Source organism: Xanthomonas sp. NCPPB 2922, assembly GCF_041520885.1.
In the GTDB taxonomy this organism is placed as follows: Bacteria; Pseudomonadota; Gammaproteobacteria; order Xanthomonadales; family Xanthomonadaceae; genus Xanthomonas; species Xanthomonas campestris.
In genome coordinates, this window is record NZ_JBGOFY010000025.1 from 1 (window position 1) to 55782 (window position 55782).

A 55782-nucleotide genomic window follows, 5' to 3' on the forward strand; every position below is an offset into this window, starting at 1 on the left:
AGCAGCCATCAAAACGACTGCGTAGCCGCCAGGCGTGCGTGGCCAGTGGTCGGACTCGGCATGTACCGCCGTACTCCGGTTCCTCCGCGCCGGCCGCACCCACCTGGCGGCTGCTCGCTACGTCTTGTTAGCCGCTCTACGCCCAACGCGTCATCCGTGTTGCACCGGTCTGCTCCAGCGGACCGGCCAGGCCGCTTCCCGCGAGGGAGGCGGCCTTCTTTTGTGGCTGCGCAAGCGTAACGCCTGCGGCCACGCTCACCTGGATGGCGTGCAGCTGAACCTGGCAACGATTGCGCAATGTACGCACTTGACGTGGCCGATCCCTGCGAGGAGCGAACGTTCCATACATCCGAAGCACACTGCAAACCATTGCCCGTGTGTGGAAAAGATTGAACGAGCGCGACCATTGTGCAGATTTCGACAGATTTTCCATCAATTTCCCCTGATCGCGGCCGCTATCGACTTCACACATTCGTAACGCCCCTCCCCCGGGCAAGGTCGAGACCTATGCATTCCTTCCACCGGCTTTCCGTCGGCACCCGCTTGTCCGCGTTACTGACGCTGGTCATTGCCCTCTCGCTTGGCGCCCTGGCGCTGATGATCTATCGCCAATCGGCCAGCGACATCGAATCGCAGGTCAAGGCCGAGCTGCTGTCCAGTACGCGGCTGATGAACCAGTCGGTCGGCATGTACGACGTGACCCTGACCGAAGGCACCCAGCGCCTGGGCAGCGTCTTCGACGACATGCTCGGCAGCGGCGCGCGCCAGCTCGACACCACCACCACCGTGAAGATCGGCGACCAGGACACCCCGACCCTGCGCACCGGCACGCAGGCGCAGAACCTCAATTTCACCGCAGTGGACCGCTTTGCGCAGGCCACCGGCGGCGTCGCGACCATCTTCGCGCGCACCGGCGACGACTTCGTGCGCATCACCACCTCGCTGCGCAACAAGCAGAACGAGCGCGTGATCGGCACCCTGCTCGACCGCAAGGGCAAGGCTTACGCCGCGCTGGCCGAAGGCAAGGCCTTCACCGGCCAGGCGCAGTTGTTTGGCGACCAGTACATGACCCACTACCAGCCGCTGCGTAATGCCGCCGGCGAGGTGATCGGCGCGCTGTTTGTCGGCCGCAACTACACCCAGGGCCTGGCCGCACTGAAGGCCCAGGTCAGCACCACCAAACTGGGCCAGGACGGCTATTTCGTCATCGTCGACATGGCTCCCGGCGAGCACCAGGGCCAGGTCATCGCCGCGCCGGCCGGCACACCGGCCACGCTGGCGGCACTGGTACCGGCCGAACAACAGGCCCAGCTGCAATCGGTGCTGGACGGCAAACTGGCCAGCACCACGCTGCAACTGCGCGACGCCAAGGGCGCCAGCCAGGCCTACGAGGTCACCGCGCAGCGCTACACGCCGTGGCAGTGGGCGGTGATCGGCACCCAGCCGCACACGGCGATCGATGGGCCGCTGGATGCATTGATGGGCAGCATGCTGCTGCTCTCGCTGGTGGTGCTGGTGCTGTGCATCGCGGTGGTGTTCGTGGCCGCGCGCAAGATGGTCACCCGCCCGCTGCTCGCCGTGGAGCGCGTGCTGGGCGACGTGGCCGCCGGCCGTCTGGACAGCACCATCGAGGTCGATCGCCAGGACGAACTGGGCCGCCTGCTGCTCAGCGCCCGTACCATGCGCGACGACCTGCGTGCACGCCTGGAGCGCGATCAGTTGATCGCCAACGAAGCGTTGCGCATCCGCGTGGCGCTCGACGATGTCACCACCAATGTCATGATTGCCGATGCGGATCGCCGCATCGTCTATGTCAACCGCCCCCTGCAGCGCATGCTCAAGAATGCCCAGGACGACCTGCGCCGTGACCTGCCGCACTTCGATGCAGACGCCTTGATCGATGCCAGCATCGACCAGTTCCATCGCAAACCCGAGCATCAGGCGCGCATGCTGGATCAGCTCACCGGCACGCATACCGCACAGATCGTGGTCGGTGGCCGCACCATGCGCCTGATCGTCAATCCGGTCGTCAGCCCGGCCGGCGAACGCATGGGCTTCGTCGTCGAGTGGGCCGACCGCACCCAGGAAGTGCAGGTGGAAGAAGAAGTCGCACGGATCGTGCAGGCCGCCGCTGCCGGCGATCTGAGTGAGCGGGTTGGCACCGCCGGCAAGCAGGGCTTTTTGCTGCAGCTCGCGCAGCAGCTCAACATGTTGCTGGACAACAACGCCGACGGCCTGTCGCGGGTGTCCGCGCTGCTGTCGTCGCTGTCGCAGGGCGACCTCACCGCACGCATGGAGGGCGACCTGCAAGGCGTGTTCGCCACCATCCGCGACGATGCCAACGCCACCGCCGACCAGCTGGCAGGCATCGTGCGCCGCATCAAGGACTCCTCGCTGGCAATCAACTCGGCCGCCACCGAAATCGCCACCGGCAATAGCGACCTCTCGCGCCGCACCGAACAGCAGGCCGCCGCGCTGGAAGAAACCGCCGCCTCCATGGAAGAGCTCACCGCCACCGTCAAGCAGAACGCCGACAACGCCGACCAGGCCAACCGCCTGGTGTTGAACGCCGCCGGCGTGGCCGCGCAAGGCGGCGATGTGGTTGGCCGCGTGGTCACCACCATGGCCGACATCGACGCCTCGTCCAAGAAGATCGCCGAGATCATCAGCGTGATCGATGGCATCGCGTTCCAGACCAATATCCTGGCCTTGAACGCCGCAGTGGAAGCCGCGCGTGCCGGCGAACAGGGCCGTGGCTTTGCGGTGGTCGCCTCCGAAGTGCGCACCCTCGCCCAGCGTTCGGCCGGTGCCGCCAAGGAGATCAAACACCTCATCGAGGATTCGGTGACGCGCATCGGCAACGGCGCCGCGCTGGCCTCGGAAGCCGGCAGCACCATGCAGCAGGTGGTCAGCAGCGTGCAGCGCGTGACCGACATCATGGGCGAGATCACCAGCGCCTCGCGCGAGCAGGCCGCCGGCATCACCCAGGTCAACCAAACCGTCACCCAGATGGACGAAACCACCCAGCAGAACGCCGCACTGGTGGAAGAAGCCACCGCCGCTGCCCGCTCGATGGAAGAGCAGGCCGCGCAATTGGTGGACGCGGTGGCCGTGTTCCGGCTCGAGCAGGAAGACCGCCTGAGCACGCTGCTGGCCAACGCCCGCCACGCCTATCACTGAGACGCCAACCACGATTCCGCGCAGCGACATCAACGCATCGCGCCGTTGGCTGGCTGCATCACAAAAAGCGATGCAGCCAGATCAACTCGACTGGTGCTTGCCCGATTACTGTTGCAGGACCTTACGCGCATGGATGCCGCGTAAGTGCTTTACCGGGACTTACGTGCAGTGTGTCGCGCGAGGGTGGACTGGCAAGGGCTCTGCAGCAAAACGCGAGGAGTCGAGTGCGCGGTGCCCTCGCCGCTCGCGGGACACGCCGTGAACCCGTCCATGGGGGCTCGATGACGGCATCCATGCCGCCAACGGTCCCGCAATCGGCGAGGACACCGCACCAGATAGTTCGCTGGTGGTTTGTTGAGGAGCGAGCAAACCCGGGCCGGACAGTTGCCAACTGCTCTGTTGAGACTCTGCGCACCGACCATCTCGACTGGTCCTTGTCCGCTCACCGTCGCAGGACCCTTGGCGGCATGGATGCCGCCACGGAGCTTACAGGGACGTACTTGCAGCGTGTCCTGCGATGGTGAGCGGGCAAGGGCCCCGCAGCACACTTGCAGCGTCGAGTGTGCGGTGCCCTCACCGCTCGCAGGACACGCCGTGAACCCATCCATGGGGGCTCGATGGCGGCATCCATGCCGCCAACGGTCCCGCAATCGGCGAGGACGCCGCACCAGATAGTTCGCTGGTGGTGTGTTGAAGAGCGAACAAACCCGGGCCGGACAGTCGCCAACTGCTCTGCTGAGACTCTGCGCACCGATCATCGCGACGGGTCCTTGTTCGCTCACCGTCGCAGGACCCTTGGCGGCATGGATGCCGCCACGGAGCTTACAGGGACGTACTTGCAGCGTGTCCTGCGATGGTGGGCGGGCAAGGGCCCTGCAGCACACTTGCAGCGTCGAATGCGCTGCGCCATCGCCGCGCGGAACACGCCGTGAACCCATCCATGATGGCTCGATGGCGGCATCCATGCCGCCATCGGTCCCCGCACACCGCACACCGCACTACGCAGGTGGCTGGTTGCTGCGCCGAAGAACCAACACATCGCGCCAAAACCGTGCTGGTTGCTGCGTTGAAAGCTCCGCGCCTCGACCACCGCGACTGATCCTTACCAATGACAGGCAGACGAGTCTTGTCGGCGGCGCTTAAAGATTTCGCTTTGCCGCCGATATCAAGGCGACGCCGGGACAACCCTCCGGGCGTCTTCCCGCTACCACTGTGCTTGTGCCCATGTCCGAAGGCGATACCTCAGAGCTCGACCACGACGCCGATCACCTCGCCGAAGGTGACGAGCGCTATCTGCTGCGCAACAAGCGGCAGATCCGTGGACTGCTGCAACAACTGATCGACCAACGTGCCGTGGTGACCATGCATGTGGCCGGCCGCGACATGGCCGTGCCCACCGCCGTGCTGGAAGTGGACGAAGACGACGACTGCGTGATCCTGGACGGCAGCCATAACGACGCCTCCAACCGAGCCATCGAACAGGCCAAGTACCTGCTCTGTTACGCGCAGCTGGAACGGGTCAACATCCGCTTCCGCCTGGAAACGCCGGAGCGGCTGGAACGCGACATCCACGTTGCCTTCCGCGCCACCCTGCCCGATTCGCTCTATCACCTGCAGCGCCGCGAATCGTACCGGCTGGAAACGCCCATCACCGATTCGCCCGCCTGCACCATCCGCCAGGATGCCGCCAGCGGTGGCAATCTCAACCTGCAGCTGCGGGTGATCGACATCAGCAGCGGCGGCCTTGCGGTGTCACTGACCACCGGCATGCCGCTGCTCGATCCGCAACACACCTACCGCGACTGCACCCTGCAGCTGCCCGATTCCGCGCCCATCGCGCTGCCGCTCACCGTGTGCAGCCAGTACAAGATGACCTTGCCCAACGGCAGCGAAGGCTTCCGGGTGGGCATGCAATTCAGCGACCTGCCGCGTGGCGCGGACGAAACCATCCAGCGCTACATCTTCCGGGTCGACCGCCAGCGCAATGCGCGCAAGAGCGGCGTGTTCTGAACCCTCCCGCACCACCGCCCCCCTGCACCTAAAGTTGCCGCCGCAGGCGCCGATGTTGCAAGGGTAAGCCTCTGCCGCAATCCGACATTAGCCGCAACGCCCGGAGTTTCCATGAACGATAAAAGCACTGCCACCGGCACCGGTGGTGAATTCCTCAGCTTCGCCCTGGGCGAAGAGCACTACGGCGTGGACATCCTGAAAGTGCAGGAAATCCGCGGCTATGACTCGGTGACCCGTCTGCCGGACGCGCCCGACTACATCAAGGGTGTGATCAACCTGCGCGGCACCATCGTGCCGGTGATCGACCTGCGCCTGAAGCTGCGCCTGAAAGAAGCGCGCTACGACGCCTTCACCGTGATGATCGTGCTCAACGTCGAAGACCGCGTGGTCGGCATCGTCGTCGACAGCGTCTCGGACGTGATCCCGCTCAACGACGATCAGATCCGCCCCACCCCGGAATTCGGCGCTGCCGTCGATACCCGCTTCATCTCCGGCATCGGCACCCAGGACGATCGCATGCTGATCCTGCTGGATATCGAAACCCTGCTCGACAGCACCGAGCTCGGTCAGCAGCAACTGGCCGAAGAAGCCGCCTGAGTTCCACAGGCCAACTGGCCGGCGCAAGCGGTCGTCGGTGGGTGTGCAGTGCAGGATCGCGACGGCTTTGGCCCAGGCGATCTTGGCGCTCCCACGCCCATCGACGGCCGCTTCGCCGTTGTGGCGAGCCCAAGCGCTGGGCGTAATGCCATCTGGTGTCGGGAAGCTCCTGACACGAGACGCACAACGATAATGAAGTGAGATGTAAATCACGTTTTTCCGATTCAAGTTGAACGGCAGCTAGCCGATAGCTGAATAGAAGCCCGCGCACCTAAACGGGTCACCGTTCGACTTTTGATTCTGGAGAATCTCTATGAAGTTCCTGCTCTCGCTCCTCCCCGTTGCTGCTCTCGTGATCGTTGCCCCCACGCTGTCGGCTCAATCGCAGGAAATGATTCCGCCGGAAATGGCGACCCGCTTCGTCGGCAAGGACGGCATGGTGTGCGGCAAGGTCGAAAAGGCCAAGTACGCGCAGAGCTCGGAGGGTGAACCGACCTTCCTGTACATGGGCGGCATGTTCCCGCGCCACACCTTCTCGGCCCGCATCGACGGCGCCAACCGCGGCAAGTTCAGCTTCGCCCCGGAATCGCTGGAAGGAAAGGACGTCTGCGTCCTCGGCAAGATTCAGCGCGACAGCTCGCGTGCCGAAATCGAAGTCAGCTCGCCGGCCAGCCTGAAGCTTGCGACCATCAAGTAATTGCAGAGCACAACGCCACGTCCCAGGACGTGGCGTTGTGCTGTAAGCGGTTATGCGGACTGACTTCTACGGGGGAATCGTGTCAATGCAATGGATCAACAATCTGAAACTGATGCCGCGCCTGATGCTGGCGTTCGGCATCGTGCTGCTGATCATGCTTATCCAGGGGATCATCGCTTACTCGGGCCTGGCGTCGCTCAACGATGTAACCCGCGAGCTGGCAGGCAACACCATGTCCAGCGTGCGCGAAGCCGGCGATCTGCGCGGCATGCTCGGTGAATACCGGAATGCGTCTTATCAAAATCTCGTGCGTGCCAGCGATTCGGTCAAGCAGGAAGCACGGACCCGCGCCAAGAATCTGCAGGTCGAGATCGACAAGACGATCAAGACTTACCCGCAGCTGATCGAAGGCCCGGAGCAGAAGAAGCTGTTCAACACCTTCGTCGAAGACTGGAAGAAGGCCTCGGCCTCCTACGCCAGTGTCAACGAAATGCTCGAACTCAATCTCCCCGACGATGCCGTGGACACCTTCGTGGGTGAGACGCGCACCTTGCACAACAAGGCCAAGGATTCACTGGCCGCGTTGATCGCCGAAGACAACCGCCTGGCGCAGGCTGCCAAGGCCAAGGCCGAATCGGTGCATGCCACCTCGGTCACCCTGACCGTGCTGGTGGTGCTGATCGGCGTTGCCGGCGGCCTGGGTCTGGCGTTCCTGTTTGCCCGCGCCATCGTGCGCAGCATGCGTGGCGCCGTGGCCACTGCCTCCGAAATTGCCGGCGGCAAGCTCGATGGCCAGATCAATGTGCAGGGCCAGGACGAAGTGGGCGAGCTGATGCGCGCCATGCAGCGCATGCAGCGCGACCTGCGTGAGCGCATCGAACGCGACCAGCAGGTGGCCAACGAAAACCTGCGCATCCGCATCGCACTGGACAAGTCCTCCACCGGGCTGTTCATCACCGATACCGAGCGCAAGCTGATCTACGCCAACGACTCGTTCAAGAAGACCGTGGCGCATTACGAAGGCAGCATCCGTCTGGCTTCCAGCGACTTCGACGCGTCCAAGGTCATCGGCCAGCATGTGAGCTACCTCGGCCTGTCCGACGCCACGCTGCGCAAGGCCATGGCCGCGCTGGATCGCGACGGCACCACCACCTTCGAAGAACGCTTCGGCGAAGCGGTGTTCGCCCAGACCGTCACCACCATCCAGGACGAAGATGGCCAGTGGGTGGGCGATGTCTGCGAATGGCGCGACCGCACCATCGAAGTCCAGGTCGAAGACGAAGTGGCCCGCATCGTGCGCGCCGCCGCTGCTGGTGACATGACCGGCCGCGTCGATACCGACGGCAAGCAGGGCTTCTTCCTGCAGCTGGCCCAGCAGCTCAACGGCTTGCTGGACGCCAACGCCGCTAGCATCGAGCAGATCTCGGCATTGCTCTCGGCGCTGTCGCGGGGCGACCTCACCGTGCGTATGCAGGGCGAGTTCAAGGGCGTGTTTGCGCAGATGCGTGACGATGCCAATGCCACTGCCACGCAGCTGGCCGACATCGTGGGCCGCATCAAGCTCTCGTCGACGGCGATCAATGCCTCGGCAGGCGAAATTGCCTCCGGCAACCAGGACCTGTCACAGCGCACCGAGCAGCAGGCCGCCAACCTGGAAGAAACAGCCGCTTCGATGGAGGAACTCACCTCCACCGTGCGTCAGAACGCCGAGAGCGCCCGCCAGGCCAACCAGCTGGCGATCGGTGCAACCGGCGTCGCCTCGCAAGGTGGCGAAGTGGTGTCGCAGGTGGTCAACACCATGTCCGGCATCGAAGCCTCGTCCAAGAAGATCGCCGACATCATCTCGGTCATCGACGGCATCGCGTTCCAGACCAACATCCTGGCCTTGAACGCAGCGGTGGAAGCCGCACGTGCCGGCGAACAGGGCCGCGGCTTTGCGGTGGTGGCTTCGGAAGTGCGCACGCTGGCACAGCGTTCGGCCGGTGCCGCCAAGGAAATCAAGGGCCTGATCGACGACTCCGTGCACAAGGTGGCCGAAGGCTCGGCGCTGGTGCGCAAGGCCGGCAGCACCATGGCCGAAATCGTCGCCAGCGTGCAGCGCGTCACCGACATCATGGGTGAGATCTCCGCCGCCTCGCAGGAGCAGTCCGCAGGCATCGAGCAGGTCAACCAGACCATCACCCAGATGGACGAAACCACCCAGCAGAACGCCGCGTTGGTGGAAGAAGCCACTGCTGCCGCCCGCTCGATGGAAGAACAGGCCGGCCACCTTGCCGAAGCGGTGTCGGTGTTCAAGCTGGACACGCCTGCAGCACCCGTCCACGCCCGCCCGGCAGCCTCACGCCCGGTCGCGGTGAAGACGGCTGCCAAGCCGGCACGCAGCGCTGCAGCACCCGCTCGTCCGGCCAAATCCGAAACCGCCCTGGCGGATGGAAACTGGCAAGAGTTCTGAGGTGTAGATTGACCCGACAACGCCCCGGTCTCCCGGGGCGTTGTGCATTTGGGGCACGGCACGCTGCCGCAGGCACAGTGGTGTGCAGCCCCCCTGCAGTGCGACCGCCCGTCGTCGCGGATGCACCCGCTGCAAATGGCGCTTCAGTGCATGCCAACGTGGCCGATACCTGGTTATAGCTCACCACGCGTATGGATATGACGACGACCTCCACTCCCGCATCAGACACACGCGAGTTCGACTTTGGCGACCGCGATTTCAAGCGCGTCTGCGACCTGATCTATCAGCGGGTCGGCATCGCCCTGGCTCCCGCCAAACGCGACATGGTCTATGGCCGGCTGTCGCGCCGTTTGCGCGTCCTCGGCCTGCGCTCGTTCCGCGAATACCTGGACCAGCTCGAATCCGGCAACGACGATGAGGAATGGCAGGCGTTCACCAATGCGCTGACCACCAACCTCACCTCGTTCTTCCGCGAGCCGCACCACTTCGACAAGCTGCGCGAAGAACTGCAGAAGCGTGCCTCGCAGGCACCGCTGAAGATCTGGTCGTGCGCCGCCTCCACCGGCGAGGAGCCCTACTCCATCGCCATTACTGCCTGCGAAGCCTTCGGCACGCTCACCCCGCCGGTGAGCATCGTCGCCACCGACGTCGACACGCAGGTGCTGGAAACCGCCTCGCGCGGCGTCTACGCCATCGACCGCGTCGCCTCGCTGGATGCGGCGATCAAGCGCAAGTATTTCCAGCGCGGCAGCGGCCCCAACGAAGGCAAGTGCCGGGTCATTCCTGCACTACGGCAGTTGATCGAATACCGCCAGTTGAACCTGTTGTCCTCACGCTACGACGTTGGCGGCCCGTATGCGGCGCTGTTCTGCCGCAACGTAATGATCTACTTCGACAAGCCCACCCAACGCGGCATCCTGTCGCGCCTGGTCACCCACATGGGCGACGACGGCTTGCTCTACACCGGACACTCGGAGAATTACCTGCATGCGGCCGACCTGATCCAGCCGTGCGGGCGCACGCTGTATCGGCGCGCCCCGCGCGCAGGAGCCGGATCATGAGCACCGCCGTGCAAGTCGACGATGTCATGCGCTACCGCGATTCGCGGTTCCAGACCATCGCCGCCAAGCTGCTGCCCACCCAGTACCTGGTGGTCGATGACGACACCGCGTTGACGACCACCTTGGGATCGTGCGTTGCGGCCTGTCTTCGCGACCCGGTGCTGAAGATCGGTGGCATGAACCACTTCCTGCTGCCGGAAGGTCAGGTCGGGGATGGCGCACCCGCGCGCTATGGCAGTTATGCGATGGAGTTGCTGATCAACGACATGCTCAAGCGCGGCGCACACCGTAAGCGTATCGAGGCCAAGGTCTTCGGTGGCGCCAACGTGCTCAAGGGCTTCACCAGCAACCCGGTGGGCACGCGCAACGCCGAGTTCGTCCGCCAGTACCTGCAGGCCGAGCACATTCCCATCATTGCCGAAGATCTGTGCGGCATCCATCCGCGCAAGGTGTGGTTCTTCCCGACGACTGGCCGCGTCGTGGTGCAGCGCCTGCCGCACGCACACGAAGCCGAAGTCGCCGCCGCCGAATCGGCCGTGCGCGCCCGTCTGTCCAAAGCCCCGGTCACCGGTGGCGTGGAGTTGTTCGAATGACGCTGGAAACTCCTGTGCGTGTGTTGATCGTCGACGACTCGGCGGTTGTGCGTCAGATGCTCACCGAAATCCTCTCGAGCGACCCCGGCATCGAAGTCGTCGGCTCGGCCGCCGACCCGTTGCTGGCGCGCGAAAAGATCAAACGCCTCAATCCGGACGTGATCACGCTGGATGTCGAAATGCCGCGCATGGACGGGCTGGTGTTCCTGGAAAACCTCATGCGCCTGCGCCCCACCCCGGTGGTCATGATTTCCTCGCTGACCGAGCGCGGCGCCGACACCACGCTGCAGGCGCTGTCGCTGGGCGCGGTGGATTTCATCTCCAAGCCCAAGATCGACGTTGCGCGTGGCCTGGAAGGCTATGCCGAAGAAATCGTCAGCAAGGTCAAGATGGCCGCCAAGGCCAAGGTGAGCGCGCTCAATCGTCCCAGCGCGCCCAAGATCACCCTGGACATGCAGTCCGCGCCCGTGCCGGGCAGCGCGCTGCGTTTCCGCACGACTGACCGCCTGATTGCCATCGGCGCCTCCGCCGGCGGCACCGAGGCGCTGCGCGTGGTGCTGGAACACATGCCGGCCGATGCCCCTGCGGTGGTCATGACCCAGCATCTGCCGGCCAGCTTCAGCACCGCGTTTGCCGAGCGCCTGAATCGCCACTCGGCGATGTCGGTGCGCGAAGCCAGCGACGGCGAAGCCATTCTGCCGGGCCACGCCTACCTGCCGCCGGGCGGCCAGCATCTGCGCATCATCCGTGACGGTGCGCGCTGGCGCTGCCGTATCGACGACGGCCCGCCGGTCAACCGCCACAAGCCGGCGGTGGACGTGCTGTTCCGTTCCGTCGCCGCCAACGCCGGCCCGAATGCGGTGGGCGCCATCCTCACCGGCATGGGCGACGACGGCGCACGCGGCCTGCTGGAAATGCTGCAGGCCGGTGCGCCCACGCTGGTGCAGGACGAAGCCAGCAGCGTGGTCTGGGGCATGCCCGGGGCTGCCTACAAACTGGGCGCTGCGCAGGAAGTGGTGCCACTGGAACGCGTGGCCGAACGCCTCATCGCGCTGTCGGCACAGGCACGCTGAAGCGTATGACCGCACCTCCCCCGCATCCAGCCGACCCCGCGGCGGACCCCGGCAGTCCGGGATCCGCCGCAGCCGGCCATGCGGAAACGCCGACACAGATCGATGTCATGCCGGGAGAGAGAGCGTCGGACACCCGTTCGCGCCTGCTCGCCCAGGCCCTGGATGGCAGCAGCAGCGCCATCCTGATCTGCGATCTGCAATCGCGCCTGCTGTACGCCAACGATGGCTTCGAGCGCATGTTCGGCTACACCGAAGCCGAACTGGTCGGCCAGCGGCCCTCGCACGTGCTGACCCGTGCGCTCAGTGACCAGACCGAGGTTGCGCGCATCCGCGAACGCGCCGATGCCTTGCAACAGACCCAGGCCGACCTGCTGGTGTACCGCAAGGACGGCACGCCGCTGTGGATCTCGCTCAACTTCAACCCGATCTACGACGCCCAGCACAACCCATCGCATTACGTCGCGGTGCTTACCGACATCACCGAAACCAAAATGCACGAAGTGCTGCAGCACCGCGTGCTGGAGGCGCTGGTGCAAGAGCGCCCGCTAATCGAAGTGATGACGCTGATCTGCACCGAGGTGGAACGCATCGCCCCGGAAGTGCTGGCCACGGTGATGAGCGCCGACAACGACGGCTGCCTGCACTCGCTGGCCGCGCCCAGCCTGCCGCCCGAGTATGCCGATGCGGTCAATGGCCTGAAGATCGGCCCCGGTGCTGGCGCCTGCGGCACCGCTGCCTGGCGCGGCCGCGCGGTGATGGTGGAAGACATCGCCAACGATCCGCTGTTTACCCATTTCCGTGATCTGCTGTTGCCGATGGGCCTGCGCGCCTGCTGGAGCACGCCGATCCGCGCCAACAGCTCGCGCGTGCTCGGCACCTTTGCGCTGTATTACCGCAGTGTGCGGCGCGCCGATGCCTGGCACGTCAAGCTCACTGACCTGTGCCAGCAGCTGTGCACCCTGGCGCTGGAGCGCGAACAGATCCGCCAGCGCGTGCATCAACTGGCCTTCTATGACGCACTCACCGGCCTGCCCAACCGCATCATGTTCAGTGCCCGCGCCGAGCAAGCCCTGACGCATGCCGAATATGCCGGCGAGCCGGCTGCATTGATGTTCATCAACATCGACCGCTTCAAGCTGATCAACGACAGCCAGGGCCACGCGGCCGGCGACGGCTTGTTGCGCGACATCGCATTGCGTATCGGTGAACAGCTCACCGCCACTGCCATGCTGGCGCGCCTGGCCGGCGATGAATTCGCCCTGGCCCTGCCGCAATGCAGCGCCGAGCAGGCCAGCGCCACCGCCGAACGCCTGCTCGGCACCATCGCCGGCCCGCTACCAGTGGGCCACATGACCGTGCACCCGTCTGCCAGCATCGGCGTGGCGATGTTTCCCGAGGACGGGCGCGACATCAACATCCTGCTGCGGCATGCCGATCTGGCAATGAACCGCGCCAAGAAGGAAGGCGGCGGGCGTTTCCGTTTCTTCAGTGCCGACATGAATCGCATGGCGCAGGAGCGCGTGGCATTGGAAGCAGAGCTGCGCCAGGCGATCGGCCGCAATCAACTGCAGCTGCACTACCAACCGCAACTGCTCAGCCAGGCGCCGCATGCACTGTATGGCGTGGAAGCCTTGTTGCGCTGGAACCACCCGCAACTGGGCGCCGTGTCGCCTGCGCGCTTCCTGCCGGTGGCCGAAGAGCAAGGCATGATGCCGCAGCTCAACGACTGGGTGCTGCGTCGCGCCTGCGAACAGGTTGCCGATTGGCGCCAACGCGGCGTGCCGGTGGCGCGGGTCTCGGTCAATCTGTCGGCGAGCAGCTTTGAAAGCCCGCGCATGCTCACCGACCTGCTGCGCCTGATCGACGACATGGGCGTGCAGCCGTCGGACCTCACCCTGGAAATGACCGAGAGCGTGATGCTCTCCGGCCAGCCCGGCGTGCTGGAGAACCTGCACGCCATCCGCGAAGCCGGCATCTCCTTGTCGCTGGACGACTTCGGCACCGGCTATTCCAGCCTGAGCCACCTGCACCGCCTGCCGATCGACGAACTCAAGCTCGACATGAGCTTCGTGCGCGACATCGAACACAGCGAAGACGCGCGCGCACTCACCACCTCGGTGCTGCGCATCGGCGAGCACCTGCGCAAGCACGTGGTCGCCGAAGGCGTGGAGAACGAAGCCCAACGCCTGCTGCTGGCCGATCTGGGTTGCGAAGTGCTGCAGGGCTACCTGTTCTCGCGCCCCCTACCCGCCGCCGCTCTGGAAGCCTGGCTGGGCGCACAGCCCTGACAGTTGCCTGTCGGGCCGGCACGCTCACTCGCTGCAACCGGTGGCGCTTTAAGTTGCCACTTGCCGGATCAAGGCGATCGACGCGCGACGCGCGGCGACGAACCGTTCCCGATCCAACGTCCGTCCCAACCAGCCCAGCAACTGCGCATTGACGAAGGCCGGGTTCTCCAATGTGGCGATGTGGCCCGCATCGGGAACCAGCTCGTAATCGCAGTTGATCACCTCGGCCATCAGCAACAGTTCTTCCACCGGCCGGGGAATGTCGTACTCGCCACCCATCAGCAGTGTGGTGGCCGGATTCAGATGTGCAAGGCGTTCCAGCGCATCCTCGCGCCCGAAGATCAATCGCCCCAGCGGCACGATCGCGTCCCGCAACTGGTCGGGCGACAACGCCGCCAGGCGTTGTGCGAACGCCCCAGGCAAAGGCGAGGCCAGATCGATCGCCGGGCGGAAGAACAACGGCACGATCGCCGACACCAGCGTCGGCGTCACCTGCCCCGCCGTGGCGATGGCATCCAGCAGGCCGAAGTAGCGCTCACGCGTCACCTGCGGCTCGGCCCCCAGATAGGTATCCATCAGCACCAGGCTGCGCACGCGCGTTGGCGCCATCAGCGCCAGTTCCGCGGCCCACATGCCGCCAACGGACAGCCCGACCACGGCGCACTCTTCGATCTGCAACGCATCCAACAATGCCAGCATCTGTCGCGCCAGGTCACCGATGGTCTGCGTACCGGCCGGCAACGGCCCCGATGCGCCATGCCCCCACAACTCGGGAACGATGACGCGATAGTGCGGTGAGAGGGCCTGGATCTGCGGTTCCCACATTGCCGCATCCCAGAGGTAACTGTGTCCCAGCAACACCGGGAACCCGTGACCATGTTGTGCGTAGTGCAGCGGTTGACCAGCGATGGTGCAAGTGGGCATTGGACATCGAACGGCAGTGGCGGAAGCGGCGACACTCTAGACCCGTGCACTTCAGATTTTTGTTGCAACGCGCCAGAGGAGTTATCTGCGATTTGCCTTGGCGCACGCACTTGTGCGGCCAAACGAAGCCAGTGCCCGTTAAACGAAAAACGCCCGGCAATGCCGGGCGTTTTGCGACGAACGTGCTGCGCTCGATCAGGCAGCGACGGTGTCGGCCACGTCCTGATATTCCTGGATCTGATCGAAGTTCATGTAGCGGTAGATCTGCTCGCCACTGGTCTTGATCACGCCCACATCGGCCATGTACTCGTCCTTGGTCGGGATGCGACCCAGACGCGAGCAAATTGCCGCCAGCTCCGCCGAACCCAGGTACACGTTGGTGTTGCGGCCCAGGCGGTTCGGGAAGTTACGCGTGGAAGTGGAGAACACCGTGGCGCCCTCGCGTGCCTGCGCCTGGTTGCCCATGCACAGCGAGCAGCCCGGCATTTCCATGCGTGCACCGGCCGCGCCGAAGGTGCCGTAATGGCCTTCCTTGGTCAGCTCGGAGGCGTCCATCTTGGTCGGCGGTGCCACCCACAGGCGGGTCGGGATGTCGCGCTTGCCTTCCAGCAGCTTCGCCGCGGCACGGAAGTGGCCGATGTTGGTCATGCACGAACCGATGAACACTTCGTCGATCGCCGCACCGGCAACCTCCGACAGCGTCTTGACGTCGTCCGGGTCGTTCGGGCACGCCACGATCGGCTCATGGATATCGGCCAGATCGATCTCGATCACCGCGGCGTACTCAGCATCGGCATCGGGCTGCAGCAGTTGCGGATCGGCCAGCCACTCTTCCATCTTCTTGATACGGCGGCCCAGGGTGCGCGCATCGGCATAGCCTTCGGCAATCATCCAGCGCAGCAGGGTGATGTTGCTGGTCAGGTATTCGATGATCGGCGCCTTGTCCAGGTGCACGGTGCAACCGGCCGCGGAACGCTCGGCGGACGCGTCGGACAGCTCGAACGCCTGCTCCACCTTCAGGTTCGGCAAGCCTTCGATTTCCAGGATGCGGCCGGAGAAGATGTTCTTCTTGCCCTGCTTGGCCACGGTCAGCAGACCGTCCTTGATCGCGTACAGCGGGATCGCGTTGACCAGGTCACGCAGGGTCACGCCCGGCTGCATCTCGCCCTTGAAGCGCACCAGCACGCTCTCGGGCATGTCCAGTGGCATCACGCCGGTGGCGGCGGCAAAGGCCACCAGGCCGGAGCCGGCCGGGAACGAAATGCCAATCGGGAAACGGGTGTGCGAGTCGCCGCCGGTGCCGACGGTGTCGGGCAGCAGCATGCGATTGAGCCAGCTATGGATCACGCCGTCGCCCGGGCGCAGCGACACGCCGCCGCGGGTGGAGATGAACTCCGGCAGCGTGTGGTGGGTCTTGACGTCCACCGGCTTCGGATACGCCGCGGTGTGGCAGAACGACTGCATCACCAGGTCGGCCGAGAAGCCCAGGCAGGCCAGGTCCTTCAGCTCGTCGCGGGTCATCGGGCCGGTGGTGTCCTGCGAGCCCACCGAGGTCATCTTCGGCTCGCAATAGGTGCCCGGGCGCATGCCCTGGCCTTCCGGCAGACCGCAGGCGCGGCCCACCATCTTCTGTGCCAGCGAGAAGCCCTTGCCGGTGTCCGGCGGGTCCATCGGCAGACGGAACAGGTCCGAGGCCGGCAGACCCAGGAATTCGCGTGCCTTGGCGGTGAGGCCACGGCCCACGATCAGCGGAATGCGGCCACCGGCGCGCACTTCGTCGAACAGCACGTCCGACTTCATCGCGAACTCGGCAATCACCTGCCCGTCCTTCAGCGCCTTGCCGTCGTACGGACGCAGCTCGACCACGTCGCCGTGCTCCATCTGCGACACGTCCAGCTCGATCGGCAACGCACCGGCGTCTTCCATCGTGTTGTAGAAGATCGGCGCGATCTTCGACCCCAGGCACACGCCGCCGAAGCGCTTGTTCGGGATGTACGGAATGTCTTCGCCCGTCCACCACAGCACCGAGTTGGTCGCCGACTTGCGCGAGGAACCGGTACCGACCACGTCGCCAACATAAGCAACCAGATGGCCCTTGGCCTTGAGATCGGCGATGGCCTGGATCGGGCCGCGCTTGCCGTCTTCTTCCGGCACGAAGGCCGCGCCTTCGCGCGCATTCTTCAGCATTGCCAGTGCATGCAGCGGGATGTCCGGGCGGGTGGTCGCATCCGGTGCCGGCGACAGGTCGTCGGTGTTGGTTTCGCCCGGCACCTTGAACACGGTGATGGTCATGCTCTGCGGCACTTCCGGCTTGCTGGTGAACCACTCGGCATCGGCCCAGCTCTGCAGCACGGCCTTGGCGTGCGCGTTGCCGGCTTCGGCCTTTTCCTGCACGTCGTGGAACGCATCGAACACCAGCAAGGTGTGCTTGAGCGCTTCGGCGGCGGTGGCGCCGAGCTCGGTGTTGTCCAGCAGCTCGATCAGCGGATGGATGTTGTAACCGCCCAGCATGGTGCCCAGCAGTTCGGTGGCACGCGTCGGCGAGATCAGTGCGCTGGTTTCGGTGCCGAACGCCACCGCGGCCAGGTACGAGGCCTTGACCTTGGCGGCGTCATCCACGCCGGCCGGCACGCGCTGGCTGAGCAGCTCGACCAGGAAGGCCTCTTCGCCGGCGGGCGGGTTCTTCAGCAGCTCGATGACCTCGGCGGTCTGCTGCGCGGTCAGCGGCAGCGGCGGGATACCGAGCGCTTGGCGCTCTGCAACGTGGTGGCGATAGGCTTCCAACATGCGGATTCTCCAAAGGACAGCTAGTGAATGTGTAGAACGTGAAAAACGTGGATCAGGCAGCGGGCTTGGGCACGATGATCTTCAAGCCCTTGAAGTAGTCGCGGAAAAAACTGTCGTCGCGGGTGATCAGGCCGTCGCACTGCAGCATCGCGTGGGCACCGATCAGGAAGTCGGCCACCACCCGCTCGCGCTTGCCGCCGCGCGCACGAAAGCGGCGCTGCATCTCGCCGGCGCGCAAGGCCGATTTGGCCTCCAGCGCGTTGAAGCGGATGCTCATGTCTTCCAGCACCGACAGTGCTTCGGCGCCATCGCGCAGCGCGCTGCAGACCTCGGCCAGCACCACGTCGCACACCACCACAGGGCCAGTGCTCAGGCATTGGCGCAGGCAGGCTTCGGCGGCGTCGGCTTGCGCGCTGTCGGCCAGCAGGTCGACCAGCACCGATGAATCAATGGCGATCATGCGCCGGCTTCGGGATCGAGCGGATCGCCCGGCGCACGCCCACGGATGGCACGCATCGCATCGTCGGTGCTGGCAAAGCCGTCCAGCTTGAAGCGGCCGCGTGCGCGTGAAATGGCATCGTCAACACTCTTGCGCAGAATGATGCGGCCGCCTTCCAGCTCGACCTTGAGCGTGGTGCCCTTGGTCAGGCCCAGCGCGTCGCGCACCGCCTTGGGCAGCGTGATCTGGCCGCGTTCGGCAACAGTGGCTTCCATGGGCGCTCCGCAGAAAAAGTATGCATGAATTCTACATACTTGACTTGTCGTACTCAAGGCCACATACCGGTGTGCACAAACCGGGCGTACACACTGAATCGGTCACACTGTGGCCGAGCCTAAAGCCTGCAAGCCATAGGAGTGATGCATGAGCGATTCCTTTTCCACCCGCACCTCGCTAGAGGTCAACGGCCAGCGCTACGACTACTACAGCCTGCCCAAACTGGGCGAGCGCTTCGATGTCGCCCGCCTGCCCTACTCGATGAAGATCCTGCTGGAGAACCTGCTCCGGCATGAAGACGGTGGCGTCACCGTCGGCAAGGACCACATCGAAGCGGTCGCCAAGTGGGACCCGGCCGCCGAACCCGATATCGAAATCGCCTTCATGCCTGCGCGCGTGGTGCTGCAGGACTTCACCGGCGTGCCCTGCGTGGTCGACCTGGCCGCGATGCGCGATGCGGTGGTCAGGCTCGGTGGCAACGCCGACCAGATCAATCCGCAGATTCCCTCCGAACTGGTCATCGACCACTCGGTGCAGGTGGACGTATTCGGCAAGCCCGAAGCGCTGGATCTGAACGGCAAGATCGAATTCCAGCGTAACCAGGAGCGCTACGGCTTCCTGCGCTGGGGCCAGAAGGCCTTCGACAACTTCAAGGTGGTGCCGCCCAACACCGGCATCGTTCACCAGGTAAACCTGGAAAACCTGGCACGCGTGGTGATGAGCGCGGACAAGGACGGCACCCAGATCGCCTATCCGGACACCGTGTTCGGCACCGACAGCCATACCACCATGATCAACGGTATCGGCGTGCTGGGCTGGGGCGTGGGCGGCATCGAGGCGGAAGCGGCGATGCTCGGCCAGCCCTCCTCCATGCTGATTCCGCAGGTGGTGGGCTTCAAGCTGACCGGCAAGCTGCCCGAAGGCGCCACCGCCACCGACCTGGTACTCACGGTCACCCAGATGCTGCGCAAGCATGGCGTGGTGGGCAAGTTCGTGGAGTTCTACGGTGAAGGCCTGCAGCACCTGCCGCTGGCCGACCGCGCCACCATCGGCAACATGGCACCGGAATACGGTGCCACCTGCGGCATCTTCCCGGTCGATAACGAATCGCTGACCTACCTGCGCCTGTCCGGCCGCAGCGAGGAGCAGATTGCACTGGTGGAGGCCTACGCCAAGGCACAGGGCCTGTGGCATGACGCCGACACCCCGCATGCGCAGTACAGCGCCACGCTGGAGCTGGACATGGGCGACGTCAAACCGTCGCTGGCCGGCCCCAAGCGCCCGCAGGATCGCGTGCTTCTGGAAGACATGCAGTCCAACTACCGCGAAAGCCTCAAGCCGTTCGCCGAGGCGCGCAGCAAGCGTCTGGCAGATACCAAGCAGGAAGACCGGCTCAAGAACGAAGGCGGCGGCGGTACCGCAGTAGGCGCCAAGGCCTCGCAGGCCGAAAGCGCTGGCGACAGCGGTGCGGGCTGGCAGCTGCGCGATGGCTCGGTGGTGATCGCTGCGATTACCTCGTGCACCAATACCTCCAACCCGGCAGTGATGCTGGGCGCCGGCCTGCTCGCCCGTAATGCCGCGGCCAAGGGCTTGAAGGCGCAGCCCTGGGTCAAGACCTCGCTTGGGCCGGGCTCGCGCGTGGTCACCGACTATCTGACCAAGGCCGGCGTGCTGGCCGATCTGGAACAACTCGGTTTCTACGTGGTGGGCTACGGCTGCACGACCTGCATCGGCAATTCTGGCCCGCTGCCGGAAGACGTCTCGGCGGCGATTGCCAAGGATGACCTGGTGGTGACCTCGGTGTTGTCGGGCAACCGCAACTTCGAAGGCCGCGTGCATCCCGAGGTCAAGATGAACTACCTCGCCTCGCCGCCACTGGTGGTGGCGTATGCGATCGCCGGCACCACCGACATCGACCTCACCCGCGACCCGCTCGGCACCGGCAGCGACGGCCAGCCGGTGTACCTGCGCGACATCTGGCCGAGCAACAAGGAAATCGGCGACACCATCGCCGCCACCGTTGGCCCGGAAATGTTCAAGCAGAACTACGCCGATGTGTTCAAGGGCGATACGCGCTGGAACACCATCGCCTCGCCGGACGGTGACCTGTACGAGTGGGATGCCGCGTCCACCTACATCAAGAACCCGCCCTACTTCGAAGGCATGACGATGCAGGTGGGCCACGTCGACGACGTGCATGGCGCGCGCATCATGGGCTTGTTTGGCGACTCGATCACCACCGACCACATCTCCCCGGCCGGCAACATCAAGAAGGATTCACCCGCGGGCCGTTTCCTGCAGGAGCGCGGCGTACAGCCGGCCGACTTCAACAGCTACGGCAGCCGCCGCGGCAACGACGATGTGATGGTGCGCGGCACCTTCGCCAATATCCGCATCAAGAACCTGATGTTCGGTGGCGAGGAAGGCGGCAACACACTGTATTTCGGCAAGGACGGCGCCGCGCCTGAGAAGCTGGCCATCTACGACGCGGCGATGAAGTACAAGGCCGATGGCGTGCCGCTGGTGGTGCTGGCCGGCAAGGAATACGGAACCGGCTCCTCGCGTGACTGGGCCGCCAAGGGCACCAACCTGCTGGGCGTCAAGGCCGTGGTCGCCGAAAGCTTCGAGCGCATCCACCGCTCCAACCTGGTCGGCATGGGCGTGCTGCCACTGCAGTTCCTGGAAGGCGAAAATGCGCAGACACTGGGCCTGGATGGCTCGGAAGTGCTGGACATCACCGGCTTGCAGGACGGCGCCAGCCGTCGCGCCACCATCGATGCGAAAAAATCCGATGGCAGCGTCAAGCAGTTCCAGGTCAAGGTGCTGCTGCTGACGCCGAAGGAAGTGGAGTACTTCAAACACGGCGGCCTGCTGCAGTACGTGCTGCGCCAACTGGCCGCCCGCAAGGCAGCCTGATTGCACTGAAGTGATGTTCCCGACACTCCCGCCGCCCGGCGGGAGTGTCGTTTTTGGCCAACGGATGCATCGCAAGCTTGGCTGGGGATCGACTGACGGCGGTGAAACCACACTACGTCTGTGAACCAAGAAGAGCGCACGCGCAGAGCGCTAGCCGATATGGTCGCGCTCGCTGATATGGGAACCTGCCCTACCCGCCACCCGCCGTCCACTGTGCGTGGTACAGCTCCCAGTCGCTGCCACGCAGCCGCCAGCCGGTGGTGACCTGGTAGTGCTGCGCCTGATCAGGCAACCAGCGTCCGCCGCCGGTCAGCAACACGCTGAAGCGAACGGTTGCCGTACTGCCCTGCATCTGCACGTCCACCGGCCCAACGGTGACGCCGATCGCTTGATGACCCAGCAGCTGCAGTTGCAGCAGGCGCCGCGCCCCGGCCGCGTCCATGCCGTGCTCACCGACAAAATCCTCTGCCACCAGCGCCATCGCCTCGCGTACATCGCGTGCCTCGATCGCCGCGCGCATTTGCTCCACCGTGGCACGCAGCCGCTGTTCCGGGCCCGGCTTCGCGCAGCCGGCCAGCAGCAGCACGCAGAGCGCCGCCATCCCGACGTGCCACCTCAAAATGCTGCTGCGCATCACGCTTCGCCTTTTCCATCCATGACGGTATGCTGCCAGTTGCTGTGGCGCCGTGGAACATGGCACGCCACCAACAAATACCCTGGAGGGGGGCAGATGAGTCAGGCACGTCCTTGGTTGCAAAGTTATCCGGCCGGAGTGGCCGCGGAGATCGATCTGGAGCAGTTCCGCACCGTGGCGGAGGTTTTCGCCACATCGGTGGCGCGCTTCGCTGATCGCCCCGCGTATCACAGCTTCGGCAAGACCATCACCTACCGCGAAGCAGATCAGCTGGTCGACCAGTTCGCGGCCTATCTGCTCGGCGAGTTGCAGCTGAAAAAAGGCGACCGCGTCGCCTTGATGATGCCCAACTGCCTGCAATACCCGATTGCCACCTTCGGCATCCTGCGCGCCGGTCTGACCGTGGTGAACGTCAATCCGCTCTACACCCCGCGCGAGCTCAAGCACCAGTTGATCGACTCGGGCTCCAGCGTGCTGGTGGTCATCGACAACTTCGGCACCACTGTGCAGCAAGTGATCGCCGACACCCAGGTCAAGCAGGTCATCACCACCGGCCTGGGCGACATGCTCGGGTTCCCGAAGGCTGCACTGGTCAACTTTGTCGTCAAGTACGTCAAGAAGCTGGTGCCGGAGTACCGCATCAACGGCGCGATCCGCTTCCGCGAAGCGCTGGCACTGGGCCGCAAGCACCGCGTCCCGACCCTGCAGATCGAGCCGGACGACATCGCCTTTTTGCAGTACACCGGCGGCACCACCGGCGTACTCAAGGGCGCGATGCTGACCCACCGCAACCTGGTCGCCAACATGCAGCAGGCGCACCAGTGGCTGGCCGGTACCGGCAAGCTGGAAGAAGGCCACGAGGTGGTGATCACCGCGTTGCCGCTGTATCACATCTTCGCGTTGACGGCGAACGGCCTGGTCTTCATGAAGATCGGCGGCTGCAATCACCTGATCAGCAACCCGCGCGACATGCCGGGCTTCATCAAGGAACTCAAGAAGACCCGCTTCACCGCGTTTACCGGCGTCAATACGCTGTTCAATGGCTTGCTCAATACGCCCGGCTTCGATCAGATCGACTTTTCGTCGTTGAGGATGACCCTCGGCGGCGGCATGGCAGTCCAGCGCTCGGTCGCCGAACGCTGGAAGCAGGTCACCGGCCTGACTCTGGTCGAGGCTTACGGCCTGACCGAGACATCGCCCGCCGCCTGCATCAACCCGATGGATCTGGTCGACTACAACGGCTCGATCGGCCTGCCGATCCCGTCCACCGATGCCTGCATCAAGGACGACGATGGCAAGGTGCTGGCGCTGGGCGAGATCGGCGAGCTGTGCATCAAGGGCCCGCAGGTGATGAAGGGCTATTGGAAAAAGGCCGACGAGACCGCCAAGGTCATGGACGCCGAAGGCTGGCTGCACACCGGCGACATCGCGCGTATGGACGAACGTGGCTTCGTTTATATCGTCGACCGCAAGAAGGACATGATTCTGGTGTCCGGCTTCAACGTGTACCCCAACGAGATCGAAGACGTCATCGCGACAATGCCGGGCGTGCTCGAAGTGGCCGCAGTCGGCGTACCGGATGAAAAGTCCGGCGAAATCGTCAAGGTGGTGATCGTCAAGAAAGACCAGGCCCTGACCGCCGAGGACGTAAAGGCGCACTGCCGTACCAACCTGACCGGCTACAAGCAGCCGCGCGTGATCGAGTTCCGCAAGGAATTGCCGAAAACCAACGTCGGCAAGATCCTGCGTCGCGAATTGCGGGATGCGGCCAAGGCATAGCCAACCGTGCAGCCGCAGAGTTGAAGACGTTCAGTCGTCATGACGCCCGCAACGCCGCAAGGCCTTGCGGGCGTCTGCTTTTGCACGCATAGAATTCGATGTCGGCGCACGCTCACGCGTTCACCCTTATCTCCGTCCGCAAGGCGGCCGGCCGGACGGTCTCACGGAGAACCACCATGTCTGCAGTTCAACCCTTCATTCGTACCAATATTGGCTCGACCCTACGCATCATCGAAGAACCGCAGCGTGACGTTTACTGGATCCATATGCATGCCGACCTGGCCATCAATCCCGGGCGGGCCTGTTTCTCGACACGCCTGGTCGACGACATCACTGGCTACCAGACCAACCTGGGACAACGCTTGAATACTGCCGGTGTGCTGGCGCCGCACGTGGTGCTGGCATCGGACAGCGACGTGTTCAATCTGGGCGGTGATCTGGCCCTGTTCTGCCAACTGATCCGCGAAGGCGACCGCGCCCGCCTTCTCGACTACGCCCAACGCTGCGTGCGCGGCGTGCATGCCTTTCATGTCGGCCTGGGCGCGCGTGCGCACAGCATTGCGCTGGTCCAGGGCAATGCGCTTGGCGGCGGGTTCGAAGCGGCACTAAGCTGCCACACGATCATTGCCGAGGAAGGCGTGATGATGGGGCTGCCCGAAGTGCTGTTCGACCTATTTCCGGGGATGGGCGCCTACTCCTTCATGTGCCAGCGCATCAGTGCGCACCTGGCGCAAAAGATCATGCTTGAAGGCAACCTGTATTCGGCCGAACAGCTGCTCGGCATGGGCCTGGTCGACCGCGTGGTACCGCGTGGCCAGGGCGTGGCCGCAGTGGAACAGGTGATCCGCGAGAGCAAGCGCACGCCACACGCGTGGGCGGCGATGCAACAAGTGCGCGAAATGACCACCGCCGTGCCGCTTGAGGAGATGATGCGCATCACCGAAATCTGGGTAGATACCGCCATGCAACTCGGCGAAAAATCACTGCGTACCATGGACCGCCTGGTGCGCGCGCAGTCGCGTCGCTCAGGGCTCGACGCGGGCTGATGCGCCGGCGGTCTATTCGTTGCTACGGGGGGAGCACTCGCCGTCCTTGACGCCCTGCACGCGTGCGTCGAGTGCATCCTTTCCCGCCTTCAACTGCTCGCGCAGTGTGGACAGCCGCAGCCGCCATTCTGCCTGCAGCTGCCAATCGGCCATGCGCATCAGCTCGCCACCGCTGCTGGCAACCTGCGCCAGACCAAGGTTGCTGGCCACGCCGCGTAAGGCATGCGCACTCTCGCGCAGTTGTTCCCAGTCCGAGCACGTGCCATCGCGTTCGATATCGCCCACGCAGTTCTGCGCATCGTCCAGACACTGGCGCACGAACTGACGTTCGAATTCCTCGCCCATGCCCAGCGCGGCCAGCTCGTCCAGCACGCTGGAATCGAGCACGCCTTCGAAACTTGTCGCCACCTGCACCGTGGTTGCCGGCGTCGCCAACTGCCGGGTGCTCACTGCCAGATCGGCCAGGGTGTCGAGCAACTTGGCCGCCACGACAGGCTTGGCCAGAAACGCACGCGCGCCGGCCTGTTCGCAGGCGCGAATCGCTTCGGGCGTCACGTCGGCGCTGAGCACCACCACTGGCGTGTAGCGCATGCCACTGGCCTGCATCACCCGCAATTGCTTGAGCATGTCCAGGCCGTTCATGCCCGGCATGTGCAGATCCACAATCACCGCGTCGTAATCCTCTTCGGCCATCGCATCGAGCACCTGCTCGGCGCCGTTGACGCACAGCACCTTATGCCCAGCCTTCTCCAGCAACCGCTGCAGCACCATGCGGTTGGCTTCGTGGTCGTCGGCCACGAGCATGCGCATACTGCGCACACGTGCGCGATGACGCAGGAATGGGTTGGAAAAAGCGATGATGTTGGAAGATTCCAACTCCTCGGGCGCATCCACCAACGCCCCGGTCGGCACCCGTACGGTCGAAGATTTCAGCGGCTCGCCGATCGCCATCGGCAGCTCGAACCAGAACACGCTGCCGCTTGGCTGATTTTCCTTGAACCCGATACTGCCTCCCATTGCCTCTACAAGGCCCTTGGCGATGGTGGTGCCCAGGCCGGTGCCCTCGTAACGGCGCGACAACCCGACATCGGCCTGCTCAAAGGCCTCGAACAGCCGCGGGCGCATGTCCATCGGCACGCCGATGCCGGTGTCTTCCACATCGAAGCGCAACCGGACGGCGTCCTCGGCACTCCCGGACACGCGCGTGACCCGGAGCAACACATGCCCGTGCTCGGTGAACTTGACCGCATTGCCGACCAGATTGAGCAGTACCTGACGCAGATGAGCGGTGTCGCCCTTGAGCAGGTCGGGCACGTCGTCGGCCACCTGCGTGCCGTACTCCAGCCGGCGCCCCCTGGCCTGCGGCTGCAGGATCAAGTTGACCGAGCCGATCATCTCGCGCAGCGAGAAGTCGCGGCGATCGATACGGATCTTGCCGGCCTCGATCGCCGAAATATCCAGCACCTCTTCCACCAACGACAGCAGGCTGCGCGCCGATGCCTGGATGGTGTTGAGGCACTCCTTCTGCTCGGCGTCCAAGCGCGTGGTCGCCAGCACTTCGGTCATGCCCGACAGCCCGTTGAGCGGCGTGCGGAACTCATGGCTCATATTGGCCAGGAAGCGGCTCTTGGCCTGGTTGGCGTGCCGGGCTTCGCGCACTGCACGGGTCATCGCACGTAACAGCGAGTCGAAGTACAGCGGCACCGCAATCAGGCCCAGCAACAACCCCCAACTCAGATAGGGATTGGCTTTCCAATAAGGAGAAATCAGGATGGCACCGAGAAAACACAGGCTGCCCATTGCGGTCGCCGCACGCAGATAGTTGCTGCCATAGCGCAGACCGTTGCCGATGGTCACCCACATGCACACCGCATACAGCGGCGAGGCTGGCTCGCCCTGGATGGCCATGATCGCGCCGGTGCAGGTGTAGTCGAGCAGCATCCCGATCAGCCGGCGCGTATGCGACACCTGCGGTCGCAGCAGGATTGCCACCATCAAGCCCAACGACACCAGCAGCTCGCCGACCAAGATCAACCAGGTGGCCATCAAGGTATCGCCGTGGGTGTGCTGATAGCGCCATCCCAGGTACGAAATGAACAATGTGGTGATGATGATGCGGATCAGATTCTGCGCGTGTTCCGAATCTGCTCGCCCTGACAGGCGCCGCTTCAACCTTGGCAATGGAGACTTCATAGACGCCTCAGACGCGCGGCGGCGTCGATGGGGTTGGGATCCTTCCGTGCTGCGAAGCAGCGTCGATACCTGCTGCTGGCGACCCGGCCATTGCCTGGTCCCGCTCGCGTAGCGTACGCAACAATGACATAGGAACCACGATCAGCGCACCCAGAAGCGCGATCCCCAAGCCAAGCTGGCCCTGCCAATACGTGCTATTGGCAAGCGTCGTGCCGAAGCTGAGCGTGGCCATGGCAACAGCGGTATGCAGCGTCTCGCTGCCGAAGCGCAGCCCATTGCCGATCGTGATCCAGAGCAACACGACGTATAGAAAGGCCATCGGTGCGCCCATCCAGGTCATTGCCAGCCCGATCAAGCCATAGTCGGCGAGCATCCCAAGCGTCCGCCGCAGATGCGAGCGCGGTGGGCTTGCCACAATCCGGCAAAAGATCAGCACTGCTGTCGCCTGACCGATCGCGATCAGACAGAACAGCTGCTGCAACTGGCGCCCGGAGACCGGCCATCGGGGAGCGCTGATCAGCGTGTAGACCAGGATCAGCGCAATCAGCGTGATGCGTACCAGGGCTTGACCGTGCTCGCTGTCGGCGCGCCGGGCAAGTCGAGCACGCAGCTGGCTGAGCACCGCCCTCACCTCACACCCCAGGACGCGCCGATGCGGTGGAGAACTGTCCGCAGATCTGCTCCAGTTGCGCGCGCCCGCGCAGCAGTGCGTCCACGCAGCGCGGGTCGAACAGCCGACCGCGTTGGGCGTACAGGTAGGCTAGTGCTGCGTCCATCGTCCATGCTTCCTTGTAAGGCCGTGCCGAGAGCAGTGCGTCGAAGACGTCGGCCACTGCCACGATGCGTGCTTCCAGCGGTATCGCCTCGCCCACCAGGCCGTCGGGATAACCGCTGCCATCGTAACGCTCGTGATGGCGTAGCGCGATCAGCGCGCCCACCTGGATGAAGCGGTTCTGGCTGCCGCTGAGCAGCTCATAGCCGATGCGCGGGTGGCGCTTCATCACGTTCATTTCGTCTTCGGTGAGCTTGCCCGGCTTGAGCAGCACCGAATCGGGAATGGCGATCTTGCCCATGTCGTGCAGTGGCGCGGCCATCTCGATGATGCGCACTTCTTCTTCGGACAAGCCCAGCTGCTCGGCCACCAGGCCGGCCACGTGCGACATCCGCTCCAGGAAGGCGCTGGTGCCGCCGTCGCGGTATTCGATGGCGCGTGCCAGGCGCGAAAGCGTTTCGCGTTCGCGCTCTTCGACCTCGTTCATGCTCGCAAGCAGGCGTTGCTCCAGCGACAGCGCGCGTTGCTTGACGCTCTCGCTCTGCTGGCGCAACTGCAACAGGTTCGAGCAGCGGGCGCGCAGTTCGCGCGGCCGGATCGGCTTGACCAGGAAATCGATCACGCCCGCTTCCAGCGCCGCCTGGCGGATCGGCTCGTCGCCGACGATGGTGATCAGGATGATCGGAATGTCGCGGTGGCTCGGCAAACGGCGCAGCCGCCGCGCGAACTCCAGTCCGTCCATGCCCGGCATCCGGTAATCGAGCAGCAACAGATCCACGCGACCAGCTTCGCACCAGGACAGCGCGTCCAGCGGGTCGCCGAAATCATAGACCTTCAACTCCGGCGCGATGTCTTCGATGACATGACGCAGCATTGTCCGCGCGGACATCTGGTCATCGACAATGACGATGTTCAATCCCAGATCCGCCTTTTCCGACCAGCTTCCCCATGTCTCCGCCGAAGATACACCCGCCGGATTCCCTAAAACATCCTGCATAACCGTTTCTCCTCTCGTTCGAGAACGGGAAAGCGACGACGTCGGTCCCTGTACCGACTCCTCCGGCCATACCGTGACCGGAGCTCCGCCCTAGCATATGCAGTATCTGTGCCGTCGGCACGCGGCGGCACAAAAAAATCAGGCTTCCGGGCGCATGTACGGGAACAGCAGCACGTCACGAATGGAGGTACTGCCGGTCAGCAGCATCACCAGCCGATCGATACCGATGCCCAGCCCGCCGGTCGGCGCCATTCCGTACTCCAGGGCACGGATGTAATCGGCGTCGTAATGCATGGCTTCGTCGTCGCCGCCGTCCTTCGCCTGCACCTGGGCCTGGAAACGCGCCGCCTGGTCTTCCGGGTCGTTGAGCTCCGAGAACCCGTTGGCCAGCTCCTTGCCATTGATGAAGAGCTCGAAGCGGTCGGTATACCCCGGCTCGGTGTCGCTGGCGCGTGCCAGCGGCGACACCTCGACCGGATGGTCGGTGATGAAAGTCGGCTGCACCAGCGTGTGTTCGACGGTGGCCTCGAAGATTTCCAGCAGCAGCTTGCCCCAGCCGTAGGACGGCTTGACCTTGATCTTGAGCCGCTCGCAATGGCGCAGCAGCGCGGCGCGGTCGGTGCAATCGGCCGCGCTGATCTCAGGGTTGTGGTGGCGCACCGCCTCATCCATGCGCCAGCGTCGGAAAGCCGGCGCCAAATCAATGTCGGCGCCGTCCCAGCTGACCTGGGTGGTGCCGAGTACGCCCTGGGCGGTGTCGCGGATCACCTGCTCGGTCAGATCCATGATCTCGTGGTACGTGGCATAAGCCTCGTAAAGCTCGAGCATGGTGAATTCGGGGTTGTGCCGGGTCGACACGCCTTCGTTGCGGAAATTGCGGTTGATCTCGTAGACGCGCTCCAGCCCACCGACCACCAGCCGCTTGAGGTACAGCTCCGGGGCCACGCGCAGGTACAGGTCCAGATCCAGTGCGTTGTGGTGGGTGGTGAACGGCTTGGCAGTGGCGCCGCCGGGGATGTAATGCATCATCGGCGTTTCCACTTCCAGGAAGCGGCGCGCGTCCAGCCAGGCGCGGATGGCGCGGATGATCTTGGAGCGCTTGATGAAGACCTCGCGCGCTTCCGGGGTGACGATCAGGTCCACATAGCGCTGGCGATAGCGCTGCTCCACGTCCGACAGGCCGTGCCACTTGTCCGGCAGCGGACGCAGCGACTTGGTCAGCAAACGCAGCGCACTGGCCTTGACCGACAGCTCGCCGGTCTTGGTGCGGGTCAGCCCGCCCTCCACCGCCACGATGTCGCCCACGTCCCAGCCCTTGAAGGCGGTGTAGGCATCGCCCAGCACATTGCCCTGCAGGAACAACTGCACGCGCCCGGACTCGTCCTGGATCTGCGCGAAGCTGGCCTTGCCCATCACCCGCTTGGCCATCAACCGGCCCGCCAGCTTGACGCTGCGGTCGGCTGCTTCCAGCGCTTCGGCAGTCCAGGTTTCGGCATCGGCGAACTCGGCCTGCAGATCGCCGGCAAAGTGGGTGCGCACGAAATCGTTCGGATAGGCGATGCCCTGGCCGCGCAACGCGCCCAGTTTCGCGCGCCGCTCGGCGATGAGGCTGTTCTCGTCGGCGGGGAGCTGCGGCGTGGGGGTCTGTTCGGTCATGGCGGGAATCGATCTGCAATGGGTCGGGCACGGGCCCGGTGGGGGTAAGGCGCCGGTGGGGTCGGCGCCGCTGCGACGGTGCAGCGCGATGGAACGATCGCGTAGCGGTGTCGCGTGGTGTGAGATGGCAAGGCGTCGCTGGCGAGCGACGCGGTCTCCGCAGTGCTGCAGTGCGCCGGTGCGACATTACCGCCGCACCGGCGCACCGCACTCAGGCATCCAGGCGCTTGGAGCCCGCCGCCAGGCCGGCCTTGAGGCTGGCTTCGACGAATTCGTCCAGATCGCCATCGAGCACCTTCTGGGTGTCGCTGCGTTCGATGCCGGTGCGCAGATCCTTGATACGGCTCTGGTCGAGCACATAGTTGCGGATCTGGCTGCCCCAGCCGATGTCGGACTTGGTCGCTTCCAGCGCATCGCGCTCGACGTTGCGCTTCTGCACTTCCAGCTCGTACAACTTGGCGGCCAGCATCTTCATCGCGTTGTCGCGATTTTGGTGCTGGCTGCGGCCGGTCTGGCAGGCGACCACGGTGTTGGTCGGGATGTGCGTGATGCGCACCGCCGACTCGGTCTTGTTGACGTGCTGGCCGCCGGCACCGGAGGAGCGGTACACGTCGGTACGCAGGTCGGCCGGATTGATGTCGATCTCGATGTTGTCGTCCACTTCCGGCGACACGAACACCGAGGTAAAGCTGGTATGCCGGCGGTTGTCGGAGTCGAACGGCGACTTGCGCACCAGCCGGTGCACGCCGATCTCGGTCTTCAACCAGCCATAGGCGTACTCGCCTTCGATGCGGATCGTGGCCGACTTGATGCCCGCCACTTCGCCGCCGGAGACTTCCATCAGCTCGGTCTTCCAGCCGCGCGACTCGGCCCAGCGCAGATACATGCGCAGCAGGATTTCCGCCCAGTCCTGGGCTTCGGTACCGCCGGCGCCGGCCTGGATGTCGACGAACGCGTTGGCGCCGTCCATCTGGCCGGAGAACATGCGCTGGAATTCCAGCTTTTCGACGTGTGCCTGGTACTTGTCCAGGTCGGCGATCACCGCCACGGCGGTGTCTTCGTCCTGCTCGCTCTCGGCCAGGTCCAGCAACTCGCCGGCATCGGTGAGGCCGGCCAGCACATCGGCGATGCCGATGACGGTCTTTTCCAGCATGGAGCGCTCGCGTCCCAGCGCCTGGGCGCGCTCGGCGTCGTTCCAGACATCGGGGCTCTCAAGCTCCCGGCTGACTTCCTCTAGACGCTCTTTCTTGACGTCGTAGTCAAAGATACCCCCTGAGCGAGAGCACGCGATCGTTGAGATCGGTGATGCGCTGGCGGATCGGATTGGTTTCGATCATGACGGACTTCCGGCAAACAAGCCCGGTAGTTTAGCAAGCGGGCGGCGACGGCGGAACGCGGTGGCCATCCAGTTCAGCCCGGCACAACCGGCACCGCAGGGGCCTCGGCATGGCCGGCGGCCCGCCGCAGCGACGCCAGGTAACGACGGCTGCACGGCAGCGGGCCATTGCCGGACAGGTGCACGCGCGCCTCGCCGGCGTCCAGCGGCTCGATGGAAACCACGCAGCCCAGGTTGACGATGTAGCTGCGATGGATCCGCACAAACACGGCCGGATCGAGCTTCGCCTCGATCGCCGTCATCGTGCTGCGCAGCGGATAGTCGTGCCCGCGCACATGCAGATTGACGTAATTGCCGGATGCCTGCAGCCATTCGATATCGGCGGCGGCGACCAGGAAATCGCGCCCCAACTTACGCACCAGAAAGCGTCCGGGGCGCTCGAGCGACTCCACCGGCGCGCCTTCGTCGGGCGCAGCCAGCAGCCGCACTTCGCCCTGCAAGCGCCGCAACAGAAACCGGTAGCCGTGCATGCACGCGACGATGATCGCGAAGGTGCGCACGTCCTTGAGATATTCGTAGACCAGTTCCTGTGGCCACGCGCCGAACTCGTAATGCTCGCCCAGCAGCCGATAGGCCAGCATGCGTAGCCCGACCATCGTCAGGACGTGCACCACCGAGACTGCCACGCTGACCAACAGATACCAGGGCAGCCGGCGCCACCAGGTATCCAGATGCAACGGCAGCTTGCGCGTGAACCAGCCAATGACGGGGACGAGCATCAGCAGCCAGACCAGGCCGCTGGACAGCTCCCAGACCCAGGGCTCCCAGCTTTGGATCGGCAGCCCGGCGCGCCGGCGATCCATCAACTCGGTGACCGCGTTGCCGCTGGCGTTGACCACCACCACCAGTAGCCAGAAGAACATGCCTGCGCTGCGCTGCCACGGCAGAAAGCGCTTCAGGGTCGTGCGGGCGGGGTCAGTGCTCATCCCCATATTCTAGGGCTGGCACGGCTGGTCGCCTCCAGTGCGGACGCCGTTCCCTGAATCTCCCGATGTCGCCCCTATCCGCTGGCCGCCTAAAGCGCCGCCCCATGTAGTTGGCCCCCTATCGGCGATGGCAGAGGCAGCCAATGCAAAGGCGTCACGATCTGGACTGGCTGCGCGTCATCGCGTTTGGCCTGCTGGTGCTTTACCACGTCGGCATGGACTACGTGACCTGGGATTGGCACGTCAAAAGTCCCACCACCCACCTGATGCTGGAGCCGCTTATGCTGCTCAGCAGCCCGTGGCGGATGTCGCTGCTGTTGCTGATTTCCGGTGTCGCCACAGCGTTCATGCTGCGCAGCAGGCCGGAGGGCTTGCTGTATCGACGATCGCGCCAGTTGCTGCTGCCGCTGTTGTTCGGCATGGCCGTGATCGTGCCGCCACAGTCCTATTATCAAGTGGTCGAACAATGACCCGGCGGCTACCACGAGGGCTACCTGGCGTTTTATGCAAAGTATCTGAGCGCCCACCAAGGATTCTGTGGCACCGACGGCGACTGTCTGCGCCTGCCGACCTGGAACCATCTGTGGTTCCTGCCTTACCTGTGGGCTTACACGCTGGTGGCCTGGTTCCTTTGGCGTCTGCTTCCTGCCGACGCGATGGTGCGGATACGCGCATGGACCGCGCGGGAAGTTCGGGGCTGGCGGGTGTTGCTGGTACCGGTGACGCTCCTGGCGCTGGCACGTCTGCTGCTGGTGGCTCGCTTCGAGCAGACCCGTTGGCTATTCGACGATTGGTACAACCACGCGCAGTACCTGCCGATCTTCCTGATCGGAGTGCTGATCGCGCCAATGACCAGCGTCTGGGAGTCGCTGCAACGCCTGCGCTGGGTGGCACTGCTGCTGGCCGTTTGCAGCTATGCGTTGATGATCCACACCTTGTATTTATCCATTTACGATGACGCGCATCCCGCGCCCACCACGCTGCGCCTGCTCTTGCGGGTGCTGTGGGCGGTCGACCAGTGGTGCGCGATCGCCGCCGTCCTGGGCTTTGCCTACCGTTTCCGTCATGCAGACGGCGCCGCCTTGCGTTATCTCACCGCTGCCATGTTTCCGGTCTATGTGCTGCATCAGACCATCATCGTGGTCCTGGCGCATTCCCTGAAGCCACTGGCACTGCCGCAACTGGTCGAGAGTGCGACGCTGATCGTCGTGACCGCCGCGCTGTGCCTGGCGGGCTACGAGGTCATCCGCAGACAGCGCTGGCTACGGCCGCTTTTTGGCCTGCCAGCGATGACAAGGCTGCGCGCGGCTCCCGTCATAAAGAAAGAGACGGCGACGTAGCGACGCCAGAGCCGGCCTTCGCTCGGGTGAAACTATTCGCGCATCTCGGGCCAATCGCCCGCTTGCCGTCCCCTGTTCGTCCCCGTGGGACCGCAACTGGTCACACAGTGACGGCATTGCTCCCTTGGCGCAGCTGTATGGGGCCAGATTGCCGAGGGTGCGGGCACGCCTTCCAACGACACCATCATGAACGAGCGCCGCCACGATATCGATGCCTTGCGCGTCTTCGCCTTCGCCCTGCTGATCCTCTATCACGTGGGCATGGCCTACGTGGCCGGCTGGGAGTTCCACCTCAAGAGTGCCTATACCACCGAGTGGTTACAGGCGCCGATGATCGTTCTCAACCGCTGGCGCATGCCGCTGCTGTTTATGATCTCCGGCATTGCGATCGGGCTGGCGCGTGCGGAACGCGCGCCGTGGCAGTTCGCATGGCGACGCTGCGGCCGGTTATTGCCTCCATTGCTGTTCGGCATGTTCGTGGTGGTGGCGGTGCAGGCGTACTGCCAGGGCGTGACGAATGGAAAGGTCAGCCCGGGCTTTGGCGCCTTCCTGCTGCGCTATTGGCAGGTGCGTCCCTGGCCGGCCGGCAGCTTCGATGGCTGGGAGCACGGCATCACCTGGAACCATCTGTGGTATCTGGCCTACTTGCTGCCGTACACGCTGTTGCTCCTGGCGCTAATGGCGCTGGCCCGCGCGCTGCCGACGCTGGCACTGCCACGGCTGCCCGCCGCCGTGCTGGTACCGGCGCTCTTGCTGCTGCCCATCCTGTGGGAAAGCATCTGTGTGCTGTGGGTGCTGCCGCGCTACCCGCCCACCCACGCATTGGTCGGCGACTGGTTCGTGCATGCCGAATCGCTCCCGTTGTTCCTGTTGGGCTATCTGCTGGCGCATAACGCGCGCTTTTGGCGCTGGGCGGTGCAGCTGCGCTGGCTCACCTTGGCGAGCGCGGTGCTGGCAATCACGGTGGAGCTGACCTTGCGGGCGGGCGGCCAATCGCTACTGCCGGCCGGCTTGCAAACCGCGCTGGCCGCGCTGCCGCTGGGGGTGATCGAGCGCCTCGCGCGCGCTGCCTATACGTGGCTGGTACGTGGCTGGCCTTGCTCGCTTTGCTGGGCTGGGCGCGGCATCGCCTCAACCGCCCGTTCGCCTGGTTGCCGTACTGCACCGAGGCCGTGTTTCCCTGGTACATCCTGCATCAGAGCCTGATCATCGTCGCGTTGTACTGGCTGGCGCCGTTCAAACTCGGTGCGTGGCTGGAGCCGGCCCTGGTGCTGGCGGCGACCGTGGCCGGATGCCTGTTGCTGCATGAGCTGGTCATCCGCCGCCTGCGTTGGCTGCGTCCGTTGTTCGGCGTGCCAGCGCGTCCCCGCGCCGCGCCCGCTGTGGGCACGGGTGTTTCTGCGGCTGCTGAGCACCCAGGCGAGCCTAGGCAGCGCGATCAACGCGGCACATTGCCCTAACCCGCGCCAACCGTACTCCGCCGCGGGATGGACGGCAACTGCCGGCGGCACGCAAGATGCGCTTCCGTTCCTGTTGTTGAAGATCATCGATGCGCCCTTCCCTGTGTACCGCCCTGTTGTTGCTCTCGCCTGTCGCCGCGCTCGCCGCGCCTGCCACCAGCGTCGATTTCAGTCACGACGACTGGACCATCGCCTGCGACAACACCCGCACCTGCCGCGCTGCCGGCTACCAGGCCGATGACAGCGACCCGCCGGTTTCGGTGTTGCTCACCCGCAAGGCCGGTGCCGGCCAGGCGGTGACGGCGGAGCTGATGTTGGGCCAGTACGACAAGGTCAAGATGCCGGCCTCGCTTAGCCTGCAGATCGATCAGCGCAACCAGGGCAAGCTGGCGCTGGATGGCAAGCGCGGCACTGCGGTGCTGACCAGTGCGCAGGTCGGCGCGCTGCTGGCGGCGTTGCCACGCAGCAGCAAGATCGTGGCGCTCGGCAACGATGGCCGGCGCTGGCAGTTGTCCGATCGCGGCGCGGCCGCGGTGCTGCTGAAAATGGACGAATTCCAGGGCCGGATCGGCACGCGCGGGGCACTGGTGCGCAAGGGCGACCGCGACGAAACCGCCGTGCTGCCGCCGTTGCCGGCACCCCAGGTCCGCGCGGCCAAGCTCGCCGCAGCGCAGGCAGGCGACGCACGCCTGGGCACGCTGCCGGCGCTGTATCAGGCGCTGCGCGCCACCCTTCCTGCCGATGAGGAGTGCAAGGGGCTCGACGCCAGCGATGCGTCGGAACCGCTGAACGTCACGCGCCTGACCAACGACAAGCTGCTGGTTTCCACCGATTGCTGGATGGGCGCGTACAACATCGGCACCGGCTTCTGGGTTGTGAATGCGCGCGCACCGTTCACCCCAACTCTGGTGACCCTACATGCCAGCGATCTGGATGGCGCCACCATCCTGGAGTCGCAGAAGGGCCGCGGCCTGGGCGACTGCTACAGCCAGGCAGCATGGACCTGGGATGGCCGCCGTTTTGTGCTGACCTCCAAGTCCACCTCCGGCCTGTGCCGGCTGGTTGCCGCCGGCGGCGCCTGGGAGCTGCCAACTGTGGTGGCCGACGTCAAACAATAACTGGCCCGATCACCCGGCCGGCGCATCGTCAACGGCGCGGTCTGCAGCACGGCAGACCGCACCAGGCCTATGCCCGGAGCGCACCGCTCAACCCGCTGACGCCGCCGGCTCGCAGTGCTCGACGATGAGCTGTACCGCAGTGCCACCGCGGTAGTCGTCGCCGACCAGCCGATAGGCGATGCGCACCGTGCGCGCCGGCTCGCTGCCGCGCCAGCCATTGAAGTGGATGGCGTTGAGCGGCTCGGCGCGCCCGGCGCAGCGCAAGGTCAGCTTGAGGTGGCGCTCCTTGAGCAGGCGCCATTGCAGCACTTCGAATTGGCCATCGAACAGCGGTTCGGGAAAGCCCTGCCCCCACGGCCCGGCGGCACGCAGCGCTTCGGCATGCAGATGATCGAGTTCGTGCGCGGCCAGCTCGCCATCGCTGTGCAATTCGGCCTGCAACAGCGAGGCGTCGACCATCGCCTGCACCTGGGTCTGAAACGCCTGCTCGAACGCGGCCAGCGCGCGGTGCTCCAGGCTCAGGCCGGCCGCCATCGCATGCCCGCCGAACTTCTGGATCAAGCCCGGATGGCGCGCATCCACCGCCGCCAGCACGTCGCGGATATGCAGGCCGGGAATGGAGCGCGCCGAGCCGCGCAACTGGTCGCTGCCCGGCTCGGCCGGTGCCAGCGCGATCACCGGACGGTGCAGGCGGTCCTTGAGTTTGGAGGCAACCAGGCCGATCACGCCTGGGTGCCATTCGGGGTCGAACAGGCAGGCGGCCATCGGCAGCGCACCGTCGGCAGCCAGCATCACCTTGGTGACGGCCTGCTCGGCATCGTCGGTCATCAACTGCTGCACCGCGCGGCGCTCGGCGTTGATTTCTTCCAGCAGACCTGCGATCTCGCGCGCCCGGCTCCAGTCCTCGCACAGCAACAGTTCGATGCCCAGCGCCATGTCTTCGAGCCGGCCGGCGGCGTTGAGACGTGGCGCCAACGCAAACCCGATATCGCTGGCACTCAACCGCGCCGCATCGCGGCCGCTGGCGTCGATCAACGCACGCAGGCCGATGCAGCCTTTGCCTTCACGCAGGCGGCGCAGGCCCGCAGACACCAGTGCGCGGTTATTGGTGTCCAGCGGCACCAGATCGGCCACCGTGCCCACCGCCACCAGATCCAGCAGCACCGACAGGTCCGGTTCTGCGCGCTCGGCAAAGGCCCCGCGCGCGCGCAACACGCCACGCAAGGCGAGCAGCACGTAGAAGATCACCCCGACCCCGGCCAGCGTCTTGCTCGGGAAACTGTCCTGCACCAGGTTGGGGTCCACGATCGCATCGGCCGGCGGCAAGACCTCGCCGGGCAAATGGTGATCTGTGACCAGCACGGTCCAGCCGCGTGCCTTGGCCGCCGCAACACCGGCATGGCAGGCGATGCCGTGATCGACGGTGACCAGCAGATCCGGCTGCAGCGCGGCCAGTTCGTCCACCAGCGCCGGCGACAGGCCATAGCCATGCACCATGCGATTGGGCACCGCATGGTGCACATCCAGCGCGCCCAGCATGCGCAGACCGCGCACGCCGACTGCGCACGCGGTAGCGCCATCGCAATCGAAGTCACCTACCACCAGGATGCGGCGTTGTGCGGCGATCGCATCGGCCAACAGTTCGGCGGCGACGCGGCTGTTGTGCAACAACTCCGGCGACAACAGCTGGCCGAGCCGCGGGTGCGCGCCCTGCACATCGACCACGCCGCGCGCGGCGTAGATCCGCCGCAACAACGGCAGCATTGCGTCGGGCCAGGTGCCGCCCTGCCCGGGCGGGCGTCGCACAATCGTGGGGCTGGAGGTCATTGCACCAGCTGCAGGCGCGGCTTCCGCCAGAACCGCCAGCGCTGCGTGCGCTGCAGCGTCAGGGTCTCGCCGTCCTGGAAATCCAGCACCAGGCGATCGAGTTCGCCGCGCGCGATGGCGGCGAGCAATGGCGCCACCGCATCGGCACTGAACTGCTCCAGCGAGCGCAGGTGGCGCAGATCCACCAGCGCATCCACGCGCTGCTCGCCCTGCGCATCGGCACCTGCGGCAAGCGCCAGCGAACGCAGCAACGAATCGCGGCTGCGTACCTGGCGGTGCGGCGAGGTCACTGCGTGCGGCAACACGCCGCCACCCCAGAACCACAGCGAATTGATCGGCGGCTTGCCGCTGGCCACACGCCCCTCGTTCCAGGGATGCTGGTGCAGCACCACCTGGGCTTCGGTCAGCAGCGCGCGCCAGCGCCGGCCCGTGTCGCCGGCCGGCAAATGATCGAACAGGTCTTCACCGATCGCCGCTTCGGGTGAGGCGAACTCCGGCAGCTGTGCATCCGGCGACAGCCGCAGATACCAGCGCGAGGGCGTGGGTGCATCCAGCAGAAAGCCGGCATCGCCAAACATCGGCTTGAGCACCGGCAACAGCATTACCAGATCTTCGGCGGTGGCGCCCAGTGCTTCGCCGTAACCCATCAAGCGCGCGCCCTGCATGTCCGGCACCACATAGGCCGGATCAGCGCGGACCCAGGTCGCGCCAGCGGCGTCGCCGGCATCGAGCTGACGCGTCAGCGCCGCCACAGGCCACTGGTGCGGGGTGAGCGCGAAATGGCGCTGCAACTGCGCCACTTCGCCAGCCTCGGCCGGCTGCACATCGGCGCGCGCCAGTGCACGCGCCACCGCTGCATCGCCCAGGGTTCCGGGCAGGCGGCGGCGTTCCGGCAGCAGCAGGGTCGCGGTGGTCATCGATCAGTCGAGATACGCCACACTGACGACTTCGTATTCGCGCTGCCCGGCCGGCGCATCGATGGTCACCGAATCGCCTTCCAGCTTGCCGATCAGCGCACGCGCCAGCGGTGAGGAGATCGCGATCAGGCCCAGCTTGATGTCGGCTTCCAGATCGCCAACGATCTGGTAGCGCTTCTCTTCGTCGGTTTCGGTATCGGCCAGCGTCACGGTGGCACCGAACACGATCTTGGTGCCAGCCGCCAGCTTGGTGATGTCGATGATCTCGGCATGCGACAGCTCGCCCTCCAGCTGCTTGATGCGGCCTTCGATGAAGCTCTGCTGCTCGCGCGCGGCGTGGTACTCGGCGTTTTCCTTGAGGTCGCCGTGCGCACGCGCTTCGGCAATCGCGGTGATCACCGCCGGGCGCTTGACCGACTTCAGGTGGTCCAGTTCCTCGCGCAGACGCTGCGCGCCCTTGGACGTCATGGGGGCTCTCATGCTTCCAGCTCCTTGTGCAGTTCCTGCAGCGACCAGACGGGGCCGGTGCCGCGGAATTCCAGTGAATGCACCAGCGCCTTGGAGCCGGCGACGGTGGTCGAATAGGTCACGCGATGCTGCAGCGCTTCACGACGGATCGAGAACGAATCGGAGATCGCCGCGCGCCCTTCGGTGGTGTTGACGATGTAGACGATCTCGCCGTTCTTGATCGAGTCGACGATATGCGGCCGCCCTTCGGCCACCTTGTTGACGATCTCGCAGCTCAGGCCGTGCTGCTGCAACCACGCACCGGTGCCACGCGTGGCCACCAGGGTGAAGCCGCGCTCCACCAGTGCCTGGGCCACCGGCAACACGCGCTGCTTGTCCGGGTCACGCACCGACACGAAGGCCTTGCCCAGCGGCGGCGCCTTGATGCCGCCGGCTTCCTGCGCGCGCGCAAACGCAGCGCCGAAGCTGCGGCCCACGCCCATCACCTCACCGGTGGAGCGCATCTCCGGCCCGAGGATCGGGTCCACGCCCTGGAACTTCGCGAACGGGAAGATCGCTTCCTTCACCGAGTAGTAGTCCGGCACGATTTCCTTGGTGGCGCCCTGCTCGGCCAGCGTCTTGCCGGCCATGCAGCGTGCAGCGATCTTGGCAAGCGGCATGCCGGTGGCCTTGGACACGAACGGCACGGTGCGCGAGGCACGCGGGTTCACTTCCAGCAGGTACACGATGTCATCGCCGGCGTCGTTGACCTGCACCGCGAACTGCGTGTTCATCAGGCCGACCACATTCAGGCCTTCGGCCAGCATCACCACCTGGCGACGCAGCTCGGCCTGGGTTTCGGCCGACAGCGAATACGGCGGCAGCGAGCAGGACGAATCGCCCGAATGCACGCCGGCTTCTTCGATGTGCTCCATCACCCCGCCGATCAGCACGTTGCCGTCCTTGTCGGCAATGATGTCCACGTCCACTTCCACCGCGTTATCGAGAAAGCGGTCCAGCAACACCGGCGAATCGTTGGAGACCTTCACCGCATCGCGCACATAGCGCGCCAGGTCGGATTCGCCATACACGATTTCCATCGCGCGGCCGCCCAGCACATAGCTCGGGCGCACCACCAACGGGTAGCCGATTTCGCGCGCCAGCACCAAGGCCTCGTCGGCATTGCGGGCAATGCGGTTCGGCGGCTGCTTCAGGCCCAGCTTGTCGACCAGCTGCTGGAAGCGCTCGCGGTCTTCGGCCAGATCGATCGAGTCCGGCGAGGTGCCGATCACCGGCACGCCGTTGGCTTCCAGCGCACGCGCCAGCTTCAGCGGGGTCTGGCCGCCGTACTGCACGATCACGCCCTTGGGCTGCTCCAGCTCGACGATCTCCAGCACGTCTTCCAGCGTCAGCGGCTCGAAGTACAGGCGGTCGGAGGTGTCGTAGTCGGTGGAGACGGTTTCCGGATTGCAGTTGACCATGATGGTTTCGAAGCCGTCATCGCGCAGCGCCAGTGCCGCGTGCACGCAGCAGTAGTCGAACTCGATGCCCTGCCCGATGCGGTTGGGGCCACCGCCCAGGATCATGATCTTGTCGCGGTTGCTCGGCAGCGCTTCGCACTCGTCCTCGTAGGTCGAATACAGGTACGCAGTGCTGGTGGCGAATTCGGCCGCGCACGAGTCCACGCGCTTGTACACCGGGCGCACCTTGAGCGCGCGGCGCAGCGTGCGCACGGCTTCTTCGTTGGTGCCGATCAGCTCGGCCAGGCGTGCGTCGGAGAAACCGGCGCGCTTGAGAAGGCGCAGGCGTGGGGCATCCAGTGCCGCCATGCCATCGTCGGCCAGCTGCTGCTCGAGGCTGATCAGCTCTTCGATCTGGTCCAGGAACCAGGGGTCGATGAACGACAGCGCATACACGTCGGCCACGCTCATGCCGGCGCGGAACGCATCGCCCACATAGAACAGACGCTCCGGGCCCGGAGCCTTGAGCTCGCGCTTGAGCGCGGCCATGTCGTCTTCGCTGCCCAGATCCAGGCCGGTCGGGTCCAGGCCGATCTTGCCGGTTTCCAGGCCACGCAGCGCTTTCTGCAGCGATTCCTGGAAGGTGCGGCCCATCGCCATGACTTCGCCGACCGACTTCATCTGCGTGGTCAGGCGTGCATCGGCCTGCGGGAATTTTTCAAAGGCAAAGCGCGGAATCTTGGTGACCACGTAGTCGATCGACGGTTCGAACGAGGCCGGGGTCAGGCCACCGGTGATTTCGTTCTTCAACTCGTCCAGCGTGTAGCCCACCGCCAGCTTCGCGGCGACCTTGGCGATCGGGAAGCCGGTGGCCTTGGACGCCAGCGCCGACGACCGCGACACGCGCGGGTTCATTTCGATCACCACCACCCGGCCGGTGGTCGGGCTGATGCCGAACTGCACGTTGGAGCCGCCGGTATCCACGCCGATCTTGCGCAGCACCGCGATCGAGGCATCGCGCAGGCGCTGATATTCCTTGTCGGTGAGCGTCTGCGCCGGCGCCACGGTGATCGAGTCGCCGGTGTGCACGCCCATCGGGTCGAGGTTTTCGATCGCGCAGACGATGATGCAGTTGTCCGCAGTATCGCGCACAACTTCCATCTCGAATTCCTTCCAGCCCAGCACCGATTCTTCCACCAGCACTTCGGTGGTCGGCGACAGTTCCAGGCCGCGGCCGACGATGTCGATCAGCTCTTCGCGGTTGTACGCAATGCCGCCACCGCTGCCGCCAAGCGTGAAGCTGGGGCGGATGATGGTCGGGTAGCCGACGCGGGTCTGGATATCCAGCGCTTCTTCCAGCGTGTGCGCCACTTCGGCCCGGGGGCAATCCAGGCCGATCTCGCCCATCGCCACGCGGAACAGCTCGCGGTCTTCGGCCATGCGGATCGCTTCTCGCTTGGCACCGATCAGCTCGACGTTGTACTTCTCCAGCACGCCGTGGTCGGCCAGGTCCAGCGCGCAGTTCAGCGCGGTCTGGCCGCCCATCGTCGGCAGCAGGGCATCGGGCTTTTCCTTGGCGATGATCTTCTCGACCGTCTGCCAGTTGATCGGCTCGATGTACACGGCGTCGGCCATGTTCGGGTCGGTCATGATCGTGGCCGGGTTGCTGTTGACCAGCACCACGCGATAACCCTCGTCGCGCAGCGCCTTGCACGCCTGCGCGCCGGAGTAGTCGAACTCGCAGGCCTGGCCGATGACGATCGGGCCGGCGCCGATGATCAGGATGGTTTTAAGGTCGGTGCGCTTTGGCATTGTCTTTTTCAGGCCTTCATAAGATTTTGAATCGTCTCGATATCCCCATCCTTGCTGAGCATCTCGAGTTCATTGATTTCCGCGCAGACGCAATGGAATACGTCAAACTTGCGCTTATCCAGCTTTACATTGGTCTGGCGGGCCCTCCGGAATACTTCCGCAGCACGTATGGCCTCTTGGCCTCGCACCTCGAATTCCTTCATGTCGTTGAGGATGGCGTTCACCGCCTCGACATCCGCCTCGTCCATACCGCGCAGCACTTCGTATCTAATCAGCGGGGAAATCGCTATCTTGACGTCCGGATCGGCGACCAGCGCCTCGAACGTCGACAGCGAGGCCTCGTGAGCCGCATTGCCCTCCTCCCCGTCCAGTGCGCCGATCAGCAGGTTGGCATCCAGTAGTACCAGGCGGGTCATACTTGCTCCCCACCCTGGCGATCGCGGCGCTGCCTGATCAAATCCAGCAATGCACGTTTTGTGGCGGACTGATCTTCGCTAACGAGCGCATCGCGCTTGAGTGCATTGAGATCGACACCGAACGTCTCTTCCAGCACATCCGCAAATGCCTTCATGTTGGGCGAGTCGACAACGGACGATCTGACGACTCCATCCGCTGCATCTCGCTCAAGCAAATACGCCTCCCCTTGCTCGAGCTGAGTCAACACCAGCGGCGAGTGGGTACTGATGAAGAAATGCGTATTCGGGAACAGCGTCTTCAAGTGTCTGACGATGCTGACCTGCCAACCAACGTGGAGATGACTTTCAATCTCGTCGATCAACACCACGCCCGGCTGATTCTGGAGATCCTTGGAATTACTGAAACCGGCGTATCCGGAAATGATCGCTTGAAAAAGCTTTACCACCGAAGCAAACCCCGAGCTGAGCTCACCTAGCTCGATCATCCGGCCTTCAATGCTCAGATAAACATGCTGCGAGCCGTCAATCTGCAGGCGCTCCGGATCTACTCGCTGATCAATACGATGCAACAGCTTCAAGACCGACTCAATCTCATTCCGCAGGTTATCCTTTTCCACCTGAAAAGGATTAACCGACTGCGCGCGCTGTATGAACCACACACGGATGTCCACATCCATGCTGGCAGAGCGCAATGAACCTTTTACGCAATTTTCCAACAGCATTTCAAAATGCTGAGACTTACGTTCCTCAAAATTCCCCAATGCCGCAATGGATGCGGGCGGGCGTCCCACCGACGATCGCCCACCCGCACCGATGTAAACCAAAGGACGCGAGTGACGTACAGCATACGAGGCAACATCTCTTGCTTGCACGAGCTGTTGCAAAGGCTCATCAATAAGGTAATGCGAATCGTCGATAAGAACATTGGACGCGGGGACACACTTCTCTGGATTGAGCCCCCGATTACCCTTGATCCGCAAGAACTCCTCATTGGTAAAAAGCAATACACAGTAGATAGCTTCTAAAGACTTCGTCTTGCCAACGCCGTTGACACCAAAAAGCACGCGCGCCCGGCGGGAGGCGTCGAACCGCAGTTCTACCTTGCCAACTCCCTTCAAACCTTCGATGTCGATGCGATCAAGCATTGGGATCTCCACTGGGGCCGACGGTATGCGATGCAGTCATCAGAGCGAGCATGTGGCCCGGGACGGGCTTCAAGCTTTCGCTTCAGCCATCGATGCGACAAACCGATCGAACAACGGCCCGACATCGCGCGGGCCCGGCGAGGCTTCCGGGTGGCCCTGGAACGAGAACGCCGGCGCGTCGGTCAGGGCGATGCCCTGGTTGGTGCCATCGAACAACGAGCGATGGGTCACCCGCAAGTTGGCCGGCAGCGTGGTTTCGTCCACCGCAAAGCCATGGTTCTGCGAGGTGATCATCACCCGGCCACCCTCCAGATCCTGCACAGGATGATTCGCGCCGTGGTGGCCGGTGGCCATCTTCACCGTCTTGGCGCCGGCGGCGAGCGCCAGCAACTGGTGGCCCAGGCAGATGCCGAAGGTGGGCACCTTCTTGGCGATCAATTCCTGGATCGCGGTGATCGCGTAATCGCACGGCTCCGGGTCGCCGGGGCCATTGGATAGGAACACGCCATCGGGTTGCAGCGCCAGCACCTCGGCCACCGGCGTCTGCGCTGGCACCACGGTGACGTCGCAGCCGCGCTCGGCCAGCATGCGCAGGATGTTGATCTTGACGCCGTAGTCGTAGGCCACCACCTTGAACTTCAGCTCGGCCTGCACGAAGGCGTTCGCGTTCAGGTCCAGCTGACCTTCCTGCCACTGATAGGTGGTCTCGGTGGAGACCACCTTGGCCAGGTCCATGCCCTTCAGGCCGGGGAACTTGCGCGCGGCTTCCAATGCCTTTTCGACATCGATCTCGCCGGCCATCAGCGCACCGTTCTGCGCACCCTTCTCGCGCAGCAGACGGGTCAGCTTGCGGGTGTCGATGCCGGAGATGGCCACCACACCGCGGGTCTGCAACCAATCCGGCAGCGCCACCTGGTTGCGCCAGCTGCTGGGGCGGCGGGGCACATCGCGCACGATCAGGCCGGCGGCCCACACCTGCTTGGCCTCGTCGTCCTGATCGTTGAAACCGGTGTTGCCGATATGCGGATAGGTCAGCGTGACCATCTGGCGGGCGTAGGACGGATCGGTCAGGACTTCCTGGTAACCGGTCATGGCGGTGTTGAACACCACTTCGCCGACGGATAGCCCGTTGGCGCCTACGGATTCGCCCTCGAACACGGTGCCGTCTTCGAGGACAAGGATTGCGGGTTGGGTCACGTGGGGTCTCGCTCTGGCTGCCTGGGACTCCGATGCGCTCCCGGCCAAATTCCGGTTGCAGCAAAGCGCGGACGCGGTGCTGGGGACCGGTCCGACGCTAGGTTCGGGCAAGCGAGAATTGTAAAGGCAAGTGCCCCGGCATGCCAGTGCGCGGCACACCGATCAGCGCAGGCGCCGCATCGCTGCCAGGTGAATACGTCCCGCTGGCATGCGTCCATTCATGTAACGCACGCCCGCGTTTACAGCACCAGATCGCGCACCCGGTAGCTGCCCGGCGGCTTGCCGAGCAGGCGCTTGGCCGCATGCAACGCACCGCGCGCGAAGATGTCGCGGTTGGTGGCGCGGTGGATCAGCTCGACGCGTTCGCCCAGCCCGGTGAACTGCACGCTGTGCTCGCCGACGATGTCGCCGGCACGCACGCTGGCGAACCGCGGCTGTGCCCCGCTGCCAGTGGCGGCCTCACCCAGCGTCAGCGCGGTGCCCGAGGGGGCGTCCTGCTTGTGCACGTGATGGGCTTCGATGATGTCGCAGTCCCAGCCCGGCAGGCTGCCGGCGGCGCGCTCCACCAGTTCGGTGAGCACCGCCACGCCCAGGCTGAAATTGGACGCCCACACCAGCGGAATCTGGCCCGCAGCCTGCAGCAAGCCGGCCCGCTGCGCCTCGTCCAGCCCGGTGGTGCCCGAGACCAGCGGTTTGCCGCGCTGCACGCACAACGCCAGGATCGGCGCAAAGCCCTGCGGCAGGCTGAAGTCGATCGCCACATCGAACGCCGGCGCACCGCCCAGTTCGTTGGCGGCGAAGTACGGCACGCCATCCACCACGCGCTGCGAGGGCGACCGCCCCACCACCGCACCGACGACGTGCAAGGCGTCGTCTTCGGCGGCCAGTCGCAGCAATGCCTTGCCCATGCGCCCGGAGGCACCGTGGATCAGAACTTTCACGGGAGAAGTTGTCATGGGGTCAGGCTAGCGAGGCGGCAACGGTTTCACAAGATGAACCGGCAACCGCCTGCTGCGCGTGACGCCAGCGCTCACCCCGGATCGACAGCGCCGTGCAAGCGCGCGCCCCAACTCTCCACTTCGTGGCGCTGCAAGCGGCGCTCGAACAACGCGCGCCACGACGGCACCAGCGGCAGCTGCAACACCGCGGCAATGGCCTCGGCGTCCACCTCGCGCGCGTACAGCACCTGCTGCACGCGCGACAGCGTCCACTGCGGATGCGGGCGTTCCAGCAGCGTCAGCGCATCGCCGGCCGCCAGCTGCCCGGGCTGCAGCACGCGGTAATACCAGCCGGTGCGGCCGCTGTCCTGGACGCGGCGCGCCATGTCGCGCAGGCCGAAGCGGTCGGAAAGTTTCCAGCACGGTTGCCGCAGTTGCGATACCTCCACCACCGCACTGCCCAGCGCCAGGCGATCACCCAGGCAGACATCGGCCTCGGTCAGGCCGAGGCTGCTGAGGTTTTCGCCGAACGCGCCCGCGGCCTCCAGTAATGCATGCGCGCCGATCTCGGCCTGCCACGCGGCATAGTGGTCGCGCGGGTAATGGTGGATCGCCTTGTCGGGACCGCCATGCACGCGGCGGTCGCCCTGCTCGTCGCCTTCCAATCCTTCGGGACCGATCTGCAGCGGCCGCGTGACCATGCGCTTGTCGATCGCACTGCGGCTGCCCGGGCGGGTGAAGTCGCGCGCCACGCCGGTGGCCACGCTGTCGATCCGCGTCAACTGCGCCGGTGTAGAGAGGCGTGTCTCCGCAGCGCTCACACGCCCTGCCCCGGCAGCTCCGCCAATGCCTCACGCAGCAATTCGCCGAGCACCTGGATGCCGGCATCGATGCGTTCGCCCGGCACGGTAACGAACGACAGCCGCAGCGTATTGGTCTGCGGCAAGGTGGCGAAGAACGGCGCGCCGGGCACGAACGCGACATTGCGCGCGATCGCACGCGCCAGCAGCACGCTGGCATCCAGGCCCTGCGGCAGTGTCACCCACAGGAACATGCCGCCGTCGGGACGATTCCACTGCACCTGCGGCGGAAAGTGCCGCTCCAGCGCCTCCAGCATCAGGCTGCATTGCCGCGCATACAGCGCGCGGATCTGCGGAATATGCGTATCCAGGAAATCGTCCTGCAACGTGGAGTGCACCAGGCGCTGGGTAAACGACGGCGTATGCAGATCGGCCGCCTGCTTGGCCTGGATCAACTTGCCCAGCACTGCCTCCGGTGCCACCACGTAGCCCAGGCGCAGACCAGGCGCCAGCACCTTGGAAAACGAGCCCATGTAGATCACTCCATCCGGGTACATCGACAGCAGGCTCGGCAGCGGCTCGCCGCTGTAGTACAGCTCGCCGTACGGGTCGTCTTCGATGATCGGCACGCCCGCCTCCGCAGCCCGCGCCACCAGCGCCTGGCGACGCGACAGCGGCAGCCGGCGCCCGGTGGGGTTCTGGAAATTGGGCAGGCAATACAGAAAGCGCGCATCGGCCAGCAGCGAGGGGCCCAGCGCATCCACCACCACGCCATCGGCATCGGACGGCATGCCGACAAAGTTGGGCTGGAACAGCGAAAACGCCTGCAATGCACCGAGATAGCTCGGCGTCTCCACCAGCACTTTGCTGCCTTCGTCGATGAAGATCTTGCCCAGCAGATCCAGCCCTTGCTGCGATCCGGTGGTGATCAGTACCTGGGTCGGGCGGATGCTGGCGCCGTCACGGCTCAGCCGCGCAGCGACCCACTCGCGCAGCGGCAGATACCCTTCGGTGGGGCCGTATTGCAGCGCCGCCTGCGGCGCATCACGCAGCACCTGGTCGCTGGCCGCACGCATGCGCTCCACCGGAAACGTGGCCGGCGACGGCAGGCCCCCGGCAAAGGAAATTACCTCCGGCCGCTCGGTGATCTTGAGGATTTCGCGAATCGCCGAACTGGTCAGCGCCTGCGCACGTCGGGAGATCTGGAAAGAGGTCGTCATCGCCCAAGCATAGCGACTGCCCGCCGCCAACGCGCTGTGCGCTGCAGCGAACGTGGCGCGGCCTGACTACGATTGTTTACCGCGTGATTGCGCTGCCATGCGTACATCCGGCAACGCATGGCAGCGATGCTTGGCGCGCTCGCTGCCGCACGATGCCGCACGATGCTGAAAGCGCCAGTGCTCCCGCGCACCGAAGGCGGCGCGCGCGCCGCGCTCAGTCGTACGCGGGCCCGACCCAGGCGGTGCCTTCGCTGCGTTCCACCAGGGTCTTCCAGCGCTTGCGAATCACCTTGTCGCGACTGCGCAAGGTCATGCGCATGCCGGGCAACCCGATCGTGGCGCGGGTTTCGACCATGGCCGAGGCTTCGTCCGGTGCAATCTCGATCTTGGTGATGGAGTGCTTGTAGTCCATCGCGTCTTCCAGGTTGACCGACGGATGCACCTGGCGCAGCGCCTGCGCCCACTCGCCATTGGCCTTGCAGTACTTTTCGCGTGTGGTAGTGCGGCGCTGCTGGTGCGAATCCATGCGGTACAGCACCACCATCTCGAAGTCTGGCGCGGTCATGGCGCACAAGGCCTCGCCATCCTGGGCCAGCATCGCCTTGTCGTGCGCGGCATACAAATCGCGCACCTGCTGCTCGTCCAGCGCATTGCCACCGTAGTTATAAATCCCTGCAATCGCTGCCAATACGGCCAGCAACACCAACACACGCATCGCCTTTCCCCTGGACTGCCGCGTCCTGCGGCCGCGCAAGTGTAGCGAAGGCGCTGCCGGCCGTCAGTGGCTGCGCGGCGTCTTCGGCCCGCAACTGTCGCAGCCACCGCAGGCGGCCGCGCCCTGCCCCGCGGGCGGTGCGATGCGACGCCCGATTGCCTGCATCCACGCGGGGCGGCTGTCGCGCACCAAGGCGAGCGCAAGCGTGCCGTGCAGACGCCGCAGCGTGCCTGGGAATTGTTTTTTCATCACCACCCATGCGCTCACCAGCACGGCGAGCGCGATGATCACGTATTGCAGGGTCAGCGACATCTCAGCCAGCTCCGAACAACACGGCAAGCTGGTAAGTCACCAGCGAGGCCAGATAGGCCAGCGCGAACAGGTACACCGCGCTGATGGTCATCTGTTTCCAGGAATTGGTTTCGCGCTTGATGGTGGCCAGCGTGGAGATGCACATCGGTGCGTAGATGTACCAGACCAGCAACGACAACGCGGTGGCCAGCGACCAGCCGTCGCTGATCAACGGAGACAGCGCCTGCGCTGCGGCATCGTCATCGGCCGCGGACAGCGCATAGACCGTGGCCAGCGACGCCACTGCCACTTCGCGCGCCGCCAGCCCGGGAATCAGCGCAATGCAGATCTGCCAGTTGAAACCCAGCGGCGCGAAGAACACCGCCATCGCATGGCCGATCCGCCCGGCGAAGCTGTAGTCGATCGGCGGCAGGGTCGCATCGGCCGGCGCGGCCGGGAACGACAGCAGGAACCACAACAGAATGGTCAGCGCCAGGATGATGCCGCCCACGCGCTTGAGGAAGATCACCGCGCGCTCCCACAGGCCCAGCGCCAGATCGCGCAGCTGCGGCACGCGGTAAGACGGCAGCTCCAGCATCAACGGATGCTCGCTCTTGTCGCGGCGCCACTTCTTCATCGTCCACGACACCAGCAGCGCGCTGACGATGGCTGCGGCATACAGCGCGAACAAGATCAGCCCTTGCTGATTGAAGATGCCCCACACGGTCTTCTGCGGGATGAAGGCACCGATCAGCAAGGCGTACACCGGCAGGCGCGCCGAGCAGGTCATCAGCGGCGCAACCATGATGGTGGCCAGGCGGTCGCGTGGGTCCTGGATGCTGCGGGTGGACATGATGCCGGGCACCGCGCAGGCAAAGCTCGACAGCAGCGGGATAAACGAGCGCCCCGACAGGCCTGCCGAGGCCATCATGCGATCGAGCAGGAACGCCGCGCGCGGCAGATAGCCGGATTCTTCCAGCGCCAGGATGAAGGCGAACAGGATCAGGATCTGCGGCAGGAAGACGATCACCCCACCCAGGCCGGCGATGATGCCGTCCTTGAGCAGGCTATTGAGCGGACCTTCGGCCATGTGGGTGCCGACCCACTCGCCCAGCATCGCGGTACCGCCGTCGATCAGGTCCATCACCGGGGTGGCCCAGGCATACACCGCCTGGAAGATCAGGAACATCACCACCGCCAGCGTCACCAGCCCCCACACCGGGTGCAGCAGCCAGCGGTCCAGCGCATCGTCCACGCGCGAGGTGCGCGTGGGCATGGTCACTGCCGCACTCAGGATCTGCCGCACTTGGGCGTGATAGTTGCCATCGGCGGGCGGCGTGGCGGTGGGGGCAGCCAGGTGCGCGGCCTGCGCATCGATGCGCTCGACCAGCGCCTTGGCGCCGCCGCGTCGCACCGCCACCGTCTCGACCACCGGCACACCGAGCGCCTGCTCCAGTGCGGGCAAGTCGATGACGATGCCGCGCCGCTGGGCGGCATCCATCATGTTCAGCGCCACGATCATCGGGCGGCCCAGCTCACGCAGCTCCAGCGCAAAGCGCAAGTGCAGCCGCAGGTTGGTCGCGTCCATCACATAGACCAGCACATCCGGCGCCGGCTCGCCGGGGTAAAAACCGCGGCACAGATCGCGGGTAATCGCTTCGTCCAGACTGGCCGGCTGCAGGCTGTAGGCGCCAGGCAGGTCCAGCACCGCGAACTCGCGCCCGGAAGGCGCGCGGAAATGGCCTTCCTTGCGCTCGACGGTGACGCCGGTGTAATTGGCCACCTTCTGCCGGCTGCCGGTCAGCTGGTTGAACAAGGCGGTCTTGCCACTGTTGGGGTTGCCCACCAACGCCAGCCGCATCGGCAGGCCGATCGCGCTCATGCCGCCACTCCGTCGTCGCGCACCTGCACGCGGGCCGCCTCGCTGCGGCGCAGTGCAAAGCGCGTATAGCCAACCTGCACCAGCAACGGCTCGCGGCCAACCGGGCCCATCGCCAGCACCGTTACCTCTTCCCCCGCCACGAAGCCCAGTTCGCGCAGACGCCGGGCGATGGTGTCGTTGGGCTGACGGTCCTGCACGGATTCCACGGTGGCGACGCGATGCAATGGCATATCCGACAACGTCACAAAGACGGCCTGATTGTTAGGAATGGTTCTCAATTCTAGCATCGACGCACCGCATCATGGCTCCAACGGGTGGGCCGGCTATCATGGTTCGCATCCCATTCATGGACGCATGCGCAATGCAGGAAACCGGCTTGATCGTCGAGGACCAGGGAGCGGTCCGTACGTTGCGGCTCAATCGCCCGGCGGTGCACAACGCGTTCGACGCGACCCTGATTGCCGCCCTCACCGCCGCCCTGCAGCAGGCCGGTACCGATGCGCAGGTGCGGGTGGTGGTGGTCACCGGTGCCGGCGCGGCGTTTTCCGCCGGCGCCGACCTGCACTGGATGCGCAGCATGGTCAGCGCCAGCGAGGCCGACAATGCGGCCGATGCACTGGCGCTGGCGCGGCTGATGCGCACGCTGGACGAATTGCCCAAGCCCACGATTGCGCGCGTCAATGGCGCCGCGTTTGGCGGCGGCGTCGGCCTGGTGGCGTGTTGCGATATCGCCATCGGCTGCACAGAGGCGCGCTTTGGTCTGACCGAAAGCCGCCTTGGCCTGCTGCCGGCGGTGATTTCGCCCTACGTGATCGCCGCGATCGGCGCGCGCCAGGCGCGGCGCTGGTTTGCCACCGCGGAAATCTTCGATGCCGGCATGGCGCAATCGCTCGGGCTGCTGCATCAATTGGTGGCCGCCGACCAGCTCGACATTGCGGTGCAACGCCAGATCCGCCTACTGCTCTCCGCCGCACCGCAGGCCGCCAGCAGCGCCAAGGCGCTGGTGCGCAGCATGCTGCCGTATTGCGAACGCGATGCCATCGACGCGGCCAACGCCGCCTTGATCGCCCGCTTGCGTGTGTCGCCGGAAGGCCAGGAAGGCCTGGGCGCCTTCCTCGACAAGCGCCCGCCGGCGTGGGCGAGCGAGGAAAGCGCATGAGGCTGTCCTGGTATCCAGCCGACCCCATGCCGCGCACCGGGCAGCAGCAACGGCGCTCCACGGCCCGGAGCCGCCCATGAGTGACTTCGTACGCATTGTCGAAGTGGGCCCGCGCGACGGCCTGCAGAACGAAGCCAACCCGATTGCCACCGCCGACAAGATCGCCTTGATCAACCAGCTCTCGGCAACCGGGTTGCGCACGATCGAGGCGACCAGCTTCGTCAGCCCGCGCTGGGTGCCGCAGCTGGCCGACGCGGCCGAGGTGTTTGCGGGGATCACCCGCCAGCCCGGCATCGCCTACCCGGTGTTGGTGCCGAACCTGCAGGGCTATGCACGTGCGCACGCGGCCGGCGCGCAGGAAGTGGCGGTGTTCACCGCGGCCTCCGAAACCTTCAACCGTACCAATACCAATGCCGGCATCGACGAATCGATCGAGCGCTTCCGGCCGATCCTGGCGCAGGCCGCGCAGGACGGCGTGCGCGTGCGCGGCTACGTGTCCACGGTGCTCGGCTGCCCCTACCAGGGCGAGGTGGCGGTAGCCGATGTGGTGAATGTGGCCGAGCGGCTGTACCGCCTGGGCTGCTACGAGATTTCGCTGGGCGACACCATCGGCGTCGGCACCCCGGCCAAGGCACGCCAGATGCTGGCCGCGGTGGCCGGCAGCATCCCGATGCAGGCCCTGGCCGTGCACTTCCACGACACCTACGGCCAGGCGCTGGCCAATATTGCCTCCTGCCTGGAGCAAGGCGTGCGCGTGGTGGACGCGGCCGTGTCCGGCGCCGGTGGCTGCCCGTATGCGAAGGGTGCCAGCGGCAATGTCGCCAGCGAGGACGTGGTCTATCTGCTGCATGGCCTGGGCATGCCCACCGGCATCGACCTGCCTGCCCTCGCCCGCACCGGGCGCTGGCTGGCGCAGCTGCTGGGCAGGGAAACCGGCAGCAAGGTCGGCAAGGCACTGGCAGCGGCCGCCTGATCATTCCACCCGCGTTGCGCCGCGCAGCGATGCGATCAGCGCTTCGGCTAGAATCGCCGACCGATCGCCGGCCGGCATCACCGCTTTCAAGGAACCCACGCGCATGCAGCCTTCTTCTGTCCTTGCCATCGTCACCGGCGGCGTTTCCGGCCTCGGCCTGGCCGTGGCGCAGCGCATCGTCGCCGACGGCGGCAGGGTCGCGCTGTTCGATGTCAACGCCGACAAGGCCGACGCGGCGCTGGCCTTGCTGGGCGCGGGCAACGCGCACTATTTCGCCACCGACGTGACCGATGAAGCGCAGGTCGCCGCCAATGTCGCGCAAGCGGCGCAGGCACTGGGCGGGCTCAACCTGGCCGTTAACTGCGCCGGCATCCTCGGCGCCGGCCGCGTGCTGGGCAAGGAGGCTGCGATGCCGCTGGCCACCTTCCGCACCACCGTCATGGTCAATCTGGTCGGCAGCTTCAATGTCGCCAAGGCCGCGGCCGATGTGATGCAACACAACGCCGCCGGCGAGGATGGCGAGCGCGGGGTGATCATCCACACCGCCTCGGTAGCCGCCTACGAGGGCCAGATCGGTCAGGCCGCGTATGCCGCCAGCAAGGGTGGCGTGGTCGGGATGACCTTGCCGATGGCGCGCGAACTCGCCCGCTTCGGCATCCGCGTCATGACCATTGCGCCCGGCGTGTTCTGGACCCCGATGGTGGATGGCATGCCCGAAACCGTGCAGCAATCGCTGGCCGCCTCGATCCCGTTCCCCTCACGTCTGGGCCAACCCGACGAGTACGCCGAAACCGTCGCCTTCATCCTGCGCACGCGCTATCTCAACGGCGAAGTCATTCGCCTGGACGGCGGCGTGCGCTTGGCGCCCAAGTAGCAGGGAATGGGGAATCGAGAATGAGGAATCGCAACCGCGTCCCACTCCCAGCACCCCGGCCCCGGCTTTTCCAATTCCCCATTCCCAACTCCCGATTCCCATGAAAGCTAACGACATCAAGAAAGGCAACGTCGTCGAATACAACGGCGGCATTTACCAGATCCGCGACATCGAACGCAGCTCGCCGCAGGGCCGCGGCGGCAATGTGCGCTTCCGCTTCATCATGTACAGCGTGCCGGGCGGCGCCAAGCTGGATGCCAGCTTCGATGCCGACGACAACCTGCCGGAAGTGGAACTGCTGCGCCGCCAGTCGACCTATTCGTATAAGGACGGCGAGGCCTTTGTGTTCATGGACGACGAGGACTACACCCCCTACATGCTGGACGCGGAGGTGATCGGCACCGACGCCGGCTACATCACCGATGGCCTCACCGGCATCTTCGTGCAGGTGATCGACGACCAGCCGGTCGCCGTGCAGCTGCCGCAGACGGTGACGCTGGAAGTGGTCGAAACCCCGCCAGAGCTCAAGGGCGGCACTGCCACCAAGCGGCCCAAGCCGGCCAAGCTCAACACTGGGCTGGAAATCATGGTGCCGGAATACATCACCAACGGCGAACGCGTGCTGGTCAACACCACCACCGGCGAATTCGCTGGCCGCGCCGACTGACATGCGCAGCATCCTGTGCCTGCTCGCGCTGCTCGCGCTGCTGGCGCTGAGCGCATGCACCGCCGAGCCGGCACCGGCGCCCGCCCCTGCGGCGGTCGCCCCCGTGACCGCTGCACTCGCCTGCACCGACCCGGTGGTGGAAGAGGAATGGCTGCAACATCCGGCCGGCCTGTGCGGCATGCCGGATGACTTGCGCAAGCTGGTGGACGACTACGACACCTGCGAGCATTTCGCCGGCGAAGAGCCGTACGACGACGCGCGCCGCCGCGAAATCGAAGCGGCCGTGGAGCAGTACTGCACGCCGGCACCCGCCCGGCTGGCTGCATTGATGCAGCGCTACCGCAACGATGCCGGCATCAGCGAGTGGCTGCGCAACTACGCAAAACAAGCGGATTTGCAGCCCGCGAGCTGAGCCGTGCCATGCAGACGTAG

General features: G+C 65.1%; 43 protein-coding genes, 1 other RNA gene and 2 pseudogenes. 21 read left to right on the forward strand and 25 right to left on the reverse strand.

What is annotated here, in order from left to right:
• The first annotated feature begins 60 nt into the window (after nt 1-60).
• From ACD584_RS19290 to ACD584_RS19335, 10 genes are all read left to right on the forward strand, one after another.
• Nucleotides 61-133, forward strand: a non-coding RNA gene (locus tag ACD584_RS19290) — sX9 sRNA.
• A gap of 374 nt (nt 134-507) precedes the next feature.
• Complete coding sequence (locus tag ACD584_RS19295) at nt 508-3180, forward strand: Cache 3/Cache 2 fusion domain-containing protein (protein ID WP_076036884.1); 2673 nt, start codon at nt 508-510, stop codon at nt 3178-3180.
• Between the two features lie 1224 nt (nt 3181-4404).
• On the forward strand, nt 4405-5190 hold the full coding sequence (locus tag ACD584_RS19300; protein ID WP_175611641.1) for a flagellar brake protein: 786 nt from the start codon (nt 4405-4407) through the stop codon (nt 5188-5190).
• A gap of 111 nt (nt 5191-5301) precedes the next feature.
• The gene (locus ACD584_RS19305) at nt 5302-5787 is read left to right on the forward strand and encodes a chemotaxis protein CheW (protein WP_011037040.1); all 486 of its coding nucleotides are present in this window, start codon (nt 5302-5304) and stop codon (nt 5785-5787) included.
• A 313-nt stretch (nt 5788-6100) separates the two neighbouring features.
• Nucleotides 6101-6484: a hypothetical protein gene (locus ACD584_RS19310; RefSeq protein ID WP_005993867.1), complete on the forward strand. Its 384-nt coding sequence runs from the start codon at nt 6101-6103 to the stop codon at nt 6482-6484.
• A gap of 85 nt (nt 6485-6569) precedes the next feature.
• Nucleotides 6570-8936, forward strand: coding sequence for a methyl-accepting chemotaxis protein (locus ACD584_RS19315; protein ID WP_068574022.1), 2367 nt, complete (start codon nt 6570-6572; stop codon nt 8934-8936).
• Nucleotides 8937-9127: 191 nt separating this feature from the next.
• Nucleotides 9128-9997 (forward strand): CheR family methyltransferase, encoded by an 870-nt coding sequence (locus tag ACD584_RS19320; RefSeq protein WP_014507620.1) that lies wholly within the window; start codon nt 9128-9130, stop codon nt 9995-9997.
• Nucleotides 9994-10590 (forward strand): chemoreceptor glutamine deamidase CheD, encoded by a 597-nt coding sequence (cheD, locus tag ACD584_RS19325; RefSeq protein WP_011037037.1) that lies wholly within the window; start codon nt 9994-9996, stop codon nt 10588-10590. Before ACD584_RS19320 ends, cheD begins: the two co-directional genes overlap by 4 nt.
• Nucleotides 10587-11663, forward strand: a complete 1077-nt coding sequence (locus ACD584_RS19330; protein ID WP_076036880.1) for a chemotaxis response regulator protein-glutamate methylesterase — start codon at nt 10587-10589, stop codon at nt 11661-11663. Before cheD ends, ACD584_RS19330 begins: the two co-directional genes overlap by 4 nt.
• Nucleotides 11664-11770: 107 nt before the next feature.
• A complete protein-coding gene (locus tag ACD584_RS19335) occupies nt 11771-13951 on the forward strand; it encodes an EAL domain-containing protein (protein WP_076036879.1) in 2181 nt (726 codons plus the stop codon).
• A gap of 48 nt (nt 13952-13999) precedes the next feature.
• On the opposite strand, the gene ACD584_RS19340 is transcribed toward ACD584_RS19335, so the two are convergent.
• The 4 genes from ACD584_RS19340 to ACD584_RS19355 all read right to left on the reverse strand — a co-directional run bounded on the left by ACD584_RS19340 (nt 14000) and on the right by ACD584_RS19355 (nt 18376).
• Entirely contained in the window at nt 14000-14875 is an 876-nt protein-coding gene (locus ACD584_RS19340) for an alpha/beta fold hydrolase (RefSeq protein WP_076036878.1), read from the reverse strand.
• A 195-nt stretch (nt 14876-15070) separates the two neighbouring features.
• On the reverse strand, nt 15071-17662 hold the full coding sequence (gene acnB / locus ACD584_RS19345) for a bifunctional aconitate hydratase 2/2-methylisocitrate dehydratase (protein WP_076036877.1): 2592 nt from the start codon (nt 17660-17662) through the stop codon (nt 15071-15073).
• A 52-nt stretch (nt 17663-17714) separates the two neighbouring features.
• Nucleotides 17715-18122, reverse strand: coding sequence for a type II toxin-antitoxin system VapC family toxin (locus tag ACD584_RS19350; protein ID WP_011037032.1), 408 nt, complete (start codon nt 18120-18122; stop codon nt 17715-17717).
• Nucleotides 18119-18376 (reverse strand): AbrB/MazE/SpoVT family DNA-binding domain-containing protein, encoded by a 258-nt coding sequence (locus ACD584_RS19355; protein ID WP_011037031.1) that lies wholly within the window; start codon nt 18374-18376, stop codon nt 18119-18121. The genes ACD584_RS19350 and ACD584_RS19355 overlap by 4 nt, the downstream gene beginning before the upstream one ends.
• Nucleotides 18377-18524: 148 nt before the next feature.
• Between ACD584_RS19355 and acnA the strand changes: the two genes are divergently transcribed.
• Nucleotides 18525-21293, forward strand: coding sequence for an aconitate hydratase AcnA (gene acnA, locus ACD584_RS19360; protein ID WP_076036876.1), 2769 nt, complete (start codon nt 18525-18527; stop codon nt 21291-21293).
• Between the two features lie 190 nt (nt 21294-21483).
• Here the strand turns inward: acnA and ACD584_RS19365 are convergent, their stop codons facing one another.
• Entirely contained in the window at nt 21484-21927 is a 444-nt protein-coding gene (locus ACD584_RS19365) for a nuclear transport factor 2 family protein (RefSeq protein ID WP_175611640.1), read from the reverse strand.
• Nucleotides 21928-22023: 96 nt separating this feature from the next.
• Here ACD584_RS19365 and ACD584_RS19370 point away from each other — a divergent pair, with 96 nt between their 5' ends.
• Together ACD584_RS19370 and ACD584_RS19375 are read left to right on the forward strand one after the other, a co-directional pair.
• On the forward strand, nt 22024-23706 hold the full coding sequence (locus tag ACD584_RS19370) for a long-chain fatty acid--CoA ligase (protein WP_076036874.1): 1683 nt from the start codon (nt 22024-22026) through the stop codon (nt 23704-23706).
• Between the two features lie 176 nt (nt 23707-23882).
• Complete coding sequence (locus tag ACD584_RS19375; protein WP_011037027.1) at nt 23883-24752, forward strand: crotonase/enoyl-CoA hydratase family protein; 870 nt, start codon at nt 23883-23885, stop codon at nt 24750-24752.
• 12 nt (nt 24753-24764) lie between these two features.
• Here the strand turns inward: ACD584_RS19375 and ACD584_RS19380 are convergent, their stop codons facing one another.
• The 6 genes from ACD584_RS19380 to ACD584_RS19405 all read right to left on the reverse strand — a co-directional run bounded on the left by ACD584_RS19380 (nt 24765) and on the right by ACD584_RS19405 (nt 32629).
• The gene (locus tag ACD584_RS19380; RefSeq protein ID WP_076036873.1) at nt 24765-26945 is read right to left on the reverse strand and encodes an ATP-binding protein; all 2181 of its coding nucleotides are present in this window, start codon (nt 26943-26945) and stop codon (nt 24765-24767) included.
• A 7-nt stretch (nt 26946-26952) separates the two neighbouring features.
• Nucleotides 26953-27567, reverse strand: coding sequence for a hypothetical protein (locus ACD584_RS19385; RefSeq protein WP_040942322.1), 615 nt, complete (start codon nt 27565-27567; stop codon nt 26953-26955).
• 10 nt (nt 27568-27577) lie between these two features.
• Complete coding sequence (locus ACD584_RS19390) at nt 27578-28714, reverse strand: two-component system response regulator (protein ID WP_011037024.1); 1137 nt, start codon at nt 28712-28714, stop codon at nt 27578-27580.
• A gap of 138 nt (nt 28715-28852) precedes the next feature.
• Entirely contained in the window at nt 28853-30370 is a 1518-nt protein-coding gene (gene lysS / locus ACD584_RS19395) for a lysine--tRNA ligase (protein ID WP_076036871.1), read from the reverse strand.
• A gap of 211 nt (nt 30371-30581) precedes the next feature.
• Nucleotides 30582-31707, reverse strand: a protein-coding gene (prfB, locus tag ACD584_RS19400; RefSeq protein WP_100097357.1) for a peptide chain release factor 2 whose coding sequence is annotated in 2 segments (ribosomal slippage) — nt 30582-31631 and nt 31633-31707 — 1125 coding nt in all. Because the reading frame shifts where the segments join, the coding sequence is not laid out codon by codon here.
• A 73-nt stretch (nt 31708-31780) separates the two neighbouring features.
• Nucleotides 31781-32629, reverse strand: coding sequence for a LytTR family DNA-binding domain-containing protein (locus ACD584_RS19405; protein ID WP_225041607.1), 849 nt, complete (start codon nt 32627-32629; stop codon nt 31781-31783).
• Between the two features lie 278 nt (nt 32630-32907).
• On the opposite strand from ACD584_RS19405, the pseudogene ACD584_RS19410 reads away from it, so the two are divergent.
• The 3 genes and pseudogenes from ACD584_RS19410 to ACD584_RS19420 all read left to right on the forward strand — a co-directional run bounded on the left by ACD584_RS19410 (nt 32908) and on the right by ACD584_RS19420 (nt 36610).
• Nucleotides 32908-34032: pseudogene (locus ACD584_RS19410) on the forward strand (acyltransferase).
• Nucleotides 34033-34218: 186 nt separating this feature from the next.
• Nucleotides 34219-35492, forward strand: a pseudogene (locus ACD584_RS19415) (acyltransferase family protein).
• Between the two features lie 89 nt (nt 35493-35581).
• Complete coding sequence (locus ACD584_RS19420; protein ID WP_011037017.1) at nt 35582-36610, forward strand: DUF1176 domain-containing protein; 1029 nt, start codon at nt 35582-35584, stop codon at nt 36608-36610.
• 87 nt (nt 36611-36697) lie between these two features.
• On the opposite strand, the gene recJ is transcribed toward ACD584_RS19420, so the two are convergent.
• The 14 genes from recJ to ACD584_RS19490 all read right to left on the reverse strand — a co-directional run bounded on the left by recJ (nt 36698) and on the right by ACD584_RS19490 (nt 51922).
• Entirely contained in the window at nt 36698-38437 is a 1740-nt protein-coding gene (recJ, locus tag ACD584_RS19425; RefSeq protein WP_040941373.1) for a single-stranded-DNA-specific exonuclease RecJ, read from the reverse strand.
• Entirely contained in the window at nt 38434-39354 is a 921-nt protein-coding gene (locus ACD584_RS19430; RefSeq protein WP_040941374.1) for a phosphoglycerate mutase, read from the reverse strand. The genes recJ and ACD584_RS19430 overlap by 4 nt, the downstream gene beginning before the upstream one ends.
• Before the next feature lie 3 nt (nt 39355-39357).
• Nucleotides 39358-39822 carry a transcription elongation factor GreA gene (greA, locus tag ACD584_RS19435; RefSeq protein ID WP_014507602.1) on the reverse strand — a complete coding sequence of 155 codons (465 nt, stop codon included), beginning with the start codon at nt 39820-39822 and terminating at the stop codon, nt 39358-39360.
• A gap of 8 nt (nt 39823-39830) precedes the next feature.
• Nucleotides 39831-43073 (reverse strand): carbamoyl-phosphate synthase large subunit, encoded by a 3243-nt coding sequence (carB, locus tag ACD584_RS19440; RefSeq protein ID WP_076036869.1) that lies wholly within the window; start codon nt 43071-43073, stop codon nt 39831-39833.
• 8 nt (nt 43074-43081) lie between these two features.
• On the reverse strand, nt 43082-43489 hold the full coding sequence (locus tag ACD584_RS19445; protein ID WP_076036868.1) for a type II toxin-antitoxin system VapC family toxin: 408 nt from the start codon (nt 43487-43489) through the stop codon (nt 43082-43084).
• Complete coding sequence (locus ACD584_RS19450; protein ID WP_228438108.1) at nt 43486-44634, reverse strand: AAA family ATPase; 1149 nt, start codon at nt 44632-44634, stop codon at nt 43486-43488. The genes ACD584_RS19445 and ACD584_RS19450 overlap by 4 nt, the downstream gene beginning before the upstream one ends.
• 69 nt (nt 44635-44703) lie before the next feature.
• Nucleotides 44704-45831: a glutamine-hydrolyzing carbamoyl-phosphate synthase small subunit gene (carA, locus tag ACD584_RS19455; RefSeq protein WP_076036866.1), complete on the reverse strand. Its 1128-nt coding sequence runs from the start codon at nt 45829-45831 to the stop codon at nt 44704-44706.
• A 239-nt stretch (nt 45832-46070) separates the two neighbouring features.
• Nucleotides 46071-46787 (reverse strand): 4-hydroxy-tetrahydrodipicolinate reductase, encoded by a 717-nt coding sequence (gene dapB / locus ACD584_RS19460; protein ID WP_011037010.1) that lies wholly within the window; start codon nt 46785-46787, stop codon nt 46071-46073.
• Nucleotides 46788-46861: 74 nt separating this feature from the next.
• Nucleotides 46862-47590 carry an MOSC domain-containing protein gene (locus ACD584_RS19465; RefSeq protein WP_076036865.1) on the reverse strand — a complete coding sequence of 243 codons (729 nt, stop codon included), beginning with the start codon at nt 47588-47590 and terminating at the stop codon, nt 46862-46864.
• Nucleotides 47587-48789: a PLP-dependent aminotransferase family protein gene (locus ACD584_RS19470; RefSeq protein ID WP_175611638.1), complete on the reverse strand. Its 1203-nt coding sequence runs from the start codon at nt 48787-48789 to the stop codon at nt 47587-47589. The genes ACD584_RS19465 and ACD584_RS19470 overlap by 4 nt, the downstream gene beginning before the upstream one ends.
• A 214-nt stretch (nt 48790-49003) precedes the next feature.
• Nucleotides 49004-49504, reverse strand: coding sequence for a nuclear transport factor 2 family protein (locus ACD584_RS19475; protein WP_175611637.1), 501 nt, complete (start codon nt 49502-49504; stop codon nt 49004-49006).
• 63 nt (nt 49505-49567) lie between these two features.
• Entirely contained in the window at nt 49568-49816 is a 249-nt protein-coding gene (locus tag ACD584_RS19480) for a DUF6587 family protein (RefSeq protein WP_076036862.1), read from the reverse strand.
• A gap of 1 nt (nt 49817) precedes the next feature.
• Nucleotides 49818-51677 carry a ferrous iron transporter B gene (locus tag ACD584_RS19485; RefSeq protein ID WP_076036861.1) on the reverse strand — a complete coding sequence of 620 codons (1860 nt, stop codon included), beginning with the start codon at nt 51675-51677 and terminating at the stop codon, nt 49818-49820.
• Nucleotides 51674-51922 (reverse strand): FeoA family protein, encoded by a 249-nt coding sequence (locus tag ACD584_RS19490; protein WP_011037004.1) that lies wholly within the window; start codon nt 51920-51922, stop codon nt 51674-51676. The genes ACD584_RS19485 and ACD584_RS19490 overlap by 4 nt, the downstream gene beginning before the upstream one ends.
• Nucleotides 51923-52038: 116 nt before the next feature.
• Here ACD584_RS19490 and ACD584_RS19495 point away from each other — a divergent pair, with 116 nt between their 5' ends.
• The 5 genes from ACD584_RS19495 to ACD584_RS19515 all read left to right on the forward strand — a co-directional run bounded on the left by ACD584_RS19495 (nt 52039) and on the right by ACD584_RS19515 (nt 55762).
• Nucleotides 52039-52836: an enoyl-CoA hydratase-related protein gene (locus ACD584_RS19495; RefSeq protein ID WP_076036860.1), complete on the forward strand. Its 798-nt coding sequence runs from the start codon at nt 52039-52041 to the stop codon at nt 52834-52836.
• Between the two features lie 76 nt (nt 52837-52912).
• Complete coding sequence (locus ACD584_RS19500; protein WP_076036859.1) at nt 52913-53809, forward strand: hydroxymethylglutaryl-CoA lyase; 897 nt, start codon at nt 52913-52915, stop codon at nt 53807-53809.
• 103 nt (nt 53810-53912) lie between these two features.
• Nucleotides 53913-54683 (forward strand): SDR family oxidoreductase, encoded by a 771-nt coding sequence (locus ACD584_RS19505; protein WP_040941381.1) that lies wholly within the window; start codon nt 53913-53915, stop codon nt 54681-54683.
• A gap of 100 nt (nt 54684-54783) precedes the next feature.
• Nucleotides 54784-55350, forward strand: a complete 567-nt coding sequence (gene yeiP / locus ACD584_RS19510; RefSeq protein WP_011037000.1) for an elongation factor P-like protein YeiP — start codon at nt 54784-54786, stop codon at nt 55348-55350.
• 1 nt (nt 55351) lies between these two features.
• Nucleotides 55352-55762 carry a hypothetical protein gene (locus tag ACD584_RS19515; RefSeq protein WP_076036858.1) on the forward strand — a complete coding sequence of 137 codons (411 nt, stop codon included), beginning with the start codon at nt 55352-55354 and terminating at the stop codon, nt 55760-55762.
• Nucleotides 55763-55782: the final 20 nt, after the last annotated feature.

Bases quoted from the DNA above. Each gene is read 5' to 3' on its own strand.
- ACD584_RS19295 (WP_076036884.1), top strand. From the start codon at position 508: ATGCATTCCTTCCACCGGCTTTCCGTCGGCACCCGCTTGTCCGCGTTA.
- ACD584_RS19300 (WP_175611641.1), top strand. From the start codon at position 4,405: ATGTCCGAAGGCGATACCTCAGAGCTCGACCACGACGCCGATCACCTC.
- ACD584_RS19305 (WP_011037040.1), top strand. From the start codon at position 5,302: ATGAACGATAAAAGCACTGCCACCGGCACCGGTGGTGAATTCCTCAGC.
- ACD584_RS19310 (WP_005993867.1), top strand. From the start codon at position 6,101: ATGAAGTTCCTGCTCTCGCTCCTCCCCGTTGCTGCTCTCGTGATCGTT.
- ACD584_RS19315 (WP_068574022.1), top strand. From the start codon at position 6,570: ATGCAATGGATCAACAATCTGAAACTGATGCCGCGCCTGATGCTGGCG.
- ACD584_RS19320 (WP_014507620.1), top strand. From the start codon at position 9,128: ATGGATATGACGACGACCTCCACTCCCGCATCAGACACACGCGAGTTC.
- cheD (WP_011037037.1), top strand. From the start codon at position 9,994: ATGAGCACCGCCGTGCAAGTCGACGATGTCATGCGCTACCGCGATTCG.
- ACD584_RS19330 (WP_076036880.1), top strand. From the start codon at position 10,587: ATGACGCTGGAAACTCCTGTGCGTGTGTTGATCGTCGACGACTCGGCG.
- ACD584_RS19335 (WP_076036879.1), top strand. From the start codon at position 11,771: ATGCCGGGAGAGAGAGCGTCGGACACCCGTTCGCGCCTGCTCGCCCAG.
- ACD584_RS19340 (WP_076036878.1), bottom strand. From the start codon at position 14,875: ATGCCCACTTGCACCATCGCTGGTCAACCGCTGCACTACGCACAACAT.
- acnB (WP_076036877.1), bottom strand. From the start codon at position 17,662: ATGTTGGAAGCCTATCGCCACCACGTTGCAGAGCGCCAAGCGCTCGGT.
- ACD584_RS19350 (WP_011037032.1), bottom strand. From the start codon at position 18,122: ATGATCGCCATTGATTCATCGGTGCTGGTCGACCTGCTGGCCGACAGC.
- ACD584_RS19355 (WP_011037031.1), bottom strand. From the start codon at position 18,376: ATGGAAGCCACTGTTGCCGAACGCGGCCAGATCACGCTGCCCAAGGCG.
- acnA (WP_076036876.1), top strand. From the start codon at position 18,525: ATGAGCGATTCCTTTTCCACCCGCACCTCGCTAGAGGTCAACGGCCAG.
- ACD584_RS19365 (WP_175611640.1), bottom strand. From the start codon at position 21,927: ATGCGCAGCAGCATTTTGAGGTGGCACGTCGGGATGGCGGCGCTCTGC.
- ACD584_RS19370 (WP_076036874.1), top strand. From the start codon at position 22,024: ATGAGTCAGGCACGTCCTTGGTTGCAAAGTTATCCGGCCGGAGTGGCC.
- ACD584_RS19375 (WP_011037027.1), top strand. From the start codon at position 23,883: ATGTCTGCAGTTCAACCCTTCATTCGTACCAATATTGGCTCGACCCTA.
- ACD584_RS19380 (WP_076036873.1), bottom strand. From the start codon at position 26,945: ATGAAGTCTCCATTGCCAAGGTTGAAGCGGCGCCTGTCAGGGCGAGCA.
- ACD584_RS19390 (WP_011037024.1), bottom strand. From the start codon at position 28,714: ATGCAGGATGTTTTAGGGAATCCGGCGGGTGTATCTTCGGCGGAGACA.
- lysS (WP_076036871.1), bottom strand. From the start codon at position 30,370: ATGACCGAACAGACCCCCACGCCGCAGCTCCCCGCCGACGAGAACAGC.
- ACD584_RS19405 (WP_225041607.1), bottom strand. From the start codon at position 32,629: ATGTTCTTCTGGCTACTGGTGGTGGTGGTCAACGCCAGCGGCAACGCG.
- ACD584_RS19420 (WP_011037017.1), top strand. From the start codon at position 35,582: ATGCGCCCTTCCCTGTGTACCGCCCTGTTGTTGCTCTCGCCTGTCGCC.
- recJ (WP_040941373.1), bottom strand. From the start codon at position 38,437: ATGACCTCCAGCCCCACGATTGTGCGACGCCCGCCCGGGCAGGGCGGC.
- ACD584_RS19430 (WP_040941374.1), bottom strand. From the start codon at position 39,354: ATGACCACCGCGACCCTGCTGCTGCCGGAACGCCGCCGCCTGCCCGGA.
- greA (WP_014507602.1), bottom strand. From the start codon at position 39,822: ATGACGTCCAAGGGCGCGCAGCGTCTGCGCGAGGAACTGGACCACCTG.
- carB (WP_076036869.1), bottom strand. From the start codon at position 43,073: ATGCCAAAGCGCACCGACCTTAAAACCATCCTGATCATCGGCGCCGGC.
- ACD584_RS19445 (WP_076036868.1), bottom strand. From the start codon at position 43,489: ATGACCCGCCTGGTACTACTGGATGCCAACCTGCTGATCGGCGCACTG.
- ACD584_RS19450 (WP_228438108.1), bottom strand. From the start codon at position 44,634: ATGCTTGATCGCATCGACATCGAAGGTTTGAAGGGAGTTGGCAAGGTA.
- dapB (WP_011037010.1), bottom strand. From the start codon at position 46,787: ATGACAACTTCTCCCGTGAAAGTTCTGATCCACGGTGCCTCCGGGCGC.
- ACD584_RS19470 (WP_175611638.1), bottom strand. From the start codon at position 48,789: ATGACGACCTCTTTCCAGATCTCCCGACGTGCGCAGGCGCTGACCAGT.
- ACD584_RS19475 (WP_175611637.1), bottom strand. From the start codon at position 49,504: ATGCGTGTGTTGGTGTTGCTGGCCGTATTGGCAGCGATTGCAGGGATT.
- ACD584_RS19480 (WP_076036862.1), bottom strand. From the start codon at position 49,816: ATGTCGCTGACCCTGCAATACGTGATCATCGCGCTCGCCGTGCTGGTG.
- ACD584_RS19485 (WP_076036861.1), bottom strand. From the start codon at position 51,677: ATGAGCGCGATCGGCCTGCCGATGCGGCTGGCGTTGGTGGGCAACCCC.
- ACD584_RS19495 (WP_076036860.1), top strand. From the start codon at position 52,039: ATGCAGGAAACCGGCTTGATCGTCGAGGACCAGGGAGCGGTCCGTACG.
- ACD584_RS19500 (WP_076036859.1), top strand. From the start codon at position 52,913: ATGAGTGACTTCGTACGCATTGTCGAAGTGGGCCCGCGCGACGGCCTG.
- ACD584_RS19505 (WP_040941381.1), top strand. From the start codon at position 53,913: ATGCAGCCTTCTTCTGTCCTTGCCATCGTCACCGGCGGCGTTTCCGGC.
- yeiP (WP_011037000.1), top strand. From the start codon at position 54,784: ATGAAAGCTAACGACATCAAGAAAGGCAACGTCGTCGAATACAACGGC.
- ACD584_RS19515 (WP_076036858.1), top strand. From the start codon at position 55,352: ATGCGCAGCATCCTGTGCCTGCTCGCGCTGCTCGCGCTGCTGGCGCTG.